The organism is Polaromonas sp., from assembly GCF_012927485.1.
Lineage (GTDB): Bacteria > Pseudomonadota > Gammaproteobacteria > Burkholderiales > Burkholderiaceae_C > Polaromonas.
Window position 1 is genome coordinate 57,672 of record NZ_JABBPC010000018.1, and the last position, 42,976, is coordinate 100,647.

The 42,976-nt window shown below is 58.3% G+C and carries 38 protein-coding genes and 1 pseudogene (1 of these 39 running past the window's edge); 15 read left to right on the forward strand and 24 right to left on the reverse strand.

Annotation, left to right across the window (positions count from 1 at the left end; all coding sequences use genetic code 11):
- Positions 1-827 carry the 3' portion of a beta-N-acetylhexosaminidase gene (gene nagZ, locus HHJ16_RS07800; protein ID WP_293642032.1) on the forward strand. It extends 244 nt beyond the left edge of the window, so the window shows 827 of its 1,071 coding nt (coding positions 245-1,071); its start codon lies off the left edge, out of view; the stop codon is at positions 825-827.
- 25 nt (positions 828-852) lie between these two features.
- Here the strand turns inward: nagZ and HHJ16_RS07805 are convergent, their stop codons facing one another.
- From HHJ16_RS07805 to HHJ16_RS07890, 18 genes are all read right to left on the reverse strand, one after another.
- On the reverse strand, positions 853-1,371 hold the full coding sequence (locus HHJ16_RS07805; protein ID WP_293642033.1) for a YgjP-like metallopeptidase domain-containing protein: 519 nt from the start codon (positions 1,369-1,371) through the stop codon (positions 853-855).
- Positions 1,372-1,457: 86 nt separating this feature from the next.
- Positions 1,458-3,023: a lysine--tRNA ligase gene (gene lysS, locus HHJ16_RS07810; protein ID WP_293642034.1), complete on the reverse strand. Its 1,566-nt coding sequence runs from the start codon at positions 3,021-3,023 to the stop codon at positions 1,458-1,460.
- Between the two features lie 171 nt (positions 3,024-3,194).
- Positions 3,195-3,890, reverse strand: coding sequence for an LON peptidase substrate-binding domain-containing protein (locus HHJ16_RS07815; protein ID WP_293642035.1), 696 nt, complete (start codon positions 3,888-3,890; stop codon positions 3,195-3,197).
- Between the two features lie 101 nt (positions 3,891-3,991).
- The gene (gene accD, locus HHJ16_RS07820) at positions 3,992-4,864 is read right to left on the reverse strand and encodes an acetyl-CoA carboxylase, carboxyltransferase subunit beta (RefSeq protein WP_293642036.1); all 873 of its coding nucleotides are present in this window, start codon (positions 4,862-4,864) and stop codon (positions 3,992-3,994) included.
- A 101-nt stretch (positions 4,865-4,965) separates the two neighbouring features.
- On the reverse strand, positions 4,966-5,784 hold the full coding sequence (gene trpA, locus HHJ16_RS07825; protein WP_293642037.1) for a tryptophan synthase subunit alpha: 819 nt from the start codon (positions 5,782-5,784) through the stop codon (positions 4,966-4,968).
- Positions 5,781-7,046 carry a tryptophan synthase subunit beta gene (trpB, locus tag HHJ16_RS07830; RefSeq protein WP_293642038.1) on the reverse strand — a complete coding sequence of 422 codons (1,266 nt, stop codon included), beginning with the start codon at positions 7,044-7,046 and terminating at the stop codon, positions 5,781-5,783. Before trpB ends, trpA begins: the two co-directional genes overlap by 4 nt.
- Positions 7,024-7,737: a phosphoribosylanthranilate isomerase gene (locus HHJ16_RS07835; protein ID WP_293642072.1), complete on the reverse strand. Its 714-nt coding sequence runs from the start codon at positions 7,735-7,737 to the stop codon at positions 7,024-7,026. The genes trpB and HHJ16_RS07835 overlap by 23 nt, the downstream gene beginning before the upstream one ends.
- A gap of 92 nt (positions 7,738-7,829) precedes the next feature.
- Positions 7,830-8,612: a tRNA pseudouridine(38-40) synthase TruA gene (gene truA / locus HHJ16_RS07840; protein ID WP_293642039.1), complete on the reverse strand. Its 783-nt coding sequence runs from the start codon at positions 8,610-8,612 to the stop codon at positions 7,830-7,832.
- 42 nt (positions 8,613-8,654) lie between these two features.
- On the reverse strand, positions 8,655-11,264 hold the full coding sequence (locus tag HHJ16_RS07845; RefSeq protein ID WP_293642040.1) for a FimV/HubP family polar landmark protein: 2,610 nt from the start codon (positions 11,262-11,264) through the stop codon (positions 8,655-8,657).
- Between the two features lie 252 nt (positions 11,265-11,516).
- Positions 11,517-12,656: an aspartate-semialdehyde dehydrogenase gene (gene asd / locus HHJ16_RS07850; RefSeq protein ID WP_293642041.1), complete on the reverse strand. Its 1,140-nt coding sequence runs from the start codon at positions 12,654-12,656 to the stop codon at positions 11,517-11,519.
- A 388-nt stretch (positions 12,657-13,044) separates the two neighbouring features.
- The gene (locus tag HHJ16_RS07855) at positions 13,045-14,106 is read right to left on the reverse strand and encodes a VWA domain-containing protein (RefSeq protein WP_293642042.1); all 1,062 of its coding nucleotides are present in this window, start codon (positions 14,104-14,106) and stop codon (positions 13,045-13,047) included.
- Positions 14,107-14,124: 18 nt separating this feature from the next.
- Positions 14,125-15,114 (reverse strand): DUF58 domain-containing protein, encoded by a 990-nt coding sequence (locus HHJ16_RS07860; protein ID WP_293642043.1) that lies wholly within the window; start codon positions 15,112-15,114, stop codon positions 14,125-14,127.
- Positions 15,095-16,126, reverse strand: coding sequence for a MoxR family ATPase (locus HHJ16_RS07865; protein ID WP_293642044.1), 1,032 nt, complete (start codon positions 16,124-16,126; stop codon positions 15,095-15,097). The genes HHJ16_RS07860 and HHJ16_RS07865 overlap by 20 nt, the downstream gene beginning before the upstream one ends.
- A 9-nt stretch (positions 16,127-16,135) precedes the next feature.
- The gene (locus HHJ16_RS07870; RefSeq protein ID WP_293642045.1) at positions 16,136-17,071 is read right to left on the reverse strand and encodes a trypsin-like peptidase domain-containing protein; all 936 of its coding nucleotides are present in this window, start codon (positions 17,069-17,071) and stop codon (positions 16,136-16,138) included.
- 184 nt (positions 17,072-17,255) lie between these two features.
- Positions 17,256-18,116, reverse strand: a complete 861-nt coding sequence (locus HHJ16_RS07875; protein ID WP_293642046.1) for an ABC transporter permease subunit — start codon at positions 18,114-18,116, stop codon at positions 17,256-17,258.
- Entirely contained in the window at positions 18,113-19,018 is a 906-nt protein-coding gene (locus tag HHJ16_RS07880) for an ABC transporter permease (RefSeq protein ID WP_293642047.1), read from the reverse strand. Before HHJ16_RS07880 ends, HHJ16_RS07875 begins: the two co-directional genes overlap by 4 nt.
- Entirely contained in the window at positions 19,008-20,141 is a 1,134-nt protein-coding gene (locus HHJ16_RS07885; RefSeq protein ID WP_293642048.1) for an ABC transporter ATP-binding protein, read from the reverse strand. The genes HHJ16_RS07880 and HHJ16_RS07885 overlap by 11 nt, the downstream gene beginning before the upstream one ends.
- 21 nt (positions 20,142-20,162) lie before the next feature.
- On the reverse strand, positions 20,163-21,239 hold the full coding sequence (locus tag HHJ16_RS07890) for an extracellular solute-binding protein (protein WP_293642049.1): 1,077 nt from the start codon (positions 21,237-21,239) through the stop codon (positions 20,163-20,165).
- Between the two features lie 173 nt (positions 21,240-21,412).
- Here HHJ16_RS07890 and HHJ16_RS07895 point away from each other — a divergent pair, with 173 nt between their 5' ends.
- From HHJ16_RS07895 to HHJ16_RS07935, 9 genes are all read left to right on the forward strand, one after another.
- Positions 21,413-22,273, forward strand: coding sequence for a TatD family hydrolase (locus HHJ16_RS07895; RefSeq protein ID WP_293642050.1), 861 nt, complete (start codon positions 21,413-21,415; stop codon positions 22,271-22,273).
- A complete protein-coding gene (locus HHJ16_RS07900; protein WP_293642051.1) occupies positions 22,267-22,764 on the forward strand; it encodes a DNA-deoxyinosine glycosylase in 498 nt (165 codons plus the stop codon). The genes HHJ16_RS07895 and HHJ16_RS07900 overlap by 7 nt, the downstream gene beginning before the upstream one ends.
- The gene (locus tag HHJ16_RS07905; protein ID WP_293642052.1) at positions 22,764-23,531 is read left to right on the forward strand and encodes a spermidine synthase; all 768 of its coding nucleotides are present in this window, start codon (positions 22,764-22,766) and stop codon (positions 23,529-23,531) included. The genes HHJ16_RS07900 and HHJ16_RS07905 overlap by 1 nt, the downstream gene beginning before the upstream one ends.
- Positions 23,532-23,576: 45 nt before the next feature.
- Entirely contained in the window at positions 23,577-25,379 is a 1,803-nt protein-coding gene (locus HHJ16_RS07910; protein ID WP_293642053.1) for a GspE/PulE family protein, read from the forward strand.
- A gap of 147 nt (positions 25,380-25,526) precedes the next feature.
- Positions 25,527-26,015 carry a tripartite tricarboxylate transporter TctB family protein gene (locus tag HHJ16_RS07915; RefSeq protein ID WP_293642054.1) on the forward strand — a complete coding sequence of 163 codons (489 nt, stop codon included), beginning with the start codon at positions 25,527-25,529 and terminating at the stop codon, positions 26,013-26,015.
- A gap of 10 nt (positions 26,016-26,025) precedes the next feature.
- Positions 26,026-27,537: a tripartite tricarboxylate transporter permease gene (locus HHJ16_RS07920; protein WP_293642055.1), complete on the forward strand. Its 1,512-nt coding sequence runs from the start codon at positions 26,026-26,028 to the stop codon at positions 27,535-27,537.
- Between the two features lie 174 nt (positions 27,538-27,711).
- The gene (locus tag HHJ16_RS07925) at positions 27,712-28,629 is read left to right on the forward strand and encodes a DMT family transporter (protein ID WP_293642056.1); all 918 of its coding nucleotides are present in this window, start codon (positions 27,712-27,714) and stop codon (positions 28,627-28,629) included.
- 48 nt (positions 28,630-28,677) lie between these two features.
- Positions 28,678-29,070, forward strand: coding sequence for a hypothetical protein (locus HHJ16_RS07930; protein ID WP_293642057.1), 393 nt, complete (start codon positions 28,678-28,680; stop codon positions 29,068-29,070).
- Between the two features lie 83 nt (positions 29,071-29,153).
- A complete protein-coding gene (locus HHJ16_RS07935) occupies positions 29,154-29,789 on the forward strand; it encodes a rhomboid family intramembrane serine protease (RefSeq protein WP_293642058.1) in 636 nt (211 codons plus the stop codon).
- Here the strand turns inward: HHJ16_RS07935 and HHJ16_RS07940 are convergent.
- Both HHJ16_RS07940 and HHJ16_RS07945 read right to left on the reverse strand, forming a co-directional pair.
- Positions 29,727-31,895, reverse strand: coding sequence for a S8 family serine peptidase (locus HHJ16_RS07940; RefSeq protein ID WP_293642059.1), 2,169 nt, complete (start codon positions 31,893-31,895; stop codon positions 29,727-29,729). The two genes, HHJ16_RS07935 and HHJ16_RS07940, sit on opposite strands and share 63 nt — an antisense overlap.
- A gap of 112 nt (positions 31,896-32,007) precedes the next feature.
- Positions 32,008-32,268, reverse strand: a complete 261-nt coding sequence (locus HHJ16_RS07945) for a hypothetical protein (protein ID WP_293642060.1) — start codon at positions 32,266-32,268, stop codon at positions 32,008-32,010.
- Between the two features lie 331 nt (positions 32,269-32,599).
- Between HHJ16_RS07945 and HHJ16_RS07950 the strand changes: the two genes are divergently transcribed.
- Positions 32,600-32,974 (forward strand): hypothetical protein, encoded by a 375-nt coding sequence (locus tag HHJ16_RS07950; RefSeq protein ID WP_293642061.1) that lies wholly within the window; start codon positions 32,600-32,602, stop codon positions 32,972-32,974.
- Here the strand turns inward: HHJ16_RS07950 and HHJ16_RS07955 are convergent.
- Positions 32,971-33,870 carry a DMT family transporter gene (locus HHJ16_RS07955; protein ID WP_293642062.1) on the reverse strand — a complete coding sequence of 300 codons (900 nt, stop codon included), beginning with the start codon at positions 33,868-33,870 and terminating at the stop codon, positions 32,971-32,973. The genes HHJ16_RS07950 and HHJ16_RS07955 overlap by 4 nt on opposite strands.
- Before the next feature lie 137 nt (positions 33,871-34,007).
- Here HHJ16_RS07955 and HHJ16_RS07960 point away from each other — a divergent pair, with 137 nt between their 5' ends.
- From HHJ16_RS07960 to HHJ16_RS07970, 3 genes are all read left to right on the forward strand, one after another.
- Complete coding sequence (locus tag HHJ16_RS07960; protein ID WP_293642063.1) at positions 34,008-35,003, forward strand: quinone oxidoreductase; 996 nt, start codon at positions 34,008-34,010, stop codon at positions 35,001-35,003.
- 180 nt (positions 35,004-35,183) lie between these two features.
- Positions 35,184-36,632, forward strand: coding sequence for a DUF1800 domain-containing protein (locus HHJ16_RS07965; protein WP_293642064.1), 1,449 nt, complete (start codon positions 35,184-35,186; stop codon positions 36,630-36,632).
- Between the two features lie 20 nt (positions 36,633-36,652).
- Positions 36,653-38,068, forward strand: a complete 1,416-nt coding sequence (locus HHJ16_RS07970) for a DUF1501 domain-containing protein (RefSeq protein WP_293642065.1) — start codon at positions 36,653-36,655, stop codon at positions 38,066-38,068.
- Positions 38,069-38,127: 59 nt separating this feature from the next.
- Here HHJ16_RS07970 and lspA read toward each other — a convergent pair whose 3' ends face one another.
- From lspA to HHJ16_RS07985, 3 genes are all read right to left on the reverse strand, one after another.
- Positions 38,128-38,628 carry a signal peptidase II gene (lspA, locus tag HHJ16_RS07975; protein WP_293642066.1) on the reverse strand — a complete coding sequence of 167 codons (501 nt, stop codon included), beginning with the start codon at positions 38,626-38,628 and terminating at the stop codon, positions 38,128-38,130.
- Positions 38,628-41,459 (reverse strand): isoleucine--tRNA ligase, encoded by a 2,832-nt coding sequence (ileS, locus tag HHJ16_RS07980; protein WP_293642067.1) that lies wholly within the window; start codon positions 41,457-41,459, stop codon positions 38,628-38,630. Before ileS ends, lspA begins: the two co-directional genes overlap by 1 nt.
- Before the next feature lie 125 nt (positions 41,460-41,584).
- Entirely contained in the window at positions 41,585-42,619 is a 1,035-nt protein-coding gene (locus HHJ16_RS07985; RefSeq protein WP_293642068.1) for a bifunctional riboflavin kinase/FAD synthetase, read from the reverse strand.
- A 162-nt stretch (positions 42,620-42,781) separates the two neighbouring features.
- Here HHJ16_RS07985 and HHJ16_RS07990 point away from each other — a divergent pair.
- A pseudogene (locus HHJ16_RS07990) lies at positions 42,782-42,976 on the forward strand (HNH endonuclease); the annotation flags it as partial.

Sequence of the window (42,976 nt, forward strand, 5' to 3'; positions counted from 1 at the left end):
TTACCCATTTGCCGCCGATGCGCGCGTTGGGCGATTGCTGGATAAAAGATCAGCTCGCGGCCACCAATGCGGCCACTGCCAGTGGCTACGTGCTGGGGGCTGAGCTGCGGGCCTGCGGTGTGGATTTGAGCTTCACGCCGGTGCTCGATTTGGACTATGGGGAAAGCGGCGTCATCGGCGACCGCGCCTTTGGGCGTGATCCGCGGGTGGTCAGTTTGCTGGCCAAAAGTTTGATGCATGGGATGCTGCAAAGCGGCATGTCCAATTGTGGCAAACACTTTCCCGGTCATGGTTTTGTGAAAGCGGATTCGCACACCGACATTCCGATTGATAAACGCAGCCTAAAGGCGATTCTGGCAGATGACGCCGCGCCTTATGAATGGCTTAACACGACGCTCACCGGCGTGATGCCCGCGCATGTTATTTATCCCAAAGTGGATCCGCGACCTGCCGGATTTTCGAGCAAGTGGCTTAACTTTATTCTGCGCAGTCAGCTCGGCTTTGGTGGCGCGATTTTTAGCGATGACCTGAGCATGGCGGGTGCGCGCATGATAGACGGTCACGATGTGAGTTACACCCAGGCGGCAGTCACTGCGCTCAATGCTGGCTGCGACATGGTAGTGCTGTGCAATCAATCGGTGGGTGAAGGCAAACCGTTAGACGAAATACTCGAAGGCTTGGCCGAGGCTCTTCTAAAGGGCCAATGGGAGGCTATGGAGGCTAGCGAACTGCGCCGGCGGGCATTGTTACCGCAAAGCAGGGCGCTCGCTTGGGATGCCCTGATGGTTCAGCCCGCATACATGCATGCGCTTGGCCTTCTACCGTAACCGCCGCATTCCTGAATCGCGCTGATCAGCCCGAAGAGGCATTGGCAGGCCAAGCCAGTTTGCCGGCGGCGTCGATGTGAGTCAGGTAAACCCGCAGGTCGAATTCATACTGATGGTAGCGTGGCTCCATGTGAGTGCAGAGCTGGTAAAACGCTTTGTCGTGCCCCTTTTCCTTGATATGAGCCAGTTCGTGCACTGTAATCATCCGCAGGAATTCCACCGGTACTTCCTTGAACAGCGTCGCCACGCGAATCTCCCGCTTGGCCTTGAGCTTGTGACCCTGAACGCGAGACACGGTCGTGTGCGTCCCCAGCGCGTGAGAAATGACGTGGAGCTTGCTGTCAAACGTCACTTTGGAGAGCGGCTCGGCGTTGCGTAGGAAATCGCCTTTCAGCGCCATGACGTAATCGTACAAAGCCTTATCGGTTCGTACCCCGTGGGCATGACGGTATTTATTGAGCAGCATATTGCCCAGCCGCCCCTGCGCCAGCAGCTGTTGCACCTGTGTCTGGAGATTTTCGGGATACCCGGCAAGGTATTTCATTGAAAAAGGCATCAGTTTAGCTATCAAATGAATAGCTCATGTGGCTTTAGCGACCGCGCTAAGGGAGTAAATGACCAAGAAGCTTCTCAAACTTCGCGCCGGAGTGCCGGAAACAGAATCACATCCCGGATGCTGGGGCTGTCAGTCAGCAACATCATCAGGCGGTCTATGCCTATCCCGCAGCCCCCGGTTGGCGGCATACCGTACTCCAGCGCACGGATGAAGTCGTGGTCGTAGAACATGGCTTCGTCATCACCGCCGTCCTTGGCCGCCACCTGAGCATTGAAGCGTGCGGCTTGTTCTTCGGCGTCGTTCAGCTCGCTGAACCCATTGCCGAATTCGCGGCCGGTGATGTAAAGCTCAAAGCGTTCGGTCACGCCAGGATTGGTGTCGCTGGCGCGGGCGAGTGGCGAAATTTCAACTGGGTGTTCGCAGATAAAGGTAGGTTGCCAGAGTTTTTCTTCAACGGTTTCTTCAAAATACAGCACTTGCAAACTTGCAAGGGAACGAGCCTGCAGGCGGTTTTTCGCTTCGGTCAAACCCAGCTTTTTCAACGCGTCGATCAGCCATCCCGCGTCGTCCACATGGTCTCCGGCTTCGGTATGTTTGAGGATGGCCTCGCGGATGGTGATGCGCTCAAAGGGCTGACTCAAGTCAACCGCTTTGCCGCCATAGGTCATTTGCAATGATCCAACCACCTTTTGTGCCGCGTCCCGAACCAGTGCTTCGGTAAATGTCATCAAATCGGCGTAGTTCCACCATGCCGCGTAGAACTCCATCATGGTGAACTCCGGGTTGTGGCGAACGCTGATGCCCTCGTTGCGGTAGCTGCGGTTGATTTCAAATACCCGTTCAAAGCCGCCCACGATCAGACGCTTGAGGTAGAGTTCGGGCGCGATGCGCAAGAACATTTCCTGGTCCAGCGCGTTGTGGTGGGTTTTGAATGGTTTGGCATTGGCACCGCCCGGAATCGGGTGGAGCATGGGGGTTTCCACTTCAAGAAAATCATGGGCGACCATGAACTCACGAATTCCGCTCACAGCCTTGCTGCGTGCCATAAAACGCTTGCGTGCTGCTTCGTCCATGATGAGGTCTACATAGCGCTGACGGTATTTGACTTCCTGATCCGCCATGCCATGAAATTTGTCGGGCAGGGGCCGAAGGCTTTTGGTCACCAGCCGAATCCTGTCGGCGTGAATGGACAGCTCGCCCGTTTTGGTTTTGAACAGCGTGCCCGCCGCCGACACGATGTCGCCCAAGTCCCAGTGCTTGAAGGCTGCGTGAACGTCTTCGCCTACCCCGTCATTGTTGATGTAAACCTGAATCCGTCCGCCGGACGGGCCAAACGAGGCGTCTTGCAAAGTTGCAAAGCTGGCTTTTCCCATCACGCGCTTGAGCATCATCCGCCCCGCGACGTGAACCTTGACCGCCAGCGACTCCAGTTCGTCCTTGCTTTTGCTGTCATATTGCGCGAATAGCGCTTCGGCCCGGTGTTCAGGCTTGACGTCGTTGGGGAAAGCGACGCCTTTACCGTCGGCCTCGTTTTGGCGGAGTAGTTTGAGCTTTTCGCGGCGTTCGATGATCAACCGGTTTTCATCCTGTGGAGCGGGGGCAGCGCTGGCTGCTGGGAGGGCGTTTAGTGGGGTGGACATAAGGTCGGTATTCCGGAAAGAGGTCGAGAAAGAGGGCGATGCGCCCTCTGCAAAAAGGGGGCTGAAAAACGCAGAACCTCTAATTTTAAGTTTTTCAGCGGCTGTTTTTTCCGCAGCGTGCTCAGGACGGCGTATTTACTCGGCCATACGGCGCAAACATTCGCCCAAAATTCAGAACGAAATACCGGTTCGTTCCAAAATATCGCCGACCAGCTCGAGTCTTAGCAACGGGTTATCCAGCATCATTAGCCTTTGTCGTAGCTCTAGCGGCATCGGCAGCAATTCACACCAGCGATTGGCGACCCAGCCGCAGTCATCCAGCGTGTACGGCGGCAATAGCGGCATTTGGGCAGCGGGAACGCCACGCTCTTTCAGGCTAGCGATCAATTTGGCAAGTGCCGAGGCGGTACTCTGCAAATCGTCGGGAATCCGGACGGACTGATCGTCCATCAGCCGGGTGACATCGGCGATCCAAAGACCATGTTTGAGTTTTTCCCGTCTGAAAATTTCAAACCGGTGAGTCCCCACGCAGTTGATCACCATCAGGCCAGGCTGGGATATCGAAAAATCGGTGATCGTTGCCAGGGTGCCCACGTTGCTGAAGGCCTCGGGCGCAAAATCACCTGCGGCGCGGTTGGGCGCCGTATGGTTGGGTCGGCGTACCTCCGAACCCTCAGTGAGCGAGACGATACCAAAAGGCGCTCCGGCCTTATGGCATTTGCCGATCATGTCGAGGTAGCGGACTTCAAAAATTCGCAGCGGTAGCAAACCGCCAGGATACAGAACGGTGTCTAGCGGAAACAGCGGGAGGGAGATCAGTGTCAGGTCGTCGGACATGGCGTCGTGCTTCAAATTGTGATCACCCATATCATCCCACGCTCCCTTGGAGTTACTTCTCTTCTGCACTCAAACACGCTAGGCCCAAAGGGACTATCCGATCGGCAGAAGAGCAGCGACGATACTTTCTTTTAGCTCACTGCGTCTGCCGGTTGTTTGAGCAGCATGGCCAGCGAGTTGGCCACCGTCTTGCGCAGTTCCCGGCGATCACAAATGAAATCAATGGCGCCTGTCGTTTGAAGGAATTCTGCGCGCTGAAACCCCTCGGGGAGGGTCACCCGCACAGTGGATTCAATGACGCGCGGGCCAGCGAAGCCTATCAGGGCCTTGGGCTCGGCGATCACGATGTCACCTACAAACGCAAAACCGGCACTGACGCCCCCCATGGTCGGATCGGTCAGCACGCTGATGTAAGGCAGATCTTTTTTGGCCAAGCGAGTTAGCGCCGCATTGGTTTTGGCCATCTGCATCAGGCTCAAGATACCCTCTTGCATACGCGCGCCCCCGGTGGCTGTGAAGCAGATAAACGGTACCTTTTGCTCGATGGCTGCATGCACACCCCTGACAAAGCGCTCGCCCACCACGCTCCCCATGCTGCCACCCATGAAGTCAAATTCAAAACAGGCGACCACGACGGCAATGCTGTGTACAGCACCGCCCATCACGACCAGCGCATCGGTTTCGCCAGTGTTCTCCATGGCCTCCTTGAGGCGCTCGGGGTATTTTCGGCTGTCCTTGAACTTAAGGGCATCCACCGGGAGCACTTCCTGCCCTAGTTCGTAGCGGCCTTCGGCGTCGAGGAAGGCGTCCAACCGGGCTCGTGCGCCGATACGGTGGTGGTGGCTGCACTGCGGGCAGACGTTCTGGTTTTTTTCCAGATCGGTCTTGTACAGCACGGCCTCGCAACTCGGACACTTGATCCACAAACCTTCAGGCACACTGCGGCGCTCGGTCGGGTTGGTGGGATTGATTTTTGGCGGAAGGAGTTTTTCTAACCAAGACATGGAGGTGGTCCTTGTGGGGATACGCGCTAGCGAAGCCGCTTTTGCTGCCATCGTTCGCAGCAGAAAAGCACAATTATGCGCTGGCTTTGGCGCACTAAAAATCAGTCCAAAGCCATTCGAATTTCCTTTAAAAAGTCGCGCGCAACCGCCGCGACTTTTTCCCGAGGCTGTTTCTCGATCAACTGAATGATCTTGCTGCCAATGACCACTGCGTCAGCGACTTTGCTGATGGCTTTAGCGGTCGCGGCGTCTCGAATGCCAAATCCCACGCCCACAGGTATGCTGACGTGTCGGCGAATGCGCGGAAGCATGGTTTCCACGGCATGTACATCCAGCGTACCCGCTCCTGTTACGCCTTTTAAAGAAACGTAATACACATAGCCGCTGGCCACTTCTGCCACTTGCGCCATGCGCGCGTCAGTACTTGTGGGTGCCAGTAAAAAGATCAGATCCATGCCGTGGTCACGCAGCTTGCGGGCAAATTCCACACACTCTTCAGGCGGGTAGTCAACGATCAACACGCCATCGACTCCGGCTTGGGCGGCGTCCCGGATGAAAGCGCTTTCGGATTGGCCCGCGCCGTGTTTGATGTCGTAGCGCTCGACCGGATTGGCGTAGCCCATCAGCACCACGGGGGTTTTATTGTCTTTCGTACGGAAGACTCGCACCATCTCGATAACCTGATCCAGTCCGACACCGAAGGCGAGTGCTTTGTCTCCGGCTTTCTGGATCACCGGTCCGTCGGCGCTCGGGTCGGAAAAAGGCACGCCCAGCTCGATCACGTCGGCGCCTCCGGCCACCATCCCGTGCATCAACTCCGGGGTAATGTCAGCAAACGGAAAGCCTGCGGTAACGTACGGAATGAGCGCCTTGCGGCCTCTACTTTTCAAGCTGGCGAAGGTCGCGGCGATACGGCTCATGAAGGTATCCCGTTGTGCTTGGCACCTTTCACGGCCAAGCCGCGCATGGAAGGTCGGTCATAGAAATCCGCGCCAGACAGGTCTGCCACAGTGCCGATGTCTTTGTCACCCCGACCTGACAGGTTGACCAGAATGCTTTCGTCGCTGCGCATGGTTTTGGCCAGCTTCATGGCATAGGCAATGGCGTGGGCGGACTCCAGCGCCGGAATAATGCCTTCGGTACGGCACAGGTAATGGAAAGCTTCCAGTGCTTCGATATCGGTAATGCCAACGTATTCAGCCCGCCCGATGTCTTTCAGGAAAGCGTGCTCGGGTCCCACACCGGGGTAGTCCAGTCCGGCGCTGATACTGTGGGTTTCTGTGACCTGACCGTCTTCATTCTGCAAAACATAGGTGCGATTGCCATGCAACACGCCCGGCAAACCGCGCTGAAGCGATGCCGAGTGCTTGCCGCTGTCAAGCCCTTCGCCCGCCGCTTCCACGCCGATCAGTCGGGTTTTTTCATAGCCGATATAAGGATGAAAAATACCCATGGCATTGCTGCCCCCGCCCACGCAGGCAACCACTGCATCGGGTTGTTTTCCGGCGTTCATCTCCGGCATCTGCGTGAGGCACTCGGTGCCAATCACACTCTGAAAATCGCGGACCATCATCGGATAGGGGTGGGGGCCGGCGACAGTACCGATGATATAAAAGGTGTCGTCCACGTTGGCGACCCAGTCGCGCATGGCTTCATTCAAGGCGTCTTTGAGCGTTTTGCTACCGCTTTCCACGGGCACCACGGTGGCGCCGAGAAGATTCATACGATAGACATTGGGACTCTGGCGCTTGACGTCTTCGCTGCCCATATAAACCACACATTCAAGTCCGTAGCGCGCGCAAATGGTGGCTGTGGCGACCCCGTGCTGTCCCGCGCCCGTTTCGGCGATGATGCGTGGCTTGCCCATGCGGCGGGCCAGCATCGCCTGCCCGATGGTGTTGTTGATCTTGTGCGCGCCGGTGTGGTTGAGGTCTTCGCGTTTGAGGTAAATTTGCGCACCGCCTTGCTCCCGGCTCATGCGTGCTGCGTGGTAAATGGGGGAAGGACGACCCACAAAATGCTTCAGTTCATAGTGAAATTCGGCCAGAAATTCCGGATCGTTATGGTATTTTTCGTAAGCCTCTTTTAGCTTATTGATGGCATGGGTCAGTGTTTCGGAAACGAAACTGCCGCCGTAAATTCCGAAGTGCCCGGCAAGGTCAGGTTGGTGATAGTCGTACATGGTTATTCACAAGTTGTTCGTCGGCAGCGCGAACGGCTGCGACAAATTGATTGATTTTGTCGGCGCTCTTGATTCCTTTCGAAATCTCGACGCCTGAGCTCACATCAACAGCCAGCGTTTTACAGCGCGGCCTGACTTGTAAAATGCCATCGGTCACATTTGCAGGCGTCAACCCACCAGACAAAACGAGGTGAGCATTGACGTTTGGAGGAAGCAGTGACCAATTGAATGTTTTTCCGCTGCCGCCATAACCCTCGACATGAGTGTCTAAAAGAATGGCTTGGGCAGCTTTGAAGTCTAATGCATATCTTACGAGATCAAACCGGAACCCGCTTGCGTTGGGGTTTTCGTCCAGTGGAATGCGTGCGGCTCGTATGAAAGGCCGGCCTACCTGAAGGCAATCTTCTGGTGACTCGTCGCCATGAAATTGAACCAAAGCCAAAGGAAGATCAGCGCAAGCAGCTATTATTTTTGTAGCGTGCGCATTGACAAATAGAAATACCGGGGTGACAAATGGCGGTAGCCGACGTGCCAGCTCGGCGGCACGTTTCGCCGAGACATAGCGCGGACTGGGTTCATACAGTACAAACCCAACCGCATCGGCACCCGCTGCCACTGCCGCATCCACGTCTTCCTCGCGGGTGAGGCCGCAGATTTTGACGCGTGTTCTTAAAGTCTTCACGCTGTTCACTTGGTGCAGGACGCTGCCTTGCAACGGGGTCACCTGATCTTGGCGCGACTCAGCGGCGCTCAGGTCGGAGTGAAAAGGGTTGTTGGCCGTAGTCATGGGAGCCAATCATAGGCTGCAGTGCGCGTCGGCAGGTCGTAGTGGTCTTCGTAAACTGGACCCAGAAAATACAGGCCGTCGGGTGAGAAGGTGGGGGCGGCCGCATTGCGATTGCGTGCTGCGACCACGTCTGCGAGCCAATCCGGCGGATAGCTGCCCTGGCCTATTGCCATCAAACACCCCATGATGTTGCGGATCATATGGTGCAAAAAAGCATTGGCCTCAAAATCAAAGCGCCAGTAGCCTGCGCGCTGAGAAATCTCAATCCGGCTGATGGTTTTGACGGGTGACTTGGCCTGGCACTGCGCGGCCCGGAACGAGCTGAAATCATGCTCGCCCACCAAATGCGTCAGGGCCTGCCGCATAGCGGCACCATTTAAAGGGCGGTACACCCAGCCAACGCGTCTCGCTTCCACGCTTGGGCGCACTGGCGACTCCAGTACAACGTAGGCGTATCGGCGCGCGATGGCGCTGCCGCGAGAGTGGAAATCGTTGGGGACTTGCTGCGCCCATTGCACCGCAATGTCGGGGGGGAGAAAGGTGTTGGTACCGCGCACCCAGGAGGAGGGTTCTCTCTGCACGGCGGTGTCGAAATGCACCACCTGCATCAGGGCGTGAACGCCTGCGTCCGTGCGTCCGGCGCACATGACACGCACTGCCTGGACAGCAAACCCAGCCAAAGCCAGTTCCAGTTTGTCCTGAACAGTATTGCCCGAGCGCTGACTTTGCCAGCCCTCGTAAGTGCTGCCGCTGTAACTCAGACCAAGCGCAATCCTCATGGGAAGCACCACACTGATGACTGCAAGGCGCTCAGGCCCCGTTTACGACAAGGCGTTGAGAAACGCCTGCGCTTTGACTTTTAACGGCCCGCTGGCTCCGGAGACCACTTCTTCGACCAGCGCTCTGGCGCCCTCAGTGTCACCCAAAGTCCGAAATTCTTCAGCCAGCAAGAATTTTGTTTCGAGCGGGTCATCGGATTTGACTGTGCCGGCACGCGCGGGGCTCTCAATCGTCGGCCCGTTCAGGTCTAGTGACAACGACCCCAAGTCAAATTCCATCATGCCGCTATTGGTTGGCGCTGGCCCTGCAGCCGCCTGGGTCGGCAGGGCCGGTTTAGGCGTGATACGCGATTCGGGCGTCAAGCTCGGCGCGTCGGACGGGAAAGCGATTTCCGGAAGGAATGCTTCACCAGGTTTGGACGCCAGTGCGGGAGCAGAGGCCTCAGGCGAGGTCAACGTCGTACTACTGAAATCCGTGTCTAGATCGCTTGATGTTGGGCTTGCCATCATCGCTACAGTGGGCACAAAGGCTTCCGTCGGAATAATTGACGAGGTAGCCGGAACGGTAGATTGGAAAGTGGTTGCGTTGGGTCCGTCACCCGACGAGAAATCCAGATCGAGGTCGATATCCACACTAGACGCCAACGAGGCCGCTGGTATAGGCTGACCTTTGGACGCGGCCCGGACCCCGGTCCCAGATGGGTCGGATTTGGCCGCCCCATCGGCATGCTTTCCTCCAACGGGCTGTCCGCCGGGAGAGTACATCGGGTTGGTGGGATTGAGCTCGCGGCCCATTTCAATGATGTACGCCCATTCGGGGCCGTGCCCGCCAGTGAGGTTGAAAGCTTCCCGGGCGACGGCGTCAAAAGCTTTGCTGTCGCGGCGCTTCGCGTAAATTTCCAGCAGCTTGGCATGGATGGCTACGCGCAGCGGGCTGGTGCGCAGGGCTTCTTTGAGAATTTCCTCTGCTTGCAGGTCGCGCCCATAAGCCAGATACACGTCGGCTTCGGCCACCGGGTCGACATCGCCCGCTGCATCCAGTACGCTCGGCGAGTACACCATCGATGAACCCGTGATGTTGGCTTCGTTGGTGTCGATGCGCTGACCGCCACTGGCGCCGAAGAAGGAGTCAGGTTGCAGTCGGCTTTCCAGGAAGGAACTGTCCACCTGGGCGCCGCGGTTGCGCTGGCGATAGCGGTAAAAACCTAAACCAGCCAGCAGCGCCAGTAGCACTCCGGCACCCGCAAGAAGCAGCGGGCTTTGAAGCAATTCATCAATCAGGCCAGGCTCAGGTTGCAGTATTGGGGTGATAACCAGAGGCTTCTTGGCAGCCACGACGGCCGGCGCTACTTCGGCGCTGGCCCTGGACGCCAAACCGACGGAGGCGGCATCGGAAGGCGCTGCACTGGCCACCGCGGCAGGGGCCGGTATAGGCGTGGCAATCAGTGAAGGTGCGGGCACTGCCAAGTTTGGCGCGGTGGCGGCGTTGGTCGCTGGCGCTGAGGTTGGGTCGGGCGCAGGAGCAGCGCCGAGTTTTTTGAGATCGCTGATATTTTTAGACAATTCTGCCATGCGAGTCGAGGCGTCTTTGACTTGTCTGTCCCTGGCGATTTTGTCTTCTGCCGCCGCCTTGCCTTGCACCGCCCCTTGGGAGAGTGTCAGCTTATCGGGTGCTGCGCTTGCGGACGCACGGTCTTCAATTTTGGCTTGTACCTTGCCCCCGGTCTGACGATCAGCGCTGGTGACTTGTGTCGTGGGTGCGCCCTCTGCAAGCTTACGGCGGAAGGCATTGAAATCCCTGCTTTGGGCAATGATGGTCTGGGTGGCTTCGCCTGCGGAAATCGCGCTGGCTGCTTCTGCGTTGGGAATGTCTAATACAGCGCCCGACTTGATCCGGTTGGCGTTGCCGCCGATGAAGGCGTCCGGATTGCTTCTGAGTAAGGCCACCAGCATCTGGTCTAGCGACACGCCGGCCAGCTTGTTCTGGGCTGCAATTTTTCCTGCGGTGTCCCCGGTTTTGACCGTAACCTGTTTGTCACCGGTAGGCGTTTTTTCGGCGGGACTGGCTCTGGCCGCAGGCACTTTGACAATCGGTGCCGGCCGCGCTACCGGCGGACTTGATGGGGGATAGGGGTTAGAAGCCATTCCGTTCCTAGGCGGCGCGGCGTTCGGAGTCGCCGGTCTAGAAAGGATTGGGGCGGTGGGCGCTATCGCCTCGCCTGCGTTAGCGGACCGCAGGTTGGGCGGGTCAAACAGCATGGAATAGTCGCGGGTAATCCGCCCGGAGGACCAGTTGGCTTCGAGAATCAGGTCCAAAAAAGGCTCGGTTACCGGGCGATTGGTCGTTAAGCGCAGGTAAGAACTGCCGTTCGCGCGGCGTTGCAGATTGACTTCGAGGCCTGCGATCACCGAGGTGAACTCAAGCCCTGCCGCCTTGAATCTCTCGGCCGGTGCAACCCCCGCCTTTAGGCTGGCTGCTTCTTCGGCATTGATGTCGGCGATGTCGATTTCTGCGCGAAGGGGCTCGCCCAGCGCCGATAGGACGGTGATTCGCCCCAACGCCAAAGCATGGGCCTCCAGACTTGCCAGGCTGCCCAGCAGCGCAATGGCGCCTGCCAAGGCACCGATATGCCAGCGACCGCGATGATTCATGGAGTGTTGAGCCTCGGGTGCCCGGTCTATATGTAACTTTTTTCTACTTAAGCGCACAAAAACCTTGAAGCAAATTTTGGAAAAACAACCTTAACATCAGCGCATTAGGCTGACAAGCTAAGACCCCACTTAAGTTTTGACGCAGCTAGTTAGCATCCGCTTACAAGTTTTAGATGTTGCCTGATGGCAACGTTTTTGGCAATTTTGTGCCAAAAGCTTAGGGGTGTCGACGGTTGCGATTTATTACATCTTTCAGGCTTGGAGAAGTATCCGCAACATGCGGCGCAGCGGCTCAGCGGCGCCCCATAACAGCTGATCGCCGACGGTGAACGCTCCCAAGTAATCCGGTCCCATGGCAAGCTTTCGCAGGCGTCCGACTGGAATTTTCAGAGTACCGGTCACTGCGACGGGTGTCAGGTCCTTGAGGGAGGCGTCGCGCGTGTTGGCGACCACGCTGACCCAGTCATTGTCAGCCGCGATCATGGCTTCGATGTCGGCCAGGGGCACATTTTTTTTGAGCTTGAAGGTCAGCGCCTGACTGTGGCACCGCATGGCGCCTATGCGAACGCAAAAGCCGTCTACCGGGGTTTCCGCCGTGCCGAAGCTCGCACCTTGGCCCAAGATCTTGTTGGTCTCGGCGCCGGCTTTCCATTCTTCCTTGCTCATGCCGTCACCCAGATCCTTGTCTATCCAGGGAATCAGGCTGCCGCCAAGCGGTGCGCCGAAGTTGATGGTTTCAAGCGCGCTTAGGGACTGTTGTTTGGCCAGAATGCGGCGATCAATTTCCAGAATGGCGGATTTCGGATCGTCCAGCAGGGTCTTGACTTCGCTGTTCAGCGTGCCGAACTGGGTCAACAGTTCTCGCATGTGCTGCGCGCCACCCCCCGACGCCGCTTGGTAGGTCATGCTGGTCATCCATTCCACGAGACCGGCTTTGTACAAGGCCCCCACGCCCATCAGCATGCAGCTGACCGTGCAATTGCCGCCGATCCAGTTGTTGCCACCCTTGGCCAGTGCATTCTTGATGACGGGCAGGTTGACCGGGTCCAGAACGATGACGGCGTCATCGTTCATTCGCAGGGTGGAGGCCGCATCAATCCAGTGGCCTTTCCAGCCCGCAGCGCGCAGCTTCGGGAAAACTTCCGACGTGTAGTCGCCACCCTGCGCGGTGATGATGATGTCGCACTTTTTGAGCGACTCAATGTCGAACGCATCCTTGAGGGTAATTTCGTTTTTTGCCTGGGCTGGCGCTTTGCCGCCGGCATTCGAAGTAGAGAAGAAAACAGGCTCGATCAGCTCGAAGTCACCTTCAGCCTGCATGCGGTCGATCAGCACCGAACCGACCATGCCGCGCCAGCCTATCAATCCTGTGAGATTGCCTGCGTGTTTCATGCGGTTGTCCTTCAAGAAGTGCGTTAGAAATAAAAGGTTCTTGACTGGTTCCTCGAACCCGCGGGCACGAGAAACCTGACTTTCCCGCCTTTTGTAGTGGTTGTTTTGGTGATGCAGATAAACGCCAGCGCCCAACTTCGAGATCGCCAAGGAACGGAATGACGAAGAACTCTAGGGCTTCTGCCCATGGGGTTGATTGTAGCTAGCGTCGGCTGCCAGGACGAATCGAATTCCACGCTTGTCTTGCAGATGTAATCATCGCGCGTCTTTGTCGTTGGCTACGCTTGGCAACAGAACAACAAGGGGTTGGTCGCGGGAAAGTGTTCCGGATTCGGTTAGCCGCCGCTGGGCCTGAGCGTAATTTAGCGAGATGGCCAGCTGGCCCGCTTCACAGAATGCGGTTAAACCACAGCAACGACAAAGCGGCAGAGAGTAAGGCCAGCGCCGCTGCCGTTAAGGCGAGAAGTCCCGAAATTTCGGTTTCTTTTTTCTCGACGGCTAGCCGGGAACTGAGGGTTTCATAGACCTTTTTGAGGTTTCCTGCGGTACCCGCATAAAAGTATTCCGCTTGCGTTGCGCGGGCGATGCCTCTTAAGGTCTCCTCGTCGAGTTTGACGCGCATGGACCAGCCTTCAAAGCCAATGGTTTCGCCTTCTACAGTACCCACGCCGACGGTGTACACGCGCACTCCGCGGTCTGCGGCTTCCTTGGCCGCGTCGAGCGAATCTACGCCGGTCGTGCGCTGACCGTCAGTCAACAAAATAATAGCAGCCGAGGTATAGGAGCCGGGCGCAACCGGGGCGAAGTCTTTCCTGGGGACCTTGCCGTCCATTCCCTGATTAAAGGCCTGGTCGAGCGCGGTGCCGCGCGGACGCTCGCGACCAAACTGCAGGGAGGCAAGATCGATCCCCGCGTCCGGGAATAGTTCGGCCAGTGACACCATGATGCCGTTGCCAATCGCAGTGCCGCGCTGAAGCTGAAACTTGTCGATGGCCGCAGTCAGATCTTCACGGCTCAGGGTCGGCGGCTGTACCACTGCGGCGGTGCCTGCAAACGCGACAATTCCTACCCGGACAGTGCGCGGCAGATCAGCCAGAAAGGCCTTGGCTGCGTTTTGCGAAGCCACCAAGCGATTGGGCAGTACATCGGTAGCGCGCATGCTGCCTGACACGTCCATGGCCAGCATGATGGTTTGGCGTTCCGACGGCAGCGTGACAACAGCAAACGGGCGTGAAGACGCTACCAGCATGGCGGCGAAGGACAGCAAAAACAGCAGCGGTGGAATATGGCGGCGAATGCTTTGGCTTTTCCCCATGGCTTCACGCACGATGGACAGGCTGGCATATTGAAGGGCCATTTTTTTCTTGCGCCCAAGGAGCCAGACATACACCGCGATCAGTACCGGGATGGTCAACAGCAACCAGAGAAATTGGGGCCAAAGAAAAGTCATAAAACTTCTTGGCTCCTTTCAGGTGGCGTACTTCAGGTGAGCGGGCAGCTTGCCGGCAGCATGGGCACCCAAAGAACGACTGCGGCGTTTGCGTAGCTCAGTGAAACGCATGAGGGCATCCACCAGCTTGTCATCGGTTGAAAGCTCAAGCGTATCGACACTGGCGCGCGCCAGTGCCTGCCTTAGCTCGGCTTCGCGCTGCGCAGCAATCTGCACAAAGCGCCTGCGAAAGCCGGCATCGTGGGTATCGACCAACAATTGCTCGCCGGTTTCCGCATCTCGGATCGGAATCAGGCCCAGATCGGGCAACTCCAACTCCAGCGGGTCCAGCAGGCGCACCGCAATCACTTCGTGTCGCTGGGCGAGCAAGCCTAAAGCCTTTTCCCAGCCTGGTTCGCTGATGAAATCAGACACTACAAACAGCGTGGAGCGCCGACGCACCAGCCTAGCAGCAGACTGCAGCAGCTCATGCAGACGCGTCGTGCCGCTGTTCGCGCTGGCATCAGCCGCTGGCGGCCGCCTCTGCAGGGTATGCAGCAAGTGCAGGACGTGATGGCGACCACCCCGCGCCGGAATCACCGTATCAACGCCGGTGCCATAAAGTATGGCGCCGATGCGATTACCGCGGCGAGTCAGTAATCGCGCCAGCACGGCTACAAATTCAGTCGACACATCCCGCTTGTGCTGTTCGCCAGAGCCGAAGTCCACCGACGGGCTCAGGTCGAGTAAAAACCAGGCACTCATTTCGCGGTCTTCGGTGAAAACACGCACGTGCGGCTGCTGCAGCCGGGCGGTCACGTTCCAGTCAATGTGGCGGATATCGTCGTGATACTGGTACTCGCGCAGATCCGCCAGGTCCATTCCCGTTCCCCGGAGCAATGTGCGGTAATCGCCCTGCAGCAGGCCGTCGAGGCGGCGTAACACCGTCCATTCCAGCCGACGCAGTAATTGTTCTGCACTGGCGGCTGAAAATTTATTCCCGGGTAGGTCAGGCGGCGAGTTTTTCATGCTCGAGAGGTTTCGCAGGCGTTGAAATTTTGGCCATTATTTTCTCTATCAGGCCATCGGCAGTGAGTCCTTCGGACAGCGCTTCATAGGACAGCACCAACCGGTGTCGCAGCACGTCGGGTACGAGGTCGGTCATGTCTTCGGGCAGGGCGTAAGTCCGGCCTCGCAACATGGCCAGCGCCCGGGCGCCTTCTGTCAGGTTGATGGTGGCGCGTGGGCTGGCACCAAAGGTGATGAAGCGGGCTAGATCTTTCAGCCCGTGTTTTGTGGGATTTCGGGTGGCAGAGACCAGCCGGACCGCATATTGAACCAGCGATGGGTCGACATAGATACAGCGACATTCGGCCTGCAAGGCGGCCAGTTGATCGGTCGTGGCCACGGCGGATACCGTGACGGCAGGCCCGGTAACGCGCTGCACGATGACGAACTCTTCTTCTTCGGTGGGGTAGTCCACCAGCACATTCATCATGAACCGGTCCACCTGCGCTTCGGGCAACGGATAAGTTCCCTCGGTCTCAATCGGATTTTGTGTGGCCATCACTAAAAAAGGCGTGGGTACTTTATGCGTCATGCCGGCAATCGTGACCTGGCGTTCCTGCATCACCTCCAGCAGCGCACTTTGCACTTTGGCAGGCGCCCGGTTGATCTCGTCGGCCAGAAGCAAGTTGGTGAAAACAGGCCCGAGAGCGGTGCTGAACTCGCCGGTTTTCTGGTTGTAGATACGGGTGCCCACCAGGTCGGCCGGCACCAGATCCGGTGTGAACTGAATCCGCTTGAACTCGCCGCGTATCGTGTTGGCGAGCGTTTTTACCGTCAAGGTTTTGGCCAGGCCGGGGACGCCCTCCACCAGCAGATGTCCTTGGGCCAGGATGGCGACCATGACGCGCTCCAGAAAACGGTCCTGCCCGACCACCACCCGTTTCACCTCGTAAAGAATCTGCTCCATCAACCGCGCCGTTTCAGGGTGGGGGTGCAAGTGAGCGCCGAATTGATTCAGGGGGGGCGATTCCATTCGAGTCCTTCAGAAGGGAGACAGGCCGGCGGCCGAGGCCGCATTTTCAATCGGCACGGCAAAGCCAATGCCGATAAATGTGCGCTGCTGGTTAGGGTTGTAAATGGCGGTCACGATACCGATCACTTCACCGTCCATGGTGACCAGCGGGCCACCTGAATTGCCGGGGTTGGCGGCCGCATCAAATTGGATCAGGTTGCTCAGCTGCTGTTTGCCGCCGGGTGACCGGAAGGTGCGCTGGAGCCCCGATATGACTCCGCTAGACGCCGAGGGGCCGATGCCAAAGGGATAGCCCACAACCATCACCTGATCGCCGGGCGCCAAATCGGCGGTTGAACGGAGGGTTGCCGCCGGAAGATCGTCGGGAATGGTGTGCGCCTGTAAAACGGCGAGGTCGTTTTCCGGCTGCACGCCCGTCAGAGAGGCGATGGATTCCAGGCCGTCTGCAAAGGTAACTTTAATTATTTTGGCACCCTGCACCACATGCAGATTGGTCAGAATGACGCCCTTGTCCACAATCACCACGCCGGTTCCCACACTGCGCTCGGCAGAGGTTTGATCACCCTTTTCTTGACCCATACCCACGACGCGCACTACCGACGGGCTGATGGCTTCGTAGGCTTTTGCCGCTGGTGACGGTAGGGTGGTGGTGTCCAGCGTCTTCAATACGGCTGCGTTGATATCTTCCTGCGTCAACTGACGGACCGTCGAGCGCAACGGGAAGGAAAAACTCAGTGCCAGTAACAGCGCCATCAAGCCCACCACCGACCAAAGCAGATACAACTGCTTGGCAGCCAGTTGTTTTATAAGCCGGGAAGAATAGGAAGGACGCGAATCGTTTGCCAGCGGGGACTGTGTTTCGGCGTCGGCCGCGCCCGAAGGGTTGCTCCCACTGCGGGCGTGGTTGGTACGGCTGGAGCTACTGTAAAGGGCAGGCCTTCGCATCCGTTCACCTAAGTGGTAAGCATTAAAACCTGGTCGCAACGCACTAAATCATTAGCTACACCGTAGCACGATTTTTGAATTGCTGCACGTCCTTCATCGATCCGCGAGGGACCCTCGTCACAGACGAGTTTTTAGCGTGAAGGGATACCGTGGAGCGGTAAATTTTCGCCAACCGATGGGTGTTTCAGGTCGCCTCGCGACGGACGGGTTTTCGCAGCAAGCTGAGCGCCAGTGCCGCAGAGGCCAGCATCAGAAACAGGCTGACTGCATTCAGGACCGGCGTGGCCCCCTCGCGCATCCGGCCGTACATCATGACCGTGAGCGGCGCGTCCGAGCCCACCAGCATCAGGGTGGTATTGAAATTCTCAAAAGACATTAAAAACGAAATGACTGCAGCACCCGCCAATGCCGGTTTAAGTGCCGGTAGCGTGATGGTGGCAAACACAGCAGTGCGCGACGCGCCGAGGTTGTAGGCAGCGTCTTCCAGGGTAATGTCGAAACGTTTGAGGCGCGCCGCAATGATCAGCGTGGCAATCGACACGATGTAGGAAAACTGGCCGAGCACCACCAAGGGCAATCCAGGGCGCAGGAAATCAAGCTCCAGACCCCACATATCGTCCGCAAATTGTGCCATCCGGCTCGCAAAGGCGAGTATCGAGATACCCAGAATCACGCCCGGTATCACCAGCGGAGCCAACATCAGTAGCGACAAAAGCTGTTTGCCCGGAAACCGGCTGCGCTCAATCAAAAAAGCATTGGTCGTGCCGACAAAAACTGCCAGCAACGTCACCCAACAGGCCACCACCACGCTGGTCCAGAGGCTTGCCATCAAGGGTGCATCGGCAAACAGGCCGGTGCGCCCCGCGCGGTTGCCAAAAAACCAGTCGAGGGTAAAACCGCGCCATGGCGGGGCAGGGTAGGGCGCGTCGTTGAACGCAAACACCGCCACCACCAGCAGCGGCAAAAACAAAAAAGCGAAAAAAAGAAACCCATAAGCCAAGGTGCTCGCACGCAGCCAGGCGGGACGGGGCAAGGAGGCAATCATGATCGACTCATCACTTCGCCGAATTTCTGGCCCGTGAGCTTCAGACCCAGCCAGACGATAGCGGTTGACAGTCCCAGCAGCAAAAAGCCGAAGGCCGCTCCCTGCTCCCAATTAAAGCGGGTAATGAACTGGGTGTAGATCTGCTCGGTAAACCAGAGCGAGTTTTTGCCGCCAAGCAGGGTGGGTGTCAGGTAATTTCCCAAGGTCAGCATAAAGACCACGATGCAGCCCGCCAGAATGCCCGGTGCCGCGTGCGGAATCACGATCTGGCGAAGGATGGAGGGGCCGTTCCCTCCCAAGTCGTAGGCGGCTTCAATCAAGGTGTCGTCAAGGCTTTCCAGCGCGCTGATGAGCGGCACCACCATGAACAACATCGAGGTGTAAACCAGGCCGACCAAAATGGTCGCGTCCCGATAGAGCATTTCTACCGGCGCCTCCGTAAGACCCAGTTGCACCAGTACGGCGGGCAGCACGCCCGATTCGCGCAACAAAATCATCCATCCCAGCGTGCGCACGGTTTCGCTTACCCAAAAAGGAATCAGGCACATCACCAGCAGCAGGGACTTTGTGCGACCGCGTACCAGCTTCGCAATGATCCAGGCCACCGGAAAGGCCAGCAGCAGCGTGATCAGGGTGGCCAGGATGGACATCAGGGCAGTTCGCACGAAGGTGTGCCAATACAAAGGCTCCTCAATGAATGTGCGGTACTGCGCCAGGCTGGGCTCGTATTGCCGAGGACCAACGCGAACCCGCAGGGACAGCACCGCCAAGTCAAGATGCGGCAGCACAATCAGGCCCACCAGCCAGATCAGTGCGGGCGCCAGCAGCAAAAAGAGCATCAGCTTGCCCTGGCTCACAGCCGCGGCAGCGCCCGTACCCGTAGAAGCGTATTCAGTTCGCATGAGCCCCCGAAGTAGCGCCGCCGGCCACGGCAAAGCACACGGCGTGCTGCGGATCAAAGCTAAAGGCGACGGTTTCCCCAACCCGAAGGTCCGCAAAACGACCAGTCTGTGGCAGGGCAATTCGAAACTCGGTGCGGGTGCTGGTCTCGCGCAGCAGTGCGGCAGAGTTGGCGCCGTCAAACAGCAGGCTTTCGACGTTGCCGGAATGGCTGGCGTGGCCTGCAGGCAATTCACCCGGGTTGCGCGCAAGGCTGACCGCTTCCGGACGCACGAAGGCCTCAACGGCCTGCCCAGCGCTCACCTTGCCCACTGCGCGGGCGCGCATGGCCAAACCTTGATCGGTCGTGAAAGCCACCAGGCCCGACCCTCCCGAGGCCTCGACATGGGTAGCATGGCCCAAGACGCGGTTGTTGGCGCCCACAAAACCCGCCACAAACGGCGTTTGCGGTTCATAGTAAAGCTGCTGGGGTGTGCCTACTTGCTCAAAGCTGCCCGCGTTCATGACCGCGACATGGTCGGACAGCACCAGTGCTTCTGACTGATCGTGCGTGATGTAGACGAACGTGGTGCCAAAGGCGGCCTGCAGTTGTTTGAGCTCGACCTTCATGTGCTCGCGAAGTTTAAGGTCCAGCGCCCCCAACGGTTCGTCAAGGAGCAGCAAGGTGGGCTCCAGCACCAGACTCCGGGCGATGGCCACGCGCTGCCTTTGCCCGCCCGAGAGCTGGTCGACCCGTTTGCTCTGCATGCCTGGAAGGCTCACGCGTTCCAGCATGGCGCCCACGCGTCGGGCGATTTCTGCGCGCGCCAGATCGCGCCTTGCCAGGCCGTAGCCGACGTTTTCGCCCACCGACATCATGGGAAACAGCGCCAAATGCTGAAACACCATGTTGACGGGCCGCCGATTGGGCGGCACGCCGTTCATCGGCTTGCCTCCAATGTGGATCTGGCCCGTGTCGGGAGTAAGAAAGCCGGCGATCATGCGCAGCAAGGTGGTTTTGCCGCAGCCGGAAGGCCCGAGGATGGAAAAGAAGCTGCCCCGCTCGACAGTAAAGGACAAGTCCTTTACCGCGAGCTGTCCGCCGTAATGTTTACCGAGATGTTCGGCTTGAAGGTCTATGTCCACCGGTTGCGTCGCGGGCCGCTGTTATGGAGCCGCTTTTATGCGGTCCAGCACACGGCCTTCGATCTCTTCGATGCCGGCCGGAACCGCGGGATACCATTTGACATTCTTCAGCGCGGCCTCAGGAAAGCTGGCGGCAAACTGGGCTTTGAGCTTGGGGTCCATCAGCTGGTCCGCACCTTTTGCGGCAGTGAAGTTGCCAGCAGAACGAGCCACCTTGGCCGCAATTTCAGGGCGCATGTTGAAATTGATCCAGGCGTAGGCGGCAGCGTCATTACGGCCTTTGGCAGGAATCGCAAAGGTGTCGATCCAGCCGAGTGCCCCTGATTTGGGCGCAATGAACTGAATCTCAGGTTTTTCGCTGTTGAGTTTCCAGCCGCCCGTGTCCCACATCATGGCGCCGACGACTTCGCCAGCACGCATGCTGTTGAGTAACTGGTCCTTGTTGTCCCAGTAAAACTTGATGTTGCTCTTACAGGCCATCATGGTTTTGCCCACGTCTTCCATCAGCGCGGCGTAGGCTTTGGGATCGTTATACAGTGCGAACGGATCCTTGCCAGCTGCAAATGCAAACGCCAGCAGGGTCGGCCGCTTCAGGCGAACAGCGGTCTTGCCTTTGACGTCGGCCTTGCACAAATCGGGATAGTCGTTCATTTTCGCAAGCTTGGTGTTGACCACCAGCCCATCCGTGCCCCAGATGTGCGGCAGACCATAGACCTTGCCTGCCAGCGTGGTGTTCTTTTTGGTGGCTTCGAGCATGGACGGAATAAACAACTCGGACTTGATTTTGCTCATGTCCATGGGTTTGTAAATGCCAAACTCTTGCTGAGGACCAGAGATTCGGTCTTGCGAGGGTTGCGCCAAATCAAAACCCGCGCCGCCCGTGGCGCGCAACTTGGAGATCATTTCCTCGTTGTTCGACAGCGTGACCTCCACGTCGATCCCGGTTTCCTTTTTAAACTGCGTCACGACCTCAGCTGGCACATAGTCGGCCCAGGTAATTAGCCGCAGCTTTTGGTCCTGGGCCCAAAGCGGGCTGGCCAAGCTGGAAGCAACGAGACCCGCTCCAATAATGTGGGAAATCAGGCGCGATAGTTTCATGGTGGTTTCCTGGTTGACGGGGTGATGGTTAACAGGCGAGCGAGCGGAAAAAAGAAGGCTCAGTAGGGTCCCCCTATTTCCGGCAAAAATCATAGCGTGTCCTTATTTCATTTTTGTGTCAACATCATCTTCCCGGAAGAGCGTCCGGTCTTTTTCTCTCATTCTTCTTTTGCATGACCCTCTGGATTGACACGCATTGCCACCTCGACGCCCGCGAATTTTCCGCCGACATAGCCGCGGTGCATGCGCGGGCTGTTGCCAACGGGGTGGCCCATTGCACACTGCCCGCTGTGGGCGTGGTCAACTTCGACGCGGTGCGCTTGCTGGCGCATGAATATGCATTCAGCTATGCCCTGGGCATCCACCCGCTGTTGGTGCCCGAAGCGCTGGACACCGATCTGCAAACGCTGGATGACGAACTCACACGCAGAAGGTTGGACCCCCGTTTGGTCGCGGTTGGTGAAATCGGTCTTGATTATTTCGTGCCTGCGCTGAAACAAAGCCCGATGCGTGAGCGCCAGGAGTACTTTTACCGTGAGCAACTCAAACTGGCCCGCAAGCACGGCCTGCCGGTTATTCTGCATGTGCGGCGTTCGGCCGACAGGTTACTCAAGCATTTGCGTGAGCTGGTGCCGAAAAAGTCGGAAGGCAATGGCTGGACCGGCATTGCCCACGCCTTCAATGGCAGCGAGCAGCAGGCGATGGCGTTCATCAACCTGGGATTCAAGCTGGGCTTTGGCGGTGCTGTGACGTTTGATCCAGCCCGGCAGCTCAGGCGCCTGGCCGCCGAGTTGCCGCTGGACGCGCTGGTAATGGAAACCGACTCGCCCGACATTCCGCCGCAGTGGCTATACACCACCGCAGCACGCCGTGCCTCTGGCCAGCCCCAGGGCCGCAATGAGCCAGGCGAGTTGCCGCGTATAGCCAAACAGCTAGCCGGCCTTCGGGGTCTGTCGCCGGAAGCGCTGGCCGTGGCAACCACCGCCAATGCGCTACAGGCGTTGCCCAAATTGAGGGCGTTGGTTTCGTGCTGACCGGCTTGCCGCCGCTGGTCTCCCACCGCGCGCGACTTTTAATTCTGGGGAGTTTTCCGGGCGTGGCCTCACTGGCGGCGCAGCAGTACTACGGCCATCCGCGGAATCACTTTTGGCAGATTTTGCAAACCATTTGGCCTGATGGCCCAATTGGAACCGACGCAGATAGCTATAAAATTCGTAGCGAGTGGTTATTGTCAAAGCAGTTGGGGCTATGGGACGTCTATGCGGCGTGCGAACGCGAAGGCAGCCTGGACACCCGCATTCGCAACCCGATTGCAAACGATTTTGCGGCAGTGATGCTGCGTTGCCCTGCTCTGGAGGCGATTGCCCACAATGGAGGCGAGAGTTTCAAACATTCACGCCACACCGGTTTGCTCGGTTTGCCCGTGTACAGATTACCTTCCACCAGCCCGGCGAATGCGTCGTGGTCGTTTGAGCGAAAACTTGCCGCCTGGCGTGAGATTTTTGAAAAACATAGATTGATTTAATGTCACGAAAAGATAACGCGAAAGCTACCGCAGACCTTCCGGAAGTCAATTTTTCGGACTACGGCGATGTTCGTTTTCTGCACCTCGGCACCGAATGGGTGCAGGGCTCCATGCTGCGCGATGCACCCTATGACATTGAACTGGAATATGTGCAGCGCATGATGGTGGGGTTGCTCTTCACCGATGCGTCGGCCGTGGCCAAAAAACATGCCATGCAATTGGGCCTGGGGTCGGCGGCACTGACGAAGTTTTGCTACAAAAAGCTGCGCATGAAAACCACTGCAATTGAGATCAACCCGCAGGTCATCACGGCCTGCCGGCTCTGGTTCAAATTGCCGCACGACGACCTTCGGCTCAAGGTGATTGAAGCCGATGCCGCCACAGAGATTCAGAAAGCCGAGCACCAGGGCAGCGTCGATCTTTTACACGTCGATTTGTACGACCACGAGGCCGCCGCACCGGTGCTGGACGATGCAGATTTTTATGCCTACTGCCGGGGTTTGCTGACGGATGACGGGATCATGACCGTGAACCTGTTTGGCCGCGATTCCAGCTATGTCGAGTCGCTTACGAAAATGGCCGAGGCCTTTGGTCCGGAATCGGTTTGGGCCTTCCGGCCGACGCGTGAAGGCAACACGGTAGTGATGGCGCAGCGCGAGCCCACCCGCCCGGAGCGCGCTGACCTCTTGCTGCGGGCCGGCGTTATTGAATCGCGCTGGGACTTGCCGGCCAAAAAATGGTTGCGGCTTTTCAAACCCGTAGCGTGAAACTGGCTAAAAGGTTAACAGTGGGCATGGGGTACAGTGCCTTCTATGAGCGCAGTCTTGCCCCCCCATCCCCAAGCTAATCCCAAGCCTAAAAAAATCCATGCGGGGCCACTGGACTGGCGCAAGCTGGTGGAATGGCTCAGTGAAGACGGCGTCATTAGTAGCGCCGAAGCGCATCGCACCATTACGCGCTGTGCCCAAGTGCAAAGCGCCCAGCATCCAATGATCCGCCTGGCCAGTGTTGGCATTACACGGCTGGCAGATGGCAAACCGCTGGATATTGAAACCATTGCGCAGTGGCTGGCAGGCCGGGCAGGCCTCAACTATTTGAGGATTGACCCACTCAAGGTGGATGTGGGTAAGGTGGCGGACACCATGTCCGCCCTGTATGCGGAGCGGCACAAGGTATTGCCGGTCCAGGTGACGCCGTACGAGGTGGTGATCGCCACGTCGGAGCCTTTCGTGACCGACTGGGTGGCCGAGGTGGAGCGCCAGTCCAAACGCAACGTACGTCTGGTGGTGGCCAATCCGCAGGACATCACCAAGTTCACGGTCGAGTTTTTTGCGCTGGCGAAGTCGGTCAAGGCGGCCCTCAAGGCCGGCGGAGGTTCAGGTTCTGCCAGCTTTGAGCAACTGGTTGAACTCAACAAGAGCAACAAGCAGCTCGATGCAAACGACCAGGGTGTGGTGCAGGTGGTGGATTGGCTCTGGCAATACGCTTTTGACCAGCGCGCCAGCGATATTCACCTGGAGCCGCGGCGCGAGCAAGGCGTGATTCGTTTTCGCATCGACGGGGTCTTGCATCCGGTGTATCAACTGCCCATGGGTGTCCACAATGCCATGACGGCGCGCATCAAGCTGCTGGGCCGTATGGATGTGGTTGAGAAACGTCGCCCGCAGGACGGTCGCATCAAGACACGCAATCCCGGCGGTGACGAGGTGGAAATGCGATTGTCGACCTTGCCCACGGCGTTTGGCGAAAAATTGGTCATGCGTATTTTTGACCCCGACACCACCGTCAAAAATCTGGATGCGCTGGGTTTTTCGCAGCATGATGCCGAGCGCTGGGAACAGTTGGTCAAGCGACCTTACGGCATCGTGCTGGTGACGGGTCCGACCGGCTCCGGCAAAACCACCACGCTCTATTCCACCCTCAAGCGGCTCGCCACCGAAGAGGTGAACATCAACACGATTGAAGACCCGATCGAGATGATCGAGCCGGCGTTCAACCAGACCCAGGTTCAGTCGCATCTGGATTTTGGTTTTCCCGAAGGCCTGCGCGCCCTGATGCGTCAAGATCCGGACATCATCATGGTGGGCGAGATTCGCGATCTGCAAACGGCGGAGATGGCCGTGCAGGCCGCGCTGACAGGCCACCTGGTCTTCAGCACGCTGCACACGAACGATGCGCCTTCAGCCGTTTCCCGCCTGATGGAGCTGGGGGTGCCGTCGTATCTGATTAACGCCACATTGCTGGGCGTGCTCGCCCAACGGCTGGTGCGCACGCTTTGCAGCAACTGCCGGAAACCGGATAACACGACTTCCCGCGAAACCCTTGCAGAGTTGGTTAAACCCTGGCAAATCAGCGGCGGCTACCAGCCTTATAAACCGGTCGGGTGTGTCGATTGCCGCATGACCGGATTCAGAGGCAGGATGGGTTTGTATGAGTTGTTGACGGTGACCGAAAGCTTCAAGGAAAAGGTTTCAAAAGAGCCTAATATGGACGCGCTGCGGCGGCAAGCCATCACGGAAGGAATGCGCCCGCTGCGGCTGGGCGGTGCGCTGAAAGTGGCCGAGGGCCTGACGACCATCGAAGAAATCCTGGCGTCTACGCCGCCGCTGTCCTGAACCGTGTCAGCCGTTCGACCCTCTGGTCGCGCTTGGGGCTCTAAGCACTTCACGGGTCGGCCCGGGCATCAGGGTAGGACACCCGCCTCGTTGAGGTGTTTGACTGGACAATTCAACGATTAATTCTTCACACAGAGGAGACAAACCGTGCACATCAAGAGTCAAAAAAACTTTTTTTCCGGGGTCCTGTTCATGGGCATCGGCGCGGCGTTCGCATGGGGCGCGACGACGTATGACGTTGGCGAAGGCGTCCACATGGGCCCCGGCTATTTTCCGCTCTGGCTGGGCCTTCTGATGACTCTTTTGGGAGCGGTGATCACTTTTACAGCGCTGGTCGTTGAAACCGAAGGCGGCGACAAAATGGGCAAGTGGGCCTGGAAGCCCCTGGTTTTCATCGTCGCCGCCAACCTGATTTTCGGCGTCCTGCTTGGTGGTTTTCCTTTGATCGGCTTACCGGCAATGGGCCTGATCGCTGCCATTTACGCCCTGACCTTTGTTGCCAGCATGGCGCAAGCCGGCTGGAAGATAAAACAGACTTTCATTCTGGCCACGGTATTGGCTGTGGGTAGTTACGTCGCGTTTGTGCTGGTGCTCCAGCTCCCGTTCGCCGTGTGGCCCGCGTTCTTCATCGGATAAGAAGAAAAAAATGGAACTGATTTCACACTTGTCTTCAGGCTTTGGCGTGGCGTTCACGCCGCTTAACCTGATGTGCGCGCTTATCGGCTGCCTGCTGGGGACGCTGATCGGAGTGTTGCCCGGCATTGGGCCAGTGGCCACCATCGCGCTGTTGCTGCCCGCGACCTATTCTCTACCCGCCGTATCCGCGCTGATCCTGCTGGCCGCCATTTATTACGGTGCCCAGTACGGCGGTTCCACCACGGCCATTTTGGTGAACTTACCCGGGGAGTCTTCATCAGTCGTTACGTGTATCGACGGGTATCAAATGGCCACAAAAGGGCGAGCCGGCCCGGCCCTTTCCGCGGCGGGTCTCGGCTCGTTTTTTGCGGGGTCCGTCGGCACGCTGATTTTGGCTGGGTTGGCGCTGCAGTTCACCGAATTTGCTTTGAAGCTTGGCCCGACCGAATATTTTTCGTTGATAGTCCTCGGCTTGATCGGGGCCGTGGTGCTGGCCTCCGGCTCACTGCTCAAGGCGATTGCGATGGTCGTGCTCGGCCTGCTGCTGGGTCTGGTCGGAACGGAGGGTCATTCGGGGGTCACGCGCTTCGGCTTCGACATTCCAGAACTAAGTTTGGGTATTGGCTTTGTGGTGATTGCCATGGGTGTGTTCGGCTACGGTGAAATCATTGCCAATCTGGCGCGCCGGGAGGATCAACGGGAAGTGTTCACCGGGAAGGTGACGGGACTGTGGCCGACCAAGCAGGATTTCAAAGACATGACGCCCGCAGTGCTGCGCGGCACCTTCCTGGGTTCCGCATTGGGTATTCTTCCGGGCGGTGGCGCCTTGCTGGCCTCGTTTGCCGCGTACTCACTAGAAAAGACGATTCGGATTAAACCGGGCGAAGTCCCTTTCGGCCAAGGGAACATCCGCGGCGTGGCTGCGCCGGAGTCTGCCAATAATGCCGGTGCCCAAACCTCGTTCCTCCCAATGCTCGCACTGGGCATTCCGCCCAACGCCGTCATGGCCCTTTTGGTGGGTGCCATGACGATTCACAAGATACAACCTGGCCCCCAGGTCATCAGCAGTCACCCTGAACTTTTTTGGGGCCTGATTGCCTCCATGTGGATCGGCAACGTGATGCTCATCATCTTGAATCTGCCGCTGGTCGGCGTCTGGATCAAGCTGCTGGCTGTGCCCTACCGCTACCTGTTCCCGGCGATTGTGCTGTTTTGTGCGATCGGCGTTTACGCCACCACCCACAACACATTCGACGTCTGGATGGTGGGTCTGTTTGGTTTTATGGGCTACCTATTTTCCAAGCTGGGCGCCCAGCCTGCGCCATTGCTGCTGGGTTTTATTCTTGGCCCCATGATGGAGGAAAATCTCCGCCAGGCACTGCTGCTGTCGGACGGCGACTGGAGCGTGTTTTTAATGCGTCCGGTCTCGGGCGCATTGTTGGCGGCGGGGGCTCTGTTGCTGGTCATGGTGTTGCTGCCTTCTATCAAAAACAAACGTGAAGACGCTTTCGTCGAAAACTGAGGCTGTACGACTGGCGACCTATTGATCATTCACCTGCTGGTGCGCGTGCCCGAGCACCGGCAAAGTCCACAAGTGGCCTGCAACGCCCCGCGCTGGCACTACAACGTCTACGGCCAAGCCGTGAGTTTTTAAGAACCTATTTTGAACCAACCAGCCGATAAAAATAAGCCTTTAGTGGATGATGAAAACGAATTGTTGGCGACTAAAAGCCTAGCGCCTGGCTTGCTGCTTGCTACCTTCGGCGCAATCGCATTCAGTGGCAAGGCAATCATCGTCAAGCTGGCTTACCGCCATGGGGTCGATGCCGTCACGCTGATCATGTACCGCATGTTGTTTGCCCTGCCTATTTTTGCGGTCATGGCCTGGTGGGCCAGCCGGGGCAAAGCGCCCCTTGTGCGCAAAGACTGGCTGGGTGTATTTTGGCTCGGGTTTACCGGCTACTACCTGGCAAGCTTTCTTGACTTTGGCGGGTTGGCCTATATCAGCGCCTCGCTGGAGCGGCTGATTCTCTACCTCAATCCCACGCTGGTTTTGCTGATGGGTCTGGTGCTGTACAAACGGCGGATTACAGGGCCACAGATCATCGGCATGGCGATCAGCTACTGCGGAGTGGTGCTGGTGTTCGGCCACGAGATCACCCTTCAAGGCGGCGCTGCCACCTCGGCCGCTTTGGGCGCGCTGCTGGTCTTTTTAAGCGCCATCAGTTATGCCATTTATCTGGTTTACAGCGGCGAGATGGTTAGGCGGTTGGGCTCTCTCCGGCTGGTGGGGCTGGCGACGACGGTAGCTTGTCTGCTCTGCCTGCTGCAGTTTGTCGTGCTGCGCCCCTTGAGCGCGGCGGTTGTGGCACCCGAAGTCATCTGGCTGTCCGTTCTCAACGCGATTCTGTGCACAGCCGTCCCCGTGTTGATGGTGATGATGGCAATCGAGCGCATCGGTGCCAGCATGGCGGCGCAGACCGGCATGGTCGGCCCGCTGTCCACCATTTTGATGGGAGTGGTGATTTTGGGCGAACCTTTTACCGCTTGGGTAGCCGCTGGCACCGTACTGGTGATTGCCGGGATTTTTGTCTTTACCCGGGCGGGCCGCTAAGAAAGTTCGCGCACGTCGTGTTGTGATGACTCTTGTGAAGGAATCGATATGAAGTTGGGCAGGGAAGACAAACGGGCGCTCGCCTACCGCGGCGGCAAAGGAGGAGACCTTGGCAGCGTGCAGGCCTTGCTGCGCAAAGGCGTTAATTTGCTCATCGCGGCGTGCAGTCAGCTCGCTTCTCACGCGGTTTCCCGCGGCACCGCGTTCCGTAGTACTTTCGATACCGACTGCCTGGACAGCACTCTGAGCGGTGCGGTCGCAAAAACCGGACAGTCGCCAGCGACCCTTCTGGCGGCACGCCGCAGAAACTTTCCGGCCCAGCGGTTTGGCGCACTGGAAGAATTCGATGCCATTTGTGCTGTCTCGCGGAGTGTCCATGCCCGCTATATGACGGGCCAAAATAGGCTGGCTGATGGCGAGACCAATCCCTGGACGCATTAAGTTTTTCGCACGTGACGGCCAACGCTCCAACAGAACTTTCTCCCGCAAGCAGGCGGACCGGATGGCCAGTGGGACTGGTTTGTGTGGCGGCCTTTTTCGTGCTGATGACGCTAGGGCTTCAACTGTGGCCGGGGGCGTCCGAGTGGCTACGGTTCTCCAGGCCTCGTTATGAGCAGGGAGCGGTCTGGCAGATATGGACCTCGCAATGGGTGCACTTGAGCAACTGGCATGCGGTGGGCAATGCCTTTGCCTTTTTGGTCATCATTCTCATGAGTGGCTATTGGATTCGTTGGCCGTTCCAAATGCTGGCGCTGGTGGGTGGCTACGTCGGAGTGGCGATCGTCGTAGCACTTGATCCAAGTTGTAATTTCTACGCCGGGGCTTCGGGGGCGCTACACGGGCTATTGGCCGGCAATGCCGTGAGCCTGGCATGGCCAACCCGTGCACCGGGCCGGCCTGTGAACGTTAATGACTGTGCCGCCTTGGTGACACCATCGCGCGGGTCCTGCCTTGTTGCCATTACCGTGCTGGGTGGCATGGCCTTGAAGCTTTGGCTGCAGGCTGGCAGCGCCGGGAAAGCACCACTGGGTGGGTGGGGCTTTCCCGTTTACCACCCGGCCCACGTCGCAGGGGCGCTGGGTGGAATGAGCCTGGTGCTATTGGTTCTGGCCTCGCTTGCCTTGACGCCGACCAAAGAACAGGCCGAGAGCCGCCATTGACAATAGGGCCAATAAGTCAAGCCAATCGATCGATCCACCGCCACCACTGCCACTGGCGACTGGCGCCGCCGTGACAGCAATCGAAACCGTCTGCGCGCTTCCGCTTAAAAGGCCGTCGTTGGGCGTGATGATGAACGTATAGGTTTTGGCGGGGCCGGCCGCGGTCCATGTGAAGACGCCGGTGGCTGGATCCATGCTTGCACCCGCAGGCAGGCCACTTGCGACAAAGACGACAGGGTTATTTTCCGCATCGGTGGCCAGCGCCGTAAAACTCAGGCTGCCGCCCTCGACCACGGTCTGCGCAGGAATCGGCGTAAGAATCGGCGCCGTGTCGGACGCGACGGTTACCTGGTTGGAGGCACTCAAGCCCAAGCCCGTGCCGTCAGTAACTTTCACTTTGAACGTGTAGCTGCCGCCAGGTGAAGGCGCCACAAAGGATGGGGTTGCGGTTGCGGCGCCGACCAGGGTTACAAGGGGACCCGCAACTTGCGTCCATTGGTAGCTGAACGCTGTGTTAGCACCGATTCCGGCCGTGGCCGTGGCCGTGAAAGTGATGGTCGATCCGGTGGTTCGGACACCGACTAGGCCGGCTGAAGCGGCTACGGTAGGCGCCAACGAATTGAGGCGATCGATCGCCGCTTTGGCATCGACCAAACCAGCGCCGCAGTCAGTGCGTGTCGCGCAGTACGTGCCTGACGGGGGACGACGGGCCGAACTGGTCAATATCGAGCTCAGTGCGTCCGGTGTGATCGCCGGTTGCAGGCTCGCCAGCAGGGCGGCAACGCCCGCCACGTGCGGCGTGGCCATGCTGGTTCCCATGTACCCTGTGTAACTGTCTGCACCAGGGCTGCGGGTGCCCGCATTCATGGTGGAATACACTAAGCCGCCGTCACCCGCAAGACTGGAAACCCCCGGCCCACCGCCCGGACCGCTTATCACCGTACCGGGGCCAATACTGGCGTAGCTGGCGTGGTCTCCCAATTTGGTGTGGGCAGTCACCGCGATTACGCCGGTGCAATTAGCAGGTTGGCCGACGGGAAGTGCAGGATCATTGCCGGTAGCGGCCACCACGACGCTGCCTGCAGCGCGTACGGCATTGACGGCATCCTGAAACACCTGAAGGCATTTGCCGGAGCCACCCAAGCTCAGATTTAGCACTTTCGCTTTATTGGGGTTTGTCGGTACGCCGGGAACGTTCAGCCCTGCCGCCCATTGCATGCCGGCAGCAATGTCAGACGCATTGCCCCCACAGGCCCCGAGCACCCGCACAGGCAAGACCTTCGCGCCGAATGCCACGCCAGCCACGCCCACGCCGTTGTTGGTGACCGCAGCGATGGTACCGGCTACATGAGTGCCGTGCCAGCTGCTGCTACTGGGAGTCGGGTCTAAACACTGGGCCAAGGCTGTCCAGTCTCCTGGATCCGACGCATCAGGACCGATCGCAGGGTCACCGGCGCGTAGGTAAGGAACGAAGTTATAGCCGGGCAATAGGTTGCCCGCCAGATCCGCGTGGGGTCGGTAGCCAGTGTCGATCACGGCCACCACAACGCCGGAACCCGTGGAACTGTCCCAAGCGGCGGGCAGGTTGGCACCTCCGGGGTAGCTGGTCGGTGACTGGTAATGCCACTGCTGGCCCGAATAAAACGGGTCGTTAGGCGTGGACTGCGTGTGAACTAGCTCGTCGATCTCCGCATACGCAACACGGGGATCCGTTTCTATCTGCTTGGCCACCGCAAATAATTCTGCGCGGCTCAGTTTTTGGCCTGTGACAACCACATGCGTCTGAGACGTCACTGATTTGAGGTAAGACAAGCCGGCCGCGCTGATGCTGGCCGATTTCAAGGCAGCGCTGTCACCCAGCGTGGCCACTTGACTCCTGGCTGCATGGAAGTCAAATACGCCCGCGCGCGTGGTGGCTTCGTCCTTGAACTTGACAATCAGGCGGTCAAACCGGCGCTCTGTTTGAAGCGGTCCGGCGAAGGCTGTAGCTTGTGCCTTTTGAAGATCTTTCAGTTGTGGCTGCAGCTGGGCTGTGGACACCGCACTGACCGTCGCGATCGTCAGCACGATGGCCGTAACGCCAAAATGTTTGGGTTTTATTTTCATTTTCATTTCATGTTTTTAGTTAGGGGATCGCTAGAAATAATGGCGTGCTTAAAATTCATTGCATGCCTTATGCTCCGCATGGGCTCTTCGGGGCCGTCCTGTATGCGCAGATTCAGTAAGGTCGTACTAGGGCGTCTGCTTCGACCCACAACACCGACGGGATGGCAGACAGGCTCTGGAGGGTGTCAGATTGGTCCTGGCCGAGTTGGGGCTCGATCTGGTACACATGGGTATCGAGGGATACGCTGCTGATGTATGCGAGGCGCGCGTGGATCTGTTGGGAAATACCCTGCAGGAAAGCAGCCTCACGGTAAGGCACTGTCTGCCTGAATTTCACAATGACGCGCAAAGGTGGACCGTAAATCGAATTCATGGGTGTTCGCGGGATGCTGTCCGGCAGGGAAGGGTTGACGGGTGCGGGTACAGATGGACTGCATGCACACAGTGATAGGCCCGACAGCACGATCGACGCTAAGTTGAGCCATTGGCGATGCTGTGCCAAGACTTGTGGGGAGGCTGGGCCCCCTGGCAAAGAGCCGCAATTGTCTTGGTGCATAGACTCTCTGTTTAAAAGTTAATATCTGTTACTTAATAATAACATTTATTACCAATAGTTATGTTTTTATCAAATTGAATTTTAAGTTTGTGAAAAAACAAGCTTTTATAGCTTTTGCTAAATTAACAGGAAGAAGGCATCACGTTCCATGTCTCTGAACTACTTGAATTTTGACTATGCCGAAGACACCGAAGGGGTCGGTACGCTCGAAGCAATGGCTTCCACTTGGTCGCATCAGGTGCTTGCCGTACAGGCGGAGATAGCGCGCGTGTTGGGATGGTGTTACGCGACTTTGCGCCAACGCGGCCCCCTGGAAGAGGGCGGCGATTGGGACTATGACCTGCAAGGCATGCAGGAATTCACCACCCCTGAAACGATTCAGTACGACGAGGCCACGCGCCAGTTGTCAGTGCAGGTGGGGCCAGCGGGCAGGCCGCGGCACACCGTAACTGTTGCCATCACCGGGTCGAGCGAGTTTTGTTCGGAATTCAGGCGGCACTTTGCTCTGGATGACTCGGTCTAGCGGCGCGACGACACCACAATCCCGCCCACAATCAGCACAAACGCAAAGGCGTGGTAAAGCTGCGGCAGGTCGCCCAAAAAAGCCGCTGACAGCAGGGCGGCAAACAAAGGCGTGAGGTTAGAGAAAAAGCCGGCGATGGCGGGACCGACACGCTGCACGCCCACGCCCCAAAAGCGGTAAGCAATGACGGCAGGTCCGACGGCGATATACAGCAGGGCCGCGGCTAGTGGCCAGCCCCAGGCAATGTGCGGGTCCGTAAGCGCCCATTCACTGGCCGCGAATAGGCCAGACCAGCCCAAGCCGAAGATAATTTGTGCCATCAAAAAAGCAGCCCAGTCTTGGCGGATTTCTGGTGGCTCTTTGGGTTGCACCAGCAGCCAGCTGTAAAAAGCCCACGCCAGGGTCGCCAGCAACACATAAAGGTCTCCTGGCACCAGCCGGACTTCTCTCAACAAAGCCCACTGGCCGCGCGACAGCACCACCAGCACACCGGCAATCGACAGCAACGCGCCTGCAATCTGTTGGCGCGAAACGCGCTGTCCGAAACAGAGCCCTCCGACCGCGAGCATCCAGATCGGAACACTGGCCGCGACCAGTGTCACATTGAGCGGCGTGGAGGTTCTGAGCGCCAGGTATTGCAAAGCGTTGTAGCAGCCCACGCCTAGAAAGCCCAGCAGCGCAAAGCGCTTCCAGTTGGGCCAGAGGGCGCTGTCACGCCGCAATACGCGGTGGGCCAACGGCACAAGGATTACAAAGGCCAGCGCCCAACGTAGAAAATTAAGCGTCATGGGCGGAATCAAACCAGTCACAAGACGACCCACAACTGCGTTGCCGGCCCACAGTAACGGAGGAATAACCAAGAGCAGGGCAGTAGAAGGTGTCAGGCGTTGATTCATTGCCGGAACTTTACCAAGCCCAGACCGGAGCGGCGGATGTTGATTCGTGGCACCATGACGGCCAACCGTTTTTTTCTGGGCACTTCCACGGATTTACGGATTTACCTATAACTCACCGACCGCAAGGAGCCTTCCTCATGACTTCCATTACCTCCAAAGCCGTGCGCATCGACCAGCATGGCGGCCCCGAAGAACTCAAGCTCGTCGAGGTACAAGTGGGCGAGCCCGGACCGGGCGAGATCCGCATCCGCCATAAGGCTATCGGCCTGAATTTTATTGATGTCTACCAGCGCAGCGGCCTGTACCCGATGACCATGCCATTGCAGTTGGGCATGGAAGCGTCGGGCGTGGTCGACGCGGTCGGGCAGGCGGTGACGCACCTTAAGGTAGGCGATCGCGCCGCATATGCCAGCCAGCCTCCGGGCAGTTACTGCGAAGTGCGCGTGATGCCCGCCAAGTGCATGTGCAAACTTCCAGACGCCATCAGCTTTGAGACTGGCGCCGCCATGATGTTGAAGGGGCTCACCGCACAGTACCTGCTGCACCGCACGCAGCCGCAAGGGGGGCTGAAAGCAGGTGACTTTGTGCTGTTTCACGCGGCCGCTGGCGGCGTTGGCTTGATTGCCTGCCAGTGGGCCAAGGCAATGGGACTTCAGTTGATTGGCACCGCCGGCTCCGATGAAAAATGTGCCTTGGCCAAGGCGCACGGTGCGGCCTTTGTCATTAACTATGCCAAAGAAGATTTTGTAGCGCGCGTCAAGGAAATGACGGGCGGCCAAGGTGTGAAGGTGGTCTACGACTCGGTGGGCAAGGACACCTTTGACCGTTCGCTTGACTGCCTGCGCCCGCTCGGCCTGATGGTGAGTTTCGGCAATGCTTCTGGCCCGGTCGCGCCATTTTCACCCAGTATTTTGGGTCTTAAAGGTTCACTCTACGTGACGCGCCAGACGCTGTTCAACCATATGACCACGCGAGAATCCACACAAGAAATGGCGGATGAGTTGTTTGACATAGTCCTAAGCGGCAAGGTCGCCATTCGCATTGGTCAGCGCTTTCCGCTGGCCGATGTGGCCGAAGCCCACCGCGCCCTGGAAGCCCGTAAAACCACGGGTTGCAGCATTCTCACGTTGTAAGGCGGGAGGACCGCAACGTTCCCCGCGCTTCATCCGTTCTGCTAACAGCAAATCGAACCGGAGGCAGCGCGGAGGCCGCTGGGCAGCACTTGGCAGTCCTGGGTAAACCTGTGTAAAGCTCAGCGCAGCATTCAACGCTGTGCGCGGGCTCTGCGTTAAAAGAGGCAACAGGAGATGCCCATGCCAAGAGCGTTCACCGTGAACGGCTTGTTAGCCCTCATGCTTGCCAGTTTCGCCAGCTCTGCGGTGCAAGCGCAACCCGAAGCCGCTTTTCCCGAGGCCAATGTCGCTGCGGCCTGGCGTGCCAGCTCGCGCTTGGGTTATGCACCTACCGCAGCATCTGCACAAGCGGCGGAGGCCGCGCCTCGCGCCTGGGCGCTGGAGCAAATTGACGCCGCTTATGCCGCCAGCCAGCGCCCGCCCAACCTGCCCGCCGAAGTGGCACGCATTAACGAGCCGCTGAACGACATTGTTCATGACTTTCAAACGGAGCGTGAAGCGCGCAAGATAATGCGCGAGCAAGCCAAGCCCTTACCGGCGGGCGCGCCACCTACACCCCCCGAAGTAGCGGGCCACGAGAATTTCAGCCGCGAGATGGCGCAAAGCGCTGCCGCATGGCGACTGATGGCCTGCAGTGACCCGGCCCTGGAAAACCCATTGCTGGCTCGCATGACCGAGTTTTGGTCCAACCATCTCAACGTGTTCGTCGGCAAAGGCGCGGTGCGCCCGTTTGTAGGTCACTATGCGATCAACGCGATTCGTGCCCATGCGCTCGGCCGGTTTGAAGACTTGTTGCTGGCCAGCGCCCAGCACCCGGCCATGCTTTTTTATCTGGACCAGGCGCAAAGCAATAACCGTGGGCTAAATGAAAATTATGCCCGTGAGGTGATGGAGCTGCACACTTTGGGGGTCAACGGTGGCTACACGCAAAACGATGTGCATGAGCTGGCTCGTATTCTCACAGGATGGACAGTGAACCTGAAAGGGGGCGAGGGCTTTCGTTTTGCCGAGCGCTTGCACGACAAGGACAGCAAGACCTTGCTGGGTCATTCCTATGCTAATCAAGGCATCCTGGAAGGCGAGGAGGCGCTCCGGTTTTTGGCGCGTCAACCGGCTACAGCCCACCGAGTGTCTTTGCGCCTAGCCAGCTTTTTTGTAGCAGACAAACCTTCGCCCGCACTCGTGGATCGATTGAGCAAGACCTTTTTGTCGAGCCGGGGCGACATTCGCGCCGTGATGCGTAAGTTGGTCGAGTCTCCCGAATTCTGGGCGGCGGATAGCCGGCTATTTAAAACGCCGCTGGACTATGCCTGCTCTGTACTTACGGCAGCCGGCGGTGTGAAAGATCGCCGTGATGTCGTGCAGAGCCTAGGCTTTTTGGCGCAAGCGGGCCAGCCCATGAACGGGTGGCAAACGCCCGACGGCTACCCAACTGATGCCACCACCTGGCTCGCCCCGGAGGCATTGACCCGCCGGGCAGACTATGCATTGGGCATGGCTCAGCGGATGTCCGAGCCCGCGTACCTAAACGCTTTTTTAAGTGGCGCAACCCAACAGCGCATCGCCCGGGAACCGGCTCAGCTGCGCACCGGTCTGATGCTGGCCAGCCCTGATTTCATGCGCAAGTAAATCCGCACCAAGGTACCGCTATGAATTTAATCACGCCTCCAAATCTACCTCGTCTCTCTCTGATGCGCCGCCGTAGTGTGTTGGGTTTAGGCGCTTTGTCTGCACTGTCCCTTTCAGCAGTCAACCACCGGGTCTGGGCTCAGGCATTGCCACCCGGTGTTGCTGCCAGATCTGCACTGGACAGCGGGCGACTGGTCGTCGTTTTTTTGCGCGGCGCGTATGACGGTCTGTCGGCATTTGCGCCTTACGCCGACCGCGACTATTACGCCAACCGCCCTAATATTGCCATCGCAGCGCCTGACGGTAGCGACCAGACGTCCATCCGCCTAGACAACACCTTTGCCCTACATCCTGCCCTAAGCCCGTTGCTGCCGTTGTGGCGACAGGGCGTGTTCAGTTTTGTTCCGGCCGCTGGCCTTCCATCACCCAACCGGTCGCACTTTGATGCGCAGTATCAGATGGAAATTGCGCAAACGGGCAAGAGCAGCAGCGCGCCCGGTTGGCTGAACAACCTAGCGGGGCTGCGCGTCCCCGTGGCAGGCAATCCACCCAGCCCGGCCGCACTGGGTGTGGGTGAAGCCAATCCTGCAATCCTCGGAGGACCAGCGCCGGTGAAGCTTATTCCGCGGGGTCAGGCGGCAGAGCGTACGGGTGTGTTGGCCAACGACAAAACTCGCCAAGCCCTGCTGGACTTGTATGCCGGCAATGATCCGGTGAGCGAAGCCTTTCGTCAAGGCGCAGGCAGCCGGATGCAGAGCGCTCAAGAACTCAGTATCGAAAAATCTGCTGACTACGGACGACGCGAACTGGCTGCCCGTGAAGGCAAGCGCATGGCGGACAGCCGTCTCGACCGCGACGGAACGCCGGCTAATGCACAAGCTCAATCAGCGCAAATGCTGGCTGCCAGCAATGGTGCGGCTGACCCGGTGGGTCTTCAACTCGATGCGCAACACCTCGGCACCTTGATGCGAAACGACCGTGGTTTGCGCCTTGGATTTTTGTCGGCGGGCGGCTGGGATACGCACGCCAATCAGGGGGCGATGGCCGGGCAATTGGCCAACAATCTGGGCAATCTAGCGCGCGGTATCGCTCAATTGCGTCAGGACTTTTCCGAGCCCGGCGACGTGATTGTGGTGATGAGCGAATTCGGTCGGACTGCTTCCGAAAACGGCACGCGTGGCACCGACCATGGATTTGGCAACGCTTTATGGCTCATTGGTAACCGGGTCGCCGGCGGCCGATGGCATGGTCAGTGGACAGGTCTGAGCCGCGCCAATCTCAATGAGAACCGCGATCTGCCCGCCCATCACGACTACCGCGCTGTGTTGGCCCAAGTGTTGCGCGGCACCTTTGCCTTGAGCGATTCGCAGCTGGCCAGGGCTTTGCCCAATACCAATTGGGACCGTCAACTGGACGGGTTGCTAAAAAGGGCCTGAAGTCTTGAAGACCGACGGAGAGTTTTCGGTCGTCAAGACGTGAGGGTGCGGCCCTGTCGCTACTTTGCCCTTCGGACGCGACGCAACTCGTCCAGGACCAGGCAAATCGCCCCGAGGGTGATGGCGCTGTCAGCCAGATTGAAAGCCGGGAAATGCCAGTTGGCATAGTGGAAATCGAGAAAGTCGACGACGTAGCTGTGCAGAATGCGGTCAACCACGTTGCCCACTGCTCCGGCCAGAATGCAAGCCATTGCAAATGAAAATAGTTTTTGACCGGCATGGGACTTGAGCATCCACACGATGAAGAGAGCCGCCGCCACCCCGATGGCGGTAAAGAACCAGCGCTGCCAACCCGACGCCGACGCCAGGAATGAAAAGGCAGCCCCGACGTTGTGGAACCGCACGACGTTGAAGAAACTTGTCACGTAGGTCGCGTCGCCCAATTGGTAGTAGCCCAGTATCAACACTTTTGTGAACTGGTCTGCAATCAACAGGATCAACGCCAGACCCAGCCAGGGCAGCATGCTGTTCGAATTTTTTTTGAAGGTCGTTTTGGCCATTATGCAAATTTCCTGTTTTCACCCGCGCCATACAAATTACTGCTGCAGCGGCTACAAATCGTGGGGTGCGCAGGGTCACTACCCACCTCTTCGCGGTAATGCCAGCAACGCTCGCATTTGGCGGAAAGGCTGGCACCCACGCTTGACTGCAAAGCACTGCCAGCTATTAAGTCAATAGCGGAGGTGATGAAAACAAATTTCAGATCGTCGCCCAGAGTGGACAGCAAGGCGTAGTCTTCGGGCGGCACGGTCAACGTCACGTTAGCCTGCAAGGACGAGCCTACCTTGCCATCAGCACGCAGGGCTTCGATGTCTTTATTGACAACATCGCGGATTTCGCGGATGCGCGACCACTTGGCCAGCAACGCTTCGTTGGGGAGCGGAAGCTCGGCATAGGTTTCTAGAAAGATGGATTCGGAATGGCCGAAAATTTTCCAGGCCTCTTCCGCCGTGAAGCTCAAAAACGGCGCCATCCAGCGCAGCATGGCATGGGTGATTTGCCACAGGGCCGTTTGAGCGCTGCGGCGTGCCAGTGACTTGGCACCGGTGGTGTAGAGCCGGTCTTTCAGGATATCGAGATAGAAGGCACCGAGGTCTTCGCTGCAATAGATCTGCAGCTTGGAAACCACCGGATGGAACTCGTACACCTCATAGTGCGCGAGGATGTCGCCCTGCAACTGCGCTGCACGACTCAGGGCGTAGCGGTCAATCTCCAGCAGGTCGTCAAACGGCACGGCGTCTTTTACGGGGTCGAAGTCGCTCACGTTGGCCATCAAAAAGCGAAGCGTGTTGCGAATGCGGCGGTAGGCGTCCACCACACGGGCCAGGATTTTGTCGTCGATGCCCAAGTCGCCCGAATAATCGGTCGAGGCGCACCAAAGGCGGATGATTTCGGCCCCGAGTTTGTCACTGACTTCCTGCGGCGCCACCACGTTACCCTCGCTCTTGCTCATCTTGCGGCCCTTGCCGTCCACGGTGAAACCATGGGTCAGCAGGCCCTTGTAGGGCGCACGGTCATACATTGCACAGGCCGTCAGCAAAGACGAGTGAAACCAGCCGCGATGCTGGTCATGGCCTTCCAGATACAGATCCGCCGGCCAGGTCGATTGCGCCGCATGACTGTGCCTCAGCACATGGTCGTGCGTGGTGCCTGAATCAAACCACACGTCGAGAATATCGGTGCTCTTGATGTAATCCGGGGCGTCGGCACCAATCAACGATTCGGCACTCGCCTTGCTCCAGGCCTCAACCCCGCCGAGCTCCACCATGTTGGCCGCCTGATCCATGATTTCCATGGTGCGCGGGTGCAATTCGCCGCTAGCGTTGTGAATAAAAAAGGGCAGTGGCACGCCCCAGTTGCGCTGCCGGCTGATGCACCAGTCGGGCCGGCCGGCGATCATGCCTTGCAGCCGAGTCTTTCCATTCTGGGGATAAAAGCGGGTTTCTTCGATGGCGTCCAAAGCCAATCGGCGCAGCGTCTTGGTGGCCTTGGTTTTAGGAAATACGCCCTGAGTCCCGGAGGTTTCTTCGTCCATGCGGATGAACCACTGGGCCGCTGCGCGGTAAATCACCGGTGTCTTATGACGCCAGCAATGCGGGTAACTGTGAACGATGTTTTCGGTCGCAAACAGCCGCCCGTGCTGTCGCAGCGTCTCAATAACGAGTGGCGCAGCTTTCCAGATATTGAGCCCACCAAAGAGAGGCAAGTCGTCGACATATCGACCATTTCCCTGCACCGGATTCAGGATGTCGTCATAGGCCATGCCATGGGCTACACAGGAGTTAAAGTCTTCCACCCCATAGGCCGGCGAAGAATGCACCAGGCCCGTGCCGTCTTCAGCAGTGGCGTAGTCGGCTAGAAACACCGGGCTCAAGCGCCGGTAACCGGCATCCACGTCATAGAGCGGGTGCATGAAATTAACTAGCGCCAAGTTTTTACCTGGTGTGGTCGCCAGCACCGAGCCCGTGAGCTGGTAGCGCTCCAGGCACTTGTCGACCAGTACGGCCGCGAGCACCAGCAGGCCGCGTTCCGTGTCCACCAGCGCGTACTCAAGTTCGGGGTTGAGGTTAAGCGCCTGATTGGCTGGAATGGTCCACGCGGTGGTGGTCCAGATGACCGCGAAGGCGTCTTTGCCGAGGCTGCTTAAGCCAAAGGCGGCCGCCAGTTTTTCGGGTTCGGCACATTTGAAGCCGACGTCCAGCGTTTGCGATTTTTTGTCAGCGTATTCGATTTCAAACTCGGCCAGCGATGAACCGCAATCGAAACACCAATACACGGGCTTGAGGCCGCGGTACACAAAGCCGCGTTCCATGATGCGTTTGAGCGCGCGGATTTCGTTGGCTTCATTGCCGAAATCCATGGTGCGATATGGATTGTCCCATTCGCCCAGGACTCCCAGGCGTTTGAAGTCGGCCATTTGACCGGCGATTTGCTCGGTGGCAAAGGCACGACTTTTAGCCTGCACTTCATCGCGCGGCAGGCTGCGTCCGTGCAGTTTCTCAATGGCGTTTTCAATCGGCAGGCCATGGCAGTCCCAGCCCGGCACATAGACAGCATCCAGTCCTTTGAGTTGGCGCGCCTTGACGACCATGTCTTTCAGGATTTTGTTAACGGCGTGGCCGATGTGGATCTTGCCATTGGCGTAAGGCGGTCCATCGTGCAGTACAAACTTCACCGCGCCGCTTCGCGCGTCGCGCAGTTTTTTGTAGAGGCCCTTGTCCTCCCACTCCTTGACCCAGCCCGCCTCTCGTTTGGGCAGGTCGCCGCGCATGGGAAAGGGGGTATCCGGCAGGTTCAGGGTGCTACGGTAGTCGGTTTTATGGTCAGACATGAGATGCTTTGAGGGGACGCTTGTGTTGGAGGCCTCGAAGAAGCGAAGCCAAAAAAAAATTTGGAGGGAATGAAATCGTTCACCAAGGGGGTTGAGCGAGGACTGACGCCAGTTGGCCAGATCTTCTAAATTCGGTCCCGGGTGGTTTGACGGCTGGTCTCTGCGTGCAGGGGGGCCTGCACGGTCTGCGGAGCCTGGGCAAAAAAAGCCCGTGCGTCGTCGCAGTCCTTGGTAATGCCCGTTTTCAGGCTGTTTAAACCGTCGTATTTCAGTTCGTCGTGCAATTTGTGTAGCAGTTCCACCCGAATAATTTTACCGTACGCCCCTTCCGGGCCCAGGCTGGCGGGCCATTCAAGGCAATGAGTCTCGAGCAACACGCGCCCACCGTTGACGTCGTCCGGGTCGAGCGAGGGCCGAATTCCCAGATTGGCCACCCCGGGAAGCGAGTGTGTGGACAGGCCATGCACCTGCACGGCAAAAATCCCGCTGGCCGCCGGATTCCAGTGAGAAAACCGCAAATTGAGAGTCCGAAAACCCAGATCGCGACCCAATTTTCGACCGTGGACCACATGGCCGGAGATGCTGTAGGGCCGACCCAGCAGGCCCCCCATCCGTTCCATGTCGCCTTGCGCCAAGGCTTCGCGCACCGTAGAACTGGAGACACGGGTGCCGTGCACTTCGTAGCTGTTCATGCGGGCAACATCAAAATTCTGGCGTTCGCCTACCGCATCCAGCATCGCGTAATCGCCTGCGCGCTTCGCACCAAAACGGAAATCATCGCCCACCAGCACGTACTTGGCCTTCAGGCCGCGCACCAGAACGTCCCGAATAAAGGCCTCGGGCGGTACCGCTGCCAACTGCGCATTGAAGGTCAGGACCACGCACTGGTCGATGCCGCACCGCGCCAACTCGGTCAGCTTGTCGCGCAGCGTGGCAATGCGCGCCGGTGCCAGTTCGGGTTTGCGGGCGACGGCCGCGAAGTAGTCACGCGGATGCGGTTCAAAGGTCATCACGCAACTGGGCACGCCACGGTGCTGCGCCTCGCTTCTTAGCAGCGCCAGCATGGCCTGATGCCCGCGGTGCACGCCATCAAAATTGCCAATGGTCAGCGCGCAATTCGGCGCCAGTTGAGGATGAAGGTAGCCGCGAAAAACTTTCATAGGCCTAATTATCGTTTTTATAGCGACGGGTCTCGCTTGTGTGGGGCTTGAAGCCGGTTAATCGCGAATTTGCCCTGATTTGTCATGGCGCTTTGCTGATTTCACTGTATATTGTTTGGTGGGCAGTCTGATTCTGTGTTTCCATGTTCATGGAGGTTCGTCTTGAAGGTCTTAAAGCTCTCAGCCCAAGGATTGCCACAATCGTGGATCAGCCTTGAAGAGGCGGTGTCGCACTACGCGACCGATGAAGTGCGCTGGGAAATGGGCGCTCGAATTGCGATCTTTCACGGGGGTCATAATGCGATTACGGGCAACCAGTCCATCATCACGATCAACAGCATCATCGGCACCCGGGGC

Coding starts and splice junctions, on each gene's coding strand:
- HHJ16_RS07875 (WP_293642046.1), bottom strand. CDS start 18,116: ATGATTGCCTCCTTGCCCCGTCCCGCCTGGCTGCGTGCGAGCACCTTG.
- trpB (WP_293642038.1), bottom strand. CDS start 7,046: ATGTACGACTATCACCAACCTGACCTTGCCGGGCACTTCGGAATTTAC.
- HHJ16_RS07945 (WP_293642060.1), bottom strand. CDS start 32,268: ATGAATTCGATTTACGGTCCACCTTTGCGCGTCATTGTGAAATTCAGG.
- HHJ16_RS07895 (WP_293642050.1), top strand. CDS start 21,413: ATGACCCTCTGGATTGACACGCATTGCCACCTCGACGCCCGCGAATTT.
- HHJ16_RS07805 (WP_293642033.1), bottom strand. CDS start 1,371: ATGAAATACCTTGCCGGGTATCCCGAAAATCTCCAGACACAGGTGCAA.
- accD (WP_293642036.1), bottom strand. CDS start 4,864: ATGTCTTGGTTAGAAAAACTCCTTCCGCCAAAAATCAATCCCACCAAC.
- HHJ16_RS07855 (WP_293642042.1), bottom strand. CDS start 14,106: ATGACTTTTCTTTGGCCCCAATTTCTCTGGTTGCTGTTGACCATCCCG.
- HHJ16_RS07965 (WP_293642064.1), top strand. CDS start 35,184: ATGCCAAGAGCGTTCACCGTGAACGGCTTGTTAGCCCTCATGCTTGCC.
- HHJ16_RS07970 (WP_293642065.1), top strand. CDS start 36,653: ATGAATTTAATCACGCCTCCAAATCTACCTCGTCTCTCTCTGATGCGC.
- HHJ16_RS07890 (WP_293642049.1), bottom strand. CDS start 21,239: ATGAAACTATCGCGCCTGATTTCCCACATTATTGGAGCGGGTCTCGTT.
- HHJ16_RS07870 (WP_293642045.1), bottom strand. CDS start 17,071: ATGCGAAGGCCTGCCCTTTACAGTAGCTCCAGCCGTACCAACCACGCC.
- lspA (WP_293642066.1), bottom strand. CDS start 38,628: ATGGCCAAAACGACCTTCAAAAAAAATTCGAACAGCATGCTGCCCTGG.
- HHJ16_RS07815 (WP_293642035.1), bottom strand. CDS start 3,890: ATGGGTGATCACAATTTGAAGCACGACGCCATGTCCGACGACCTGACA.
- ileS (WP_293642067.1), bottom strand. CDS start 41,459: ATGTCTGACCATAAAACCGACTACCGTAGCACCCTGAACCTGCCGGAT.
- HHJ16_RS07950 (WP_293642061.1), top strand. CDS start 32,600: ATGTCTCTGAACTACTTGAATTTTGACTATGCCGAAGACACCGAAGGG.
- trpA (WP_293642037.1), bottom strand. CDS start 5,784: ATGAGCCGTATCGCCGCGACCTTCGCCAGCTTGAAAAGTAGAGGCCGC.
- HHJ16_RS07940 (WP_293642059.1), bottom strand. CDS start 31,895: ATGAAAATAAAACCCAAACATTTTGGCGTTACGGCCATCGTGCTGACG.
- asd (WP_293642041.1), bottom strand. CDS start 12,656: ATGAAACACGCAGGCAATCTCACAGGATTGATAGGCTGGCGCGGCATG.
- truA (WP_293642039.1), bottom strand. CDS start 8,612: ATGAGGATTGCGCTTGGTCTGAGTTACAGCGGCAGCACTTACGAGGGC.
- HHJ16_RS07955 (WP_293642062.1), bottom strand. CDS start 33,870: ATGAATCAACGCCTGACACCTTCTACTGCCCTGCTCTTGGTTATTCCT.
- HHJ16_RS07920 (WP_293642055.1), top strand. CDS start 26,026: ATGGAACTGATTTCACACTTGTCTTCAGGCTTTGGCGTGGCGTTCACG.
- HHJ16_RS07930 (WP_293642057.1), top strand. CDS start 28,678: ATGAAGTTGGGCAGGGAAGACAAACGGGCGCTCGCCTACCGCGGCGGC.
- HHJ16_RS07845 (WP_293642040.1), bottom strand. CDS start 11,264: ATGAATCATCGCGGTCGCTGGCATATCGGTGCCTTGGCAGGCGCCATT.
- HHJ16_RS07880 (WP_293642047.1), bottom strand. CDS start 19,018: ATGCGAACTGAATACGCTTCTACGGGTACGGGCGCTGCCGCGGCTGTG.
- HHJ16_RS07860 (WP_293642043.1), bottom strand. CDS start 15,114: ATGAAAAACTCGCCGCCTGACCTACCCGGGAATAAATTTTCAGCCGCC.
- HHJ16_RS07905 (WP_293642052.1), top strand. CDS start 22,764: ATGTCACGAAAAGATAACGCGAAAGCTACCGCAGACCTTCCGGAAGTC.
- lysS (WP_293642034.1), bottom strand. CDS start 3,023: ATGTCCACCCCACTAAACGCCCTCCCAGCAGCCAGCGCTGCCCCCGCT.
- HHJ16_RS07910 (WP_293642053.1), top strand. CDS start 23,577: ATGAGCGCAGTCTTGCCCCCCCATCCCCAAGCTAATCCCAAGCCTAAA.
- HHJ16_RS07865 (WP_293642044.1), bottom strand. CDS start 16,126: ATGGAATCGCCCCCCCTGAATCAATTCGGCGCTCACTTGCACCCCCAC.
- HHJ16_RS07985 (WP_293642068.1), bottom strand. CDS start 42,619: ATGAAAGTTTTTCGCGGCTACCTTCATCCTCAACTGGCGCCGAATTGC.
- HHJ16_RS07960 (WP_293642063.1), top strand. CDS start 34,008: ATGACTTCCATTACCTCCAAAGCCGTGCGCATCGACCAGCATGGCGGC.